The sequence below is a fragment of the Dolichospermum sp. UHCC 0260 genome (assembly GCF_009711985.1).
In the GTDB taxonomy this organism is placed as follows: Bacteria; Cyanobacteriota; Cyanobacteriia; order Cyanobacteriales; family Nostocaceae; genus Dolichospermum; species Dolichospermum lemmermannii.
The window spans coordinates 1-51,697 of the sequence record NZ_VIKZ01000032.1; the positions used below are offsets into that span (position 1 = coordinate 1).

Genomic DNA, 51,697 nt, shown 5'->3' on the forward strand with positions numbered 1-51,697 from the left:
GGCCTTTTTATAAGCACACTGGTATAATTCTACTACAAAGTTATTATTATCTGTGGAAACTATACGCAACTGAAATTCTTGCATATTTGTTGACTGTTAACCGTTGACTGTTGACTGTTAAGATGTTGCGTGTTTAATTCGGATAAGGAATGCAAGCAAGATGCTTGCACTACTTTAATTTCAGGATTTCTGAATTAAAGCATATTTCGTTATAATCAGGTACAAATTGAAATCATAAAACCCTTGTAGTGCGGGCATACTTCGACCCTTCGACAGGCTCAGGGCATCGCTTGCTCAGTACAAGTCTTGCCCGCTAGATGTATACCTCATAACACCGAAAAAAGCTGTATACAATTTAGCTGCACATCAGCTTAACCGTCAACTAATACGTCAATTTCGCCATTAAATTCAACCTGTCCACCGGATTTCGGTTTAATGCACTTTTGATATTACTTATTTCTGTTCCCTCTGGCAGAATTGGTGACAAAAATTTAAATTCTAACTTCAAGAATACATCTGCTTTCACATCTTTACTACCCAATAAGGTATTAAGAGTATTCTGAAAACTATTAAACCCTTTATATGGTCCTTGGTACTCTAAACGAATAAATTGCTCTCCCAAGGTTATACTTGCTGTCTGGTCAATTTGCAGGGGTAATTTCATCAATAAAGGAAAGGCAGTTAATAACTTGCGGTAGTCCATTACTTCTGCTACCGAAATTTCTAACAATTCAATGCCTTCGGCTTTATTATCTTTGATAAAATCAGCTAATTGGGTAAATACACTATTGTGTGTACCTTCAGCATTAAATGTTTCTGGTTTGACGGCAAATAAACTTCCTGGTTCTGCCACACCAGGAGAAGAAGTTCCACCAGTACCATAAGTAATTATGGAAGCTTTAGTTTCTTTTTCAACTATTTCTTCATTACCGTAGTCAACAACTATTTTAAAAATTGTAGTTTGGGTAATGCTAGTTTCATATTCATCACTAGGACGAAACACCCTATCATTAATTTCCGTGTTTTCTTGATACAATTTAATGGTTAATGCCCCAGATGCTTTCCACCTTAACCGCACAGGTTTTAACTTATCTGTACTAGGCATAACTTGGGCATTCAGTTCAATTTCTCGTGGTTTGGGTGGTTGGAGAATACCCCGACGATACAATTCTATTCTTTCAGAAAATTCTATGGAATCAGGGGGAACAATTTTATGATCATCAGTTTTGATGAATAGTTTTTCACCAATTTTTATATCCCAACTACCATCTAAAATTCCTGCGCGAATTGTTTCTCGTAATTTAGATATTTCCCCATCTAGGAAAATATTTAAACTCAAATCTTTAGCAAAAGTTTCTTTTAATGCTTTCGTTGTCCAATGATTTATGCCTGCTGGCCAAACTTTCTGTAATATGAATGCTGGTGCATAAGATTGTGCTTCATCTTGACGGATTTTTTGACAATCTTTGAGAGATTTTAAAATAATATCCTGTTGATTATTACCTTTAATATCACCAGATTCTTGGGCAGGTAAAGTATAGTGCATTAAACCCTTGGAGGCTTTCACCAGATCATTGGCAGGATAAAATAAATGCCGATAGGTATTAGTAATGGATACTCTAATCTTTAATTCACAATCACTTTTGCGTCCTTTCAGTTGTTTCTGCTGGTTTTCTGATAAGTCTTGCAAACGATTAGGAGAATTGAGAATATTTTGCATAGCCCGATATTCTCGCACATTCTCAATGGCACGTTGTAATTCTTGCTTATTAGCAATAAGAAATAACAGGCGATTTCTATAAGTGCGGAATTTTCCAGCTTCTCCAGTGCTGTTAAAAATCCGTTCTACTATGGCAGGTGGTCCATCTGTGGTAGAAGAAATTGTCTCTTCATCAAAATCAATAATGCACAAAGCTACACTATCAGCAACATCATCTACATCTGCGGGACTTATTGGTGCTGAAACTAATTTAAAGAATTTATCCGCGAAAATCGTATCCCGGCGTTTTCTTAATTCATCTTTGGCTTCAGTAGTGCCAATTTGTGCTTTTTCTTCGGAAATGATTTTATTGAGTGATGGTTCTTCTTTAAATCTGGCAATAAAGGTAATCGGATCATTTTCTAAATACCACGCTACTGCTGTGAGTCTGTCTAAAACAGTATCTACAAAGCCAATTTCTAATCCTGGTGTCAGTAGGGATAAGTTTAATTCAGGACGACGAATACCTGCGGCAATTCCTTGGTTAATGGAATGTAAGAAAATGGTTCTAGCTACCCAGGTAGAAAAGGGAGGTTTACCGGCTGCTTGCCATTCTGCGTCTTGTAATTGGCTATATGCTTCTCTACCATCTGGGTTATAAATGTCTGCTTGGATGGGGATTCGCATTAATTCTCTACCCAACCGAGAAGTTAAATCACTGGTAATTTCTTCTTCAATGCCTACAGGGATATGATGGGTGTGAATTAGAGGTATCCAAATTGGGGACTGGGAATTGGGAATATTTTGCCATAGATAACGTATAACTCCAGCAAATAGGCGTAATGCGCCCCTGGTGCGTTGGAAGTTGGCAATGGAGGCGATTTTTTTGGTTAATAGGCTAAATAGTTCAGGATGGAAGGGATAACTCTGTTCAATTCCTTCGGCATAACGGGCATCTTTGCAGCCATCTGGTAAGTCAATACGACTGGCTTTATAAGTTTGCAGATATTCCTTAGCTGCATCACTGGCTGCGTTGGCTTCAATGCTGTTAAACATCCGTTGTTTAACGATATTGTAAATTTCCACATCGGTACTGGGTTTGAGAATCCGTTCTTGTCTAGCTGTGGCCGAAATGGTTTCCCGAATTTCTGTAGTTTCTGCCCCAAAACTGTCAGTGGAGGAAGCGAGGGTGTAAACAAAGACTAAATTATTAGAAGCTGCTGCCAAGTCCATGAGGGAGAATAAAAAGGCGACAACTTGTTCTGCTAAGTCGCTATTACCAACTACTGTGGCTTTAGCTGCCCTGAGATAACGGGCTATTTCATCGAGAATAATTACTGTGGGTTGCCCTTGGGTAATGCGTTCTAAAACTACAGTACCAGGGCTAACTCGTTGTTCATCAGAACCTTTGAGTAAGCTGTAACCTGCTACACCACCGATTTGATAAGCTATTTCTCCCCACAGGGTATAGGTGGTAATGCCTGTATCTGAATGGTAAACACCGTTAACTGGATCTAAGTCTTGGCAAGCGATCGCCGATGCTTGAATTGGACGCTCTGGAATTAAATTAATATTATCAACAAAACGCTCTAATCCAGGGATTTCCCGCCCCTTTTTGGCGATATGCCACAAGGCGATTTCATCATGGGTTTTTCGGGTGGGGAAGTCAGTTCTAACTCTTGTTGCTGCAACCGTTGAATATGTGGCGACAATTGAGCAACTGTCGGTGCAGCAAATAAACTACGCAACGGTAGTTCTACTTTGAAGCTAGTGCGGATACGGGAAACTAATTGGGTTGCTAGTAGGGAGTGTCCGCCAAAGGTAAAGAAGTTATCATGAATACCTACTTGCTCTAGTTTGAGGACTTGTGCCCAAATTAGTGACAGGATTTCTTCGGTGGGGGTGCGTGGAGCTACGTACTGGTCTGTGAGTTCAGCGTGTAAATCTGGTATGGGCAAAGCGCGGCGGTCTACTTTGCCATTGGGGGTGAGGGGTAAGGAATCTAAAATGACGAAAGCCTGGGGACCCATGTATTCTGGAAGCTTTTGTGTGAGGAAGCTACGCAGTTCGCTGACAGTGGCTCTCTGCTCTTTTTGCGACACAATGTAGGCAACTAAGCGCTTGTCCCCAGGAATGTCTTCACGGACAATCACGCAAGATGCTTGCACATGGGGATATTGGCTGAGGACTGTTTCGATTTCGCCTAATTCGATGCGGAATCCCCGGATTTTTACTTGATTATCGCTGCGACCCAAGTATTCGATATTGCCATCTGGCAAATAACGGGCTAAGTCCCCGGTTTTGTAGAGACGGGAATTAGGGTAGGTGCTAAAGGGATTGGCGATAAATTTCTCTTGTGTTAACTCTGGTCGGTTGAGGTAGCCGCGTGCTAATCCGACTCCACTTATATGCAATTCTCCTGGTACACCTACTGGTACTGGTTGTAAATTTTCGTCAAGGATATAAAGTTGGGTATTGGCAATGGGACGACCAATGGGAGGCAGCAGCGGCCAAGTTTCCACGGAATTAGTCAGAGTAAAACTGGTGACGACATGACTTTCCGATGGTCCATAATGATTGTGCAAAGTACAATCAGTTAACTGGCTCAACCATTGAGAAATGGCAGGAGTAATCTGCAACTGTTCCCCCGCAGTGATGATTTGGCGCAGATTACTAATAACTAATTCCCGCTCAATAGCCACCTCGGCTAGTTGCTGTAAACCAACAAAGGGAAGAAACAGTCTCTCAACAGCTTGTTCTTGGAGTAAACCTAACACAGCCAATGGTTCTCGGCGCAATTGCTCTCCAATCAACAGCAATGTCCCCCCAGAACACCAGGTTGAGAAGATTTCTTGGAAGGAAACATCAAAGCTAATCGGCGCAAATTGCAGGGTTTTTGCCCCACTAGAAATTGTGACATTTTGCCGTTGCCACAGGAGCAGATTGCAAAGAGCAAGCTGATTCATGGCCACACCTTTTGGTTGACCTGTAGAACCAGAGGTGTAAATCACATAACCCAAGTTATGTCCTTGCACCTCAGAGATGAGATTCTCTGGACTCAACTGAGAAATTAGTTGCCATGCGGTATCTAAGCAGACAATATTTTCTTGATGGGTTTGTAATTTTTCAACTAATTTTTGTTGACTTAGTAATACCGAAACTTGAGCATCTTCTAGCATGAAAGTCAGACGCTCTTGTGGATATTCAGGGTCAATTGGTACATAGGCTCCACCCGCTTTGAGAATGCCTAGTAGTCCCACTACCATCTCTAAAGAACGCTCTACACAAATCCCCACCAGCACATCCGCACCCACACCATGAGAGCGTAAGTAATGCGCTAATTGATTAGCCTGACAATTCAACTGACTATAGGTAAGTTGTTGATTTTCAAACACCACCGCCACTGCATCCGGGGTCAGATCAACCTGCGACTCAAATAACTGATGGATACATTTATCCTGGGGATCATCAACCTGAGTATCATTCCACTCCAGCAAAATTTCCCGCCGCTGCTGCTCAGATAACAAAGGTAGGTAAGCAATACACTGGTCAGGTTCGGTGAGAATACCTTGCAGAAAAACAGTAAACTGCTCTTGCATTCTGGCAATACTGTCATTATTCAATATATCGGTGTTGTAGAACCAACAACATTTCTTCCCATCTGAGGAAATTATGAAAGTTAGATCACTTCCCAACGGACTTTGGTAGTCCTCTAGTTTTTCCACACGCTCTACAACCACTGGGAAAAACTGCTCACTACCCCGATCGGACAACGAACGAAGAGATGGATACCTAGTCACCACATCCCGGACATAAGTTAGGGGAAGTTGGGTAAATTCGAACTGTTTTTTTAAAGCCGCAAAACTTTGCTCGTAATCTATATTTACCCGATAAGGAACAACTGACGCAAACAAGCTTTCGAGTCCGACCAACTGTCGTTGTAATTCAATATCTTTAAATCCGATATCAAAACATCCGCTGCCACCAATTCGAGCCAGATAAGTAATAAAAGCAGCTGCGAGAAAATCACTTCGGTGCCATTGGGGATGGCGTTGTAACCATAAGGTAATTACCTCATCGGGTACAAACATCCTGGCACTGGCATACTGTGGTTCTTTCAGGTGTAATGATGCTGTCTGCTTTGCCTCAGGAATAGTGATGGACTCTAAGATTCCTAGCCTTTCTACCCAAAAAGCTTCATGCTTAACAATTGACTGATCAAACTTCTCAATCTGCTTGACCTGATTAGGCTCAAGATCACAAAACTGATACCCGACTTGCAAGCCAAATTTCTCCACCAGATATGAAATTGATAGTGCTTGACCATTAATAGCCAGTACCTGACGTAGTGCAATATCATAACTTGCTGTAGAAACTGTGATATAAGTAGGTTCAATGTTTGTGATCGTTCCCGGAGGGTAGTTGGACAAGTTACCCTGAACCTCAAGCTTAGAGACTATAAACAAATTGCTGTCTATAGCCAATTTAGGCCGACCTAATGGATTGGGATAAGAACCAAAATCTAAAGCCCTAATCAGGGCATCTAACTCATAAGCACAACGCTTCCATGAGATGATTCCGCCTGCCCTCAGCCTTTTGAAGCGGGAAAAATAGGTGCGCTGATTCAGGTTTACTTTGGTTGCTACAAATGTACCAGAGGATAGCTCATCAACTAGTTGAGCAAATGCATTAATAGCAGATTCATAGCATTTCCCATTCAGAGTCAAAGCTGTCTCGTCATCAGCAATATCGATAATTACCTGCTTCAGGATATCGCCCGCATCAACCATAGCGGCCATTATATGCCACGTCACCCCATGAGTCTTCTCCTGATTCATCAACGCCCAGGAAGTGACATTGACTCCTGCATATCTTGGTAGGGGGGCATCATGATAGTTGATCGCAAATTGGCGTGGTAACTCTAGAATTTCCTGGGGTAAAACATACCTATTGACAATACTGAACAGGTAATCAAAAGGCTGCTGGCTTAAAAATTCTCCGAGATGATCTGTTGGCTTAATATAAGGTATGTTTTTCCCCTCAGCCCAGTTAATTATCGATGCATCTGCGGAGATAATGCCGTAAATTACGTGACCTTGATTGATCAGTATTTCAGCACATTGAATCGGTAAAGTTCCCTCGCCAATAATAAAGCAATTAAATTTATTTTGATGATTAGCCATAATAGCGAGTTTTTTAACTATTTTGTCTATTTTAGATAACTAAAATAGACCTCTCCGGAAATTAGGTTTTCAGCTAGACAGGTTAAGGGTTTCAGATTCTTTTTCGGAGATGTTTGATGCTTACATATAAGCAATACCGATGATTACCGTATAAGAATTTTCCCTCATTTGTCAATGCGTAAGTTCTAAATATATTTTGTTAAAGTTATGACTCACTCTTACAACTTACGCAAGCGTCACACCAAAAATCTATTGTAGGGTGCATCAGATATCAACAATCTGTTTATTTGCTAGATTTTTGCGGTTTAATGCACCTTACAAGAAAGACTGGGAAGTTTGAAAGTCCCTGAGTAAGCATTGCGTAGCAATGCCTGACTTGCTTTAGACCGGGGAGTGTCAACAATGTGACAGTTAGGGTGCGGAATGTGGGATATAAAGATGCACCGTTAGATAGATAAGCATAAGTCTTACCTGCTATCTATTGCATTTTTTTGATAAAGCTGAGATTATTTAAAAGTCTAGGTTAAGTGCGTTGGAGTTAAAAATATATGGGACTCCTATGGGATTTTGGCACAAAACTACCATAGCATTGGGATCAGTGTACAAGTCTTATAGGAAAGAATGATCAGTCAGCATTTAGAAACTACGACACTTGTAGTGTGAGTATTGCAGCAACAGTCAATATATTTACCAACAAGCTATATGGCCTGATAGATAAAAATAAATTATGTATATAGTTCGTTGATTAATTACAAATTATATGATTTGGAGATGAAAATGTTGTGACAAATCAAGTAAATACCCAATCAGTTCTGACATTTGATGGTCAAGATGACTACATAAATTTTGGCAAAAATGATATTGGTGGTGTGTTTGCTCAGGGGAGTTCAGCCTTTACGATTTCCGGATGGGTGAATCCGCATCAACTCACCAATAAAGCAACTACATACGGGGCACACAATGTATTTTTTGCCCGTTCTTCAGACCGATACAGTGATAATTTTGAATTTGGCATCAGTGAAGAAGGTAATTTAGATGTATACATTGATGAAAATATTGACAATGTTATTAAAACCTTTGGCAATGGAGAATTAACCATCGGACAATGGCACTTCTTTGCCATTGTTTTTAATGGTGGTCAACTGACTATATATCTTGATGACCATGAATATACTGGGTCTTTGACAGGTTCTTCTTTGAACAAAGCAACTAGTCCTATAACCATGGGGGCGACTTTACACAATAATGTATACTTTACAGGACAGTTGGCAAATATTAGCGTCTGGAATTATCCCTGCACTCAAGACCAAATCCAAACGCATCGCTCTAGTCCTCTAGTCGGAAATGAACCAGGATTAGTAGCCTACTGGAGATTAAACGAAGGAGAAGGAACAACTGTCCAAGACCAGAGTGGAAATACCCATAATGGAACCTTGTATGGTGATCCCAGTTGGAATTTAGCACAAGTTCTATTTGCGATCGCACAATCATCCAGCGAGGGACACAGACCAAGTAGTTCACCTGCAGAGATAGCCGAAATCGCCCAAACTACCGAATACCCAATCCCAGACAATATTCAACAACAGGAACAAGCGCAAACACCCTCTCAAGAGGAATCGAAACAAACTATGAATAATACAGCAAATCCCAAATATAAAATACTTGCTATTGATGGCGGTGGTATTCGGGGTATTATCCCCGCAATCATCTTAACTGAAATTGAAAAGCGGACACAAAAACAGATTTTTAGTTTGTTCGATTTAATTGCAGGTAGTTCCAGCGGAGGAATTCTCGCACTCGGACTAACTAAACCGCGATTAGATTTAGCAGGATCTGATAGCCCACCCGTCGCCCAATACAGCGCTGAAGAACTTCTGCAAATATATTTGGAATATGGGGCTGAGATATTTTACGAGCCATTCTGGGAACAATTACTCGGACAGCTAGAGGATATATTCGTTCAACCAAAATATTCTTCAGAGGGGAGAGAAGAAATTATCAAGCAATATTTTGGCGACAGCCCTTTAGAAAATAATCTCAAAGAAGTTTTCGTAACGAGCTACGATATCGAGCAGCGAATTCCCATATTCTTTACTAATAAGCTCGAAAAACAACAGACTAAATCGAAAAAGTTTCGCAAGTTATGCCTAGGTTTTACGCTCACAGATGCAGCATTGGCAACTAGTGCAACTCCGACTTATTTTGCTCCCTATCGTGTTTCCAGTTCCCATAATACCAACGGCTTCTATACATTAGTGGATGGGGGATTAGTTGCGAATAATCCCGCTAATTTGGCTATTTTAGAAGCGCAAATTAGTAGGCAAGAAAATCAACAAGCCCTGAATATGGAGGATATCTTGGTAGTATCCTTGGGTACCGGTTCCCTGACCAGTGTCTACCCTTATGACCAAGTGAAAAATTGGGGACTATTGCAATGGACAAAGCCGCTGTTAAATATGGTGCTTGACGGCGGGAGTGAAGTAGTAGCTGGAGAATTAGAACGGTTGTTTGAGGCTACTAATAAAGGTCATAAAACTTCTTATTATCGGTTTCAACCATTCTTAAAAAGTGAACTCGAAGATATAGATAATGCCAAACCAGAAAATCTGCGCCAATTACAAACTTTAGCGAATATACTGATTCAAGAAAAAAATCAAGAAATCGATGAATTGTGTAGTATCTTGTCAAGTTAGGGACTGCCAAAATAAAAAATATCCCATATTTAGGGTGCGTCAGCCGAACGGTTATTAATTGAAATCACAGATTGATAAGATTGTCAGCAAAAGTATCACAATTTTAGGTAATTACAATGGACGAAATCGTTAAAAAATTGGCTGGTCTGGGTCTTCCTGGCATAATTCTCGTGGTTTTAGCAGTTTCATCAGCAGGTAGTAATGCTGCTATTATTGCTACCCTCACATCTGTGGGAGGACCGTTTGGTATCCTCGGAGGTATAGGTCTGCTTGGTCTGACAACAGTTGTAGGGGATACTGTAGCAGGCTATGGAATTGAAGCTATTCTCAAGGCTATATATACAGAACGTAGCAAAACCGAATCAGTCAGATTTCTGCTCAAAGAAATTAAAGATTTGCCCATTTCAGACGACCTAAAACTCAAACTGAAAAATCACCTCAGTCCCGAAGCCAATACTTCTGCTGAAGCACCAGCAGAACCAAGGGAAGTGGAAATTGTCGAGGAATAATTTCTGGATTTACCCTTCTGTCACAGTCAGTAACTCAGTCCCTTTAGGACTGAGCTTGCCAGAAAAGCAGAAACTTACACAAATATAGTTCTGTTTCCCTTTTTTATAGGATAACTTGGTAAGCGTAAAACTCAGTGGCTAAAGCCGGAGAGATATAAGCGACACAGACGAATTTATTCGCCTTCAGTCTTCATTTTTTCTATAAGCTTATCAGTAAATTCTCTTAATCGTTCTTGCCAGTCTGGGACGGCTTTTAACTTTGCCTTGACTCCAGGCAACACTTTAAAGCAAACAGGGTCTTTATCAAAGGGCTGTTTACTTGTGAAACCTAATTTGTTATTTTTCTGGAATGGCATTACTATTCAATAAATATGTTGATATACTAACAATATCACAACATTGCAGGTCGAACAATGTCTAAGGCTAAAAAGTTAATGGGAGTTCAACAAGTTTTGTTATCCCCAGACAACGAAACAAAAGCGGTATTAGAGTATCTTTGTCAGCAATCAGGCAAAATTTATAATAGTGGTGTTTACTTTGCTCGACAGACGTTTTTCAAAACTGGAAAGTTATTAACTAACAAGTTTGATTTGATTTACGAAAAATCCATCAGTAAATCACTTGTCGCCCAGTCAATGCCATCAGTTCCAATGCAGCAGACTCTAATATCAGTGGCAGAAGGTTTTAAATCTTTTAAAGAATTGCGCTCTTTGTTTCTCGAAGGACAATTACACTTTAAACCTAAAGCACCAGATTACTTGACAGGTTCTAAACTTTTTAAGGTTGCTTATCCAACTTCAGGAGGACAACCTCCAACATTAATTAACGGACAACTTAGATTTTCATTAGGAACAACTGTTAGGCGATGGTTTGGTATTTCTGACTTCTTTCTGACAATGCCTTCAAACATTGATTACTCAAAGGTTAAAGAATTTACTATCCTCCCTAAAAATGGTGCTTTCTACTTGGAAATTTCTTATGAAGTCAAGAGACAAAAACATGATTTAGACATCAATCAAGCTTTATCAATTGATTTGGGAACTGCTGACAATTTAGCAGCTTGTGTTGATACTTTGGGTAATTCCTTGTTGATTGATTCTCGTTCAATGAAAGCGATGAACCAGCTTTGGAATAAACAAGTATCAACTCGCAAAGAGGGGAAACCTGAAGCTTACTGGGATAACTGGTTAGACCGAGTAACCCGTAAACGCAACCATCAAATGAAAGATGGCGTTAATAAAGCTGCAAAACTAATTATTGACCACTGCCTAAAATACGGTATTGGCACATTAGTCATTGGCTGGAATGAAGGCTTTAAATCTAACGCTAATATGGGTAGATTGAACAATCAGAGGTTTGTTCAAATGCCTCTAGGAAAGCTTAAAGACCGACTAAAGCAACTATGTGATTTACATGGGATTAGATTTCAAGAAACTGAAGAATCTTATACGTCAAAAGCATCTTTCTTAGATGGAGACTCCCTGCCCGTTTATGGTCAGAAACCAGAAGGGTGGAAAGCATTACTGTTAGCGCGTTAAACGTGGATTGTATCAGTCAGCTAATGGTTCAATTGTTAACGCTGATCTAAATGGTGCAGCGAATATTTTGCGAAAAGTAGCGGGAAGATTAGGTCTTTCACTTAATCAACTCAGTAGACGATCCTTGACAATCGTAGCGAGAATTAGACTTTGGGTTTTGCCTAAAACTATTCTGTCCGCAGAATCTCAGTGTCTTTAGACCTGAGAGTGTCAATGACAAATGGTGTGGTCTTTGTTTGTGCTATTTTTATTATCTTTTCTTTTACTGTGGGTTATCTTTTGGGTGGTCCTGGTATTGATACTCAAAGAGTTCTAGGAGTAGGAACTGCACAACGCAATTTTGCCGCAGCATTGTTAATAGGTACGAGTAATTTTGATGATCCGAATGTGATCAGTGTGATTATGGTGACGAGTTTATTAATGATGGTATCTGTTCTGATTTTGGGTAAAAACTTACCAGAATTAGATCAAGGACTGGGTGTAGATTTAGAAAAGGTAGAGGTTTCGTGATGACATAATTGCTGGTTATGGAGTTGGTTTTTTTGGCTAATGATATGTATGACGATGCTTACAGCAGATTTCGCTCTAATGAGGTACTTATGTAGCGGGCAAGATGCCCGCACTACAAGAGTTTCATGATTCAAGTGGGTTTTGTCTGTGTAGCTGAGATTTATAATCGTCAGAACTTAATATTACATCCTTTCTAAAACCTTAATTCCTAACAAAGATAATCCCAACTTGAGAGTTTTTGCAGTTAAATCACATAACATTAACCGCGAAGTTCTAGCAGGTTCTTCTGATTTGAGAACAGGGCAATTTTCATAGAACTTATTAAACTTATCGCTGAGTTGATACAAATAATCACACAAACGATTTGGCAATAAATCCTGTTCTACTTCCTTAATCACTTCATCAAGTTGCAAGAGATGTTTAGCTAAAGTTAATTCTGCATCTTCTTTTAGCAAGATTTGACGATTTATTCCTAAGTTGGTAAAATCAATATTCCCTTGACGACTAATACCTTGAATTCTCACATAAGCATAGAGAAGATAAGGGGCTGTATTGCCTTTGAGAGATAACATTTTGTCATAACTAAAGACATAACTGCTGGTGCGATTTTGGCTTAAATCTGCATATTTAACCGCACTAATCCCCACAACTTCAGCGACATTTTGCATAAATTCTTCTGTTTCTGTGCGTTCATCTTCTTGTAATCTATTTTCTATGTCTGCACGAGCGCGGTTAATGGCTTCATCTAACAAATCTCGTAACCGCACAGTATCCCCAGAACGAGTTTTGAATTTTTTGCCATCTTCTCCTAATACTAACCCAAAAGGAACATGAACTAATTCCACATCTTCAGGAATCCAATTTGCTTTTCTTGCGACTTGGAAAAATTGGGCAAAGTGGTTAGATTGTCCTTCGTCTGTCACATAAACAATCCGCTTGGCTTTATCTTCTTGAATGCGATAACCTAAAGCTGCTAAATCTGTGGTTGCATAGTTATAACCACCGTCAGTTTTTTGGACAATTAAAGGTAAAGGATTACCTTCCCTATTTGTAAAACCATCTAAGAAAACACATTTTGCCCCTTGGCTTGCTTCTAATAATCCCGTTGTTGCTAAATTTTCCACAACTTTTGGTAATAGTGGATTATAAAAAGATTCACCTCTTTCTATTAATTCAACATTGAGTAAATCATAAATAATTTGAAATTCTTGTCGAGATTGTTCACATAACAATTTCCACGCATGAAGTGTATCTTCCGCACCAGCTTGTAATCTCACAACTTCTTGACGGGAAGTTTCTTGAAAAACTGGATCTTCATCAAATCGCTGTTTGGCTTTGCGATAAAAATTGACTAGATCTCCAATATCTAAAGCATTTGCAGTAGTAAGTGCGTCTGGATAAACTTCCCGCAAATAGGTAATTAACATCCCAAATTGCGTACCCCAATCACCAACATGATTTAACCGCAAAACATCATGACCACAAAACTCTAAAATCCGGGCAATGGAATCACCAATAATAGTCGAACGTAAATGTCCGACGTGCATTTCTTTAGCAATATTTGGACTGGAAAAATCAACAATTTGCTTTTGTGGATTTGTTGCTGTGGGTATTCCCAATCTAGCATCTATCTGAATCGCGTTAAGTTGTGCTTCTAAATAAGAAGTTTGTAATTTGAGGTTAATAAAACCAGGACCTGCAATTTCTGGAGGTTCACAAATATCAGATACATCTAGTTTACTGACAATTTCCCCAGCGATAATTCTCGGTTGCTTTCCTAACTTTTTACTTAAAGATAAAGCCACATTAGCTTGATAATCACCAAATTTAGGATTACTGGCAGAAACTAAAATTGGATCTGTATTGGTATAATCTGTACCAAAAGCAGCTACTAAAGCCTGTGTTAATTTTAGTTTTAGTTGTTCTTGTGTAGCGTTCATTATGTAAATTGGATCTGTGTCAAAGGTGCTGTAATCCTTGATTTTAACTTGAAAATATGATCAATCAAAGAGAATTATCTAGTAGTTTGTCAAGATAAAAATGATGGACTGTAGTGTGAGCGTCTCGCTCACGCGGGCAAGACTTGTACTGAGCAGTTCGACAAGCTCACTGTAACACTTGTCGATAGCGCAGCGTGGCGTTAGCCATAGTATGCCCGCACTACCAAAAACCCGTCAAAATAAATTTGACGGGTAATGATAGGAAAAAACTTCTGTTTTTCCCTCCCCTACTCCCCCTGCCCCTCTTCTCCCCCTGGTTGCCTTTACCCGTCAATTAGTTCTTGACAGACTACTAGATGGTAGCATTCAGCCAGCGTCACCGTTTTTGTGACAAAAGAACCTAAAAATTTTAACCTTGAAGATTTAGTCTGATGGCGGCTAAAATTGTTACGATAACTTCAGATTAGTTGTTGAAACCTTGATTCAATCTGAAACCTTAGAATTACTAGAGTGGCCTCGCTTGTGCCAGCACCTTTCCACCTTTGCGGCAACTAAGCTAGGGGCAATAGTTGCGCGTGACTTGCCGATTCCTGAAACCCAGGTAGAAAGTGAACAGTTATTAGCGCAAACCAAAGAAGTTTACGAACTGGAAAGTCGTTTACATCCAGGATTATCCTTTGAAGGAATCCAAGATATCGGTGATTCCCTAGAACGGGCAATACTTCAAAGTATTTTACCTGGAGAGGAACTATTAGCGATCGCTACCACCCTGGCAGGGACAAGAAATTTACGCCGTGTCATTGATAATCAAGAAAATGTCCCAGTTTTAAACGATTTAGTTTCCCAATTACGAACGTACCCAGAATTAGAACAGGAAATCCACCGTTGTATTGATGAACGGGGAGAAGTAACTGATCGCGCTAGTCAGAAAATGGGGGAAATTCGGGTAGAATTGCGGAAAATCCGCAGCCAAATTACTCAAAAACTCCAAAATATTATCCAAGCAAAATCGGGAGCAATTCAAGAACAGTTAATTACCCAAAGAAGCGATCGCTTTGTCATCCCCGTCAAAGCCCCCCAAAAGGACGCAATTCCCGGCATTGTTCATGACACCTCCACCAGTGGCGCAACCCTGTATATAGAGCCTAGCAGTGTCGTTCCCTTGGGTAATCAACTGCGGCAAATCTTCAGAAAAGAGCAAACCGAAGCCGAAGCCATTCGTCGGACTTTGACGGAGAAAGTAGCCGCAGTTACCCCAGATTTAGAAAGGTTATTAGCCATTGTCACTACCTTAGATCTAGCAGTTGCGAAAGCTCGTTATAGTCTGTGGATAGGTTCTAACCCCCCGCGCTTTATCAATCGCCAAGACAATGAAATTATCACCTTGCGAAATCTGCGCCACCCGTTATTAGTATGGCAACAGCAGCACGAACAAGGAAATCCCGTCATTCCGGTAGATTTGCTGATCAGTCCCCAAATTCGGGTAGTCACCATCACAGGACCAAATACAGGTGGAAAAACGGTAACTTTAAAAACCTTGGGATTAGCGGCTATCATGGCGAAAGTGGGTTTATTTGTTCCTGCCCGTGAACCCGTAGAAATGCCGTGGTTTTCGCAAGTTTTAGCTGATATTGGGGATGAACAATCTTTACAACAGAGTTTATCCACGTTTTCAGGACATATTCGCCGCATTAGTCGAATATTAGAAGCATTGGAGGAGAAAGGAGTCAGGAGTCAGGAGTCAGACTTCGACTTCGCTCAGTCGAACGGAGTCAGGAGAAAGAAAGAAGAAGAGGAAGAAGTCAGGAGAAAGGAAGAGGAAGAGGAAGAGGAAGAAAAAGAAAAAATAAAACTACCAATCCCCAGTCCCCAGTCCCCAGTCCCCAGTCCCCAGTCCCTCGTATTACTGGATGAAGTTGGTGCAGGCACAGATCCGGTTGAGGGTAGTGCATTAGCGATCGCTTTACTCAAATATCTCGCCAATCATACCCAGCTAACAATGGCTAGTACCCACTTTGGCGAACTCAAAGCCTTAAAATATGAAAATCCTCAGTTTGAAAATGCTTCCGTAGAATTTAACGAAACCACCCTTTCACCCACTTATCGGCTATTGTGGGGGATTCCTGGACGTTCCAACGCCTTGAGTATTGCCTTGCGTTTAGGGTTAAAACCAGAAGTAGTAGCAGCAGCTAAAACTCAGGTTGGAGAAGCCACAGACGAAGTAAATCAAGTCATTGCCGGTTTAGAAGCCCAACGTCGCCACCAAGAAACCAAAGCCGCAGAAGCCCAAAAAATATTACGTCAAGCCGAACGATTATATAAAGAAGTTTCTGACAAAGCCGCTGCTTTAGAAGCCAGAGAAAAAGATTTGCGGGCTTCCCAAGAAATTGCCGTTCAACAAGCAATTACCCAAGCCAAAGGTGAAATTGCCCAAGTTATCCGCCGCTTGCAAAAAGGCACAGCCAACGCCCAAGATGCCCAACAAGCCACCGCATCCCTCAGTCAAATTGCCCAAAAATATGAACCTGCACCGCCACCTAAACCTAAACCTGGGTTTATGCCCAAAGTCGGCGATCGCGTGCGAATTCCCAAATTAGGGCAAACCGCCGAAGTCTTAACAATTCCTGATGCTGACGGCAATTTCGCCATTCGTTTTGGCATCATGAAAATGACAGTCCAACTCCAAGATATAGAATCATTAGATGGACAAAAACCCGAACCCATAGTTAAAACAAAACCAGCCCCAGCCGTAGTTACACCACCACCAGCCCCAGCCATTCGCACCTCTCAAAATACTGTAGATTTGCGCGGAAAACGCGTAGCTGATGGCGAATATATCTTAGACAAAGCCATTTCTGAAGCCGCTGGACCCCTATGGATTATTCATGGACACGGTACTGGCAAACTAAAGCAAGGAGTTCACGCTTTCTTACAACAACATCCCAGAATTACCCATTACGAACCAGCAGCACAAGCCGATGGTGGTAGTGGTGTCACTATTGCTCATATCTAAAGGGAACAGGGAACAGGCAAAATTATTACAACTAACAACTGTACGGGCGAAGCATTTGGAGAACTATTTTTGGCAATGACCGATAATTTATCTTCCCAATGCTTCGCCCCTACTGACAACTGTACGGGCGAAGCATTTGGAGAACTATTTTTGGCAATGACCGATAATTTATCTTCCAAATGCTTCGCCCCTACTAACAAATCTCGTTTCCAAATAGGCAACAACACCAGCGTCTTTCAGCTTAATCATCTATGCTAAAAGTTATGCACTCAACCGCTAATTCCACTATACCAAAATCAGCTTGGGAGGATTTAAGTCAACTCCCAGCCTCGAGTACAATTCAATGGGAAAATATCAAAACTCAGTTAGATTTAGTGCTATTAGCCCTAGAGACCTTAACTGGCATTGGTTCAGAGGCAATGCTATCAGCCGCAGTTAGTCTGGATTTAGAATCAAAAGTACCAGATCGGGTAGCCCTGTGGCGATTGCGGCAATCGAATCCCCTTCGCAAAAGTCAAGGAGGACGAAAAAAATTAGATGTAGAAGAAGCGCGATCGCTAGTTTTAATTATCTGTTATCTCGCCAAGCAGCACCAGGAATTAATTCGCCGGGCTGTCGGTTTATTAGAGCAGATGACAGCAAATAAGCAACAACCTCACCAAACTGCGTTATTGGGAGATTATATAGATAGTTTTTGTAATACTTACCAAGAACGCATGGAAGAGGAAGAAGCCACTCCTGGGGATATACTTACCCACCTAGCCCTAAAACTGTTAATAAATTTACTCTTTTATAGTGCCGGCGGTGGACACCGTCGTTTGTGGTTAGCACTCATAGACCTTTCCACAAAATAATTTGTGATTTGCGATTTTCACTCCCAATCTAAAATCCAAAATTCCCTATTTTTTTCGTTGAAATTGTTGTTATGTCTCTATCAAATCCTGTCATTCGTCGCTATACCCCCCCCACTTGCACACTAGAAATCTGGGCGGAAAACTCCCCTTTGTCCCGGTGGACAGACAAAACTATTATTAATGATCCTAGTTTTCGTCTGCAATTTGATGATCCACAACTACCAGAAGCACAGAAAATTATCATCCAGGGTGATCACCAGCAGCTAGAAGTTTTATGTAATATTGTTACTACTTACGTTCAAAAGCTGCTGCAACAATCTGCCGAAGATTTTAGTATCACTTTAGCAGGTAATGATTATCCCCATACAGGATCAGAAGCAGCTCCAGAATCGCCCGATATTCCCCCGTCTGCCTTTCCTACCCAAAATTTACGATCCTTTAACACTCAAATTCCCCAAACGAAAGTTTATTTAGAATCTAGTAGTAATTTAACTCACAAACTCTTTTTTGGTGATCTTGCTAACCAGACATCTGGACAGGTAATTAAACTGAGTTTACTACAACTATTTGATTTAGCAACAGCTTTAGATGAATACACATCTGATATGATTGTTTTACCAACTACTAGTAGTCAAACTGTCAGGCAGAATCTACCTAAGTGGGCCCCTATAGCCGCAGTTTTGGTATTAGCAGCCGGCTTAACACCATTTACCTGGCAATATGCCAAGAATATTCAGAAAAATCGGCAGAGAATAGCTAAAAATAGTCCTGAGTCCGTCAAACCAGTGGCGATAGAACCTTCTGTACAAGACACTACAGCAACGCCGCCACTCCCTTTAATCACGCCTCAGCCCCAACTGATACCACCACTTACTAACTTTAGTACGCCCTTACCGCCGCTTTCCGTTCCTAATACAACTATCCCTGGGACACCAACCACAACATCTCAGCCGTCATTAACCATACCATCCGATACTTCTTCCTATCCTATTCCTCGACAAATTCTTGATAGCCCGAAAGTAGCAAAAGCCATACCAAATTCTTCAAGTATTCTGGCTAAAAAAGGCATGAATACCCCTAAATCTCAGAATTTGCCATCTAATATTTCCCCACCATCTCAGTCTGTTGCCACTATCCCCAACAATAGTTTTAGTAATCTTCCTAACATAATTCCCACTCCTTTTGCTCCGGAATTACCGCAGGATACTGTAGGTATCGCTACGCCAGATCAGCCATCTCCAGCGGAAAATAAAGAGAATTTAATTAGGAAATTAAGAACTGCAACTAAAACTACGTCAGGTACACAAGTTACTAATAATAAGACTTTATTTGATACACCTCAAGTAGCAGAAGCGAGAGAATACCTCAACAAACGTTGGCAACCACCAACTGGTCTCTCTCAAGCCTTAGAATATAGTTTAACATTGGGTATTGATGGTACAATTGAAAAGATTTTGCCCTTAAATAAAGTTGCCAGAGAATACATTGATAGTAGTGGCATTCCCCAAATTGGGAAACCTTTTGTTTCTACTAATAAATCTGGGCAAAACTTGAGAATACGAGTTATTCTCAATCCTGATAGTAAAGTGCAAACATTTCCAGAAACACCATAGGAATTAAAAGAATGCAGAATTTAGAATTTAGAATTTAGAATTACGTTTTGCAACGGGGATTTTACCCCGACGCAAAACCCGCTGCTTGTAGAAGCAGGGGACTTTAACCCCCAAAGGTAAGTTAAAAATTATAAAAAAAGGGAACGGGGAACAGATAAGAAACTTTGGTTCTGAGTTCAGAGCTTCAGTCAAAAAAAAGATGTTTTTAAAAGATGCGTAGCCCGAAAAAAACAGTGTCATTATTTCAATTTCATGTTTTTAAACATGAGTTTTTTCTGTTCCCTGTTGCTTCGGAGTTCCCTCTGAACTAATAATTTTGCTTCGATTGCTCTTTGCTAAATTATAAAATCTAAATAGGTTAATTAGAAGAGGACATTTTATCTAGGAAAATCTTGGTGGTACTATCTTCTACTCTCGTATAAATATAAGTTTCCGGCTCTTTGATTTTGTGAGTTTTGAAGATTTTTTCGGCACGCTCCCATAAATCTGCATCCTCACCATAGGGAATATTATTAAATCCCTTTAATTCAAAAAATATCGGTCTTTTTCCAAAAAATGTAGCACCGACAACGCATTCTCTAATATTAATTGTTTGATCGGGTTGAAAATAATCAGGAACAGAAAATTCCTCCTCAATTTCACATCCACCTTCAATCAAATCAATCTCTGGATTAGCTTGCATAAATTCCAACCGCGACTCTAGATGATAGGGTTTATAGGTATCGTCACTGTCAATAAATGTGATATAGTTTCCAAAAGATGCTTGAATACCCGCATTTCTGGCGTAAGCGGCTTTCCGATTTTGATGTTTCAGATAACGGATATGACTAAATTTTTGTAGGTAACTATTGACAATTTCAAAAGTATGATCTTGGCTACCATCATCAACTACAATTAATTCAAAATCCTGAAAAGTTTGTTGAAGGACGCTATTTATGCAATCGTTTAAGTATTTTGCCCGATTGTAGGTACATAAAATAATCGAGATTGTCGGCTTAGGGTCAAAATTTATACTAGGCATTTTTTTGAGGTTGAACAAAAGTTCCCTGAAATTAGGTATAACTCGCATATTATACGTTATTTATGGATTACTATAAAAATCACCCATTTGTTCAAAATCATTAAATATTATGAATCAAAATCAGTTTATTCAACAAGAGTTAAATCCTCAAATTACAGTTGTTATGCCAGTGTATAATGGCGAAAAGTATCTTGATACAGCAATCAAGAGTATTTTAAATCAAACGTTTACCAATTTTGAACTTGTCATTGTAGATGATGCTTCCACAGATAGCAGCGTAAAAATTATCAATTCCTACCAAGATGAAAGAATTAAATTAATTCAAAACAATATCAATCTGGGGATACCAACAACTAGAAATAAATGTTTGCAAGCATCATCAGGTGAGTACATTGCTGTTTTAGATTGTGATGACTATGCATATCCATCAAGATTAGCAGAACAATTTGAGTTTATGGAAAATAACCCAGACTTTGGTATGGTTGGGTCTTGGGTTGAATTAATGGATGATCATGATAATTTGACGGGTGAAGTATGGAATGAGGAAGAACCCGATCAAAAAATTCCTTGTAGGCTGTTATTCCATAACTATTTTGCTCATTCAGCGGTTTTGATGAGAAGAAGTGCAATCAACGCAGTTGAGATAAATGGAGAGGTTTATAGAAAAGATTATCCAAATGCTCAAGACTATGATCTATGGGTAAGAATATCAAAAAAATTCAAAGTTTGGAATCTTCCCAAAGTTTTAATTAAATATCGTGTACATTCTCATTGTATAAGTCTAAAAGCCGCAAATTTAGTTGAAAAATTGACCTGTAAAATAGTTACTGATCAAATCAATGATTTAGGTATTCAACCCACGGATAAAGAATTAGCATTACATAGACAAATAGGATCTTATAATCCCCAGGAAATTGATACATCTATAGAGTACATGAAAGAAGTAGCAAATTGGTTGACAATACTCAGAAATGCTAATAATGAAACAGGTTTATACAATCATCATGATTTTAATCAAGTTCTAGCAGATTTACAGTTATTTATATTTTGTCATTGTCTTAAACAACAAGAAATGAAACTACACAGATTAGAATTGATTACCTCATAGCAATACCTTGTCCAAATTGGAAAAAGCCTTGATTTGTAGGTTAGGTTAAGCGACAGCGCGACCCAACACCCCATCACAAAGAGGCCTATGTCTATGGGGAAAAATGCAATATTCCTTGTTCAGCGTCTAATGTTGCCATCACTCCCACAGGTAAAGCAGCATTGGGGGTATCATGACCAAAGGGGAGATTAGAAACTATGGGAATACCCAAATCACCCAAACAATCGCGCAATACTTCCTCTACAGTAAAACTAGGTATATTAGGTGGGGCTTCACACTTAGTAAACCCTCCCAAAGCAATACCACGAACTTTAGATAAAGCCCCGCTCAAACGCCACTGTGTCAACATCCTATCAATGCGATAAGGTGTTTCTGTCACATCTTCCCAGGCTAATATTACACCATCGAGGTCGGGTAAAATCGGTGTTCCTAAAAGATGGGTAGCGACTGTCAGATTACCAGGAAGCAAGATTCCCGTTACTGTACCACCACCCCAACCACAACCTTTTAAAGGTGCGAGGTGACGACCTTCTACTATGTCTAATAACCGCTTGATTGACCATTCTGACTCATTGGCTAGGGTAGTCATGACGGGACCATGTACACTGGCAATTCCGGCGTTATAGAGACTCCAAAGCAGGGCTGTGATGTCAGAAAAGCCAATTAACCATTTAGGGGTAATGGTATTTTCTTGCCAAGTCCAATCTTCTAAAATCCGGGTGCTACCAAAACCACCTCTCGCGCAGAGGATTCCCTGACATTCGGGATCTTGCCATGCTGTGGCTAATTGTTGACGACGGTGGGCATCTGTACCAGCTAGATAACCATGTCTATCATTGAGATTGTCGCCAATTTTAATCCGATAGCCGTGGGACTTCCAAATTTCCACACCTTGATTAAAAGCCTCAACTTCTCGCAATGCACCACTGGGGGCAATGACGCGCAGTAAATCACCGGGTTTGAGGGGTGGGGGTTTGAGGGTAGATTTGAGATTTTGAATGTTAGACATCAAGAGAATTACTGGCGGTTGTTAAATTTAAATTAGATCAAGAATCCACGGTAAAAGCCATACTGTAAGAGACTCTTAACTCTTAACTCCTGACTCCTGACTCCTGACTCCTGACTTCTGTGATAGTAGGTTTCTGATTTCCGCCGATATTTTCCCGTTGGTTAATTAAATAAATACTGATTAAGGTCAGAAAAACCCCAAACCATTGAATAGTAGTCAGGACTTCATTGAGAAAAATATAACCAAATATTAAAGCAAAAACGGGTGTGAGAAAAGTCAGAGAACTTAAACTGGTGAGATTGCCACTAGAGGCAAAGTAGAAAAATAATCCGTAAGCGATCGCACTGCCAAATACAGTAGCATAACTTAATGCCAACCAGTCCGATAGGACAAGATTTTCCCACTGTTGAGATTCTAATACTGAAGAAATTCCCCACAAAGGCAAGCCACCGATAATCATGTGCCATCCTGTAGCTGTTACTGGATCTACATATCGGCACACAAAGCGAATCATCACTGTTCCCACAGCCATTGATAAAGCTGCCAGTAACATTAACCACTCACCACTATCAAATAACTGTTGCCAATTATCTGTAGAGATGGTGATTCCTGATGCAAAAAGATGGAAAATCAACTCTTGAGGTAAACCAATCAAACTAATTCCTGTGATTCCCAAACCTAACCCTAACCATCCCCATAATCCAATATGTTCTTGAAATAACCACAGGGAAAGTAAAGCTACTGCTAGGGGTTGGGAGTCTATCATGACCGAACCTAAACCAGCATTGGTTCTGACTAAACCTTCAGCTAAAAAGCCTTGAAATAAAGTGCCATCAACTAAAGCAAATATAATAATCCACAACCACCCTAACCAACTTTGAGGTTGAGGTTTACCCATAAATGCAGCCACCATGAGAATTAACACCCCCGCAGGTATTAATCTGACTCCAGCCATAAATAGGGGTGTGGTGTGAGGAATTACGCCTTTCATTGCCACCATTGCTGTACCCCAAAGGAAAAAAGGAGCAATTAATAGTAGATACGCGAGGGGATTTTTAGATCCACTGAGTTGCACTTGCATGAGATGATTGTGGTTTTTATGAATAGATGAAAAAATTAGTTTAACTGATTTTACGGTTTTTGAAGTCTTGGTGAGTGGAAATAAGATTCTAATAATTATTAACCGCAGATGAACGCAGATGAACGCAGATAAAGATGGATGAATTAAGGGATTTTAGGATGCTGTTAGGAGAATGTAAATGATCACAACTAAACCCAGGGTTGAAGATAGTTTTGGGATGACATTAGCACCATTGTCTGTGGAAGAAATCTACAGTCAGGCAGATAATCCTGCTAATGGTGCGGTGGTAGTAATGAGTGGTATGGTTCGTAATCAAACTGATGGTAAGTCTGTGGTAGCTTTGGAATATCAAGCTTATGAACCAATGGCTTTGCAGGTATTTTATCAAATTGCTGATGATATTCGTGATCAATGGCCTGATGTGAGTCGGGTGGTGATATATCATCGCATTGGTAGATTGTCTGTTGGGGAAATTAGTGTGGTTGTGGCTATCGGTTGTCCTCATCGTGGTGAGGCTTTTGCCGCTTGTGAGTATGCTATTAATACATTAAAACACAATGCGCCGATTTGGAAAAAGGAACACTATAGCTTGCTGGGTGAAGATGGTTCTCCAATAGCAGAGTCTAGTTGGGTATCTATTAAAGATTGTAAACACTGAGAAACCAAGAAAAATACATTGGTTATTGATTGTAATATAGGTTGGGTTGTTCGCGTCAAAGTTGCGAAGCAATGGAACTAAACCCCATATTAACCATAAGATACCAATAAATGGTGTTGGGTTTCCTTGGGTCAACCCAACCTACTAATACTACTTAACAGGGATAGAATCAACATCCACAGTTTCGCCAGCCGCAGGGGCATGATTAGCCGGATTGCTGGTACTATTTTCTACAGTTCCTTTTTTGGCCTTCCAACCATCAAGAACTAAGGAAGAAACTTCGGAAACGAATAAACTTAACAATAAAACATCATCAATTTGGCCAATAATAGGAATAAAATCTGGAGAAATATCTAAAGGACTAATTAAATAGGCTACCGTGCCGATAATTATCCACCAACGGTATTTAGGATTGCGTAGAGTGTTCCGATACCATGTGTACAGGGATTGAATTGAGAAGTTCATGTTCTTAACCTCCAGTGATTTTTTTATTTTGGCAAATAATCCTCTAAACTCCCGGTGGGAATAACCGTCATATTGTGTATAGAAGATGTTACTCCTGAGTAATTAGTTAGAAAAGTTTGTGAGTAATGCAAAACTCTCTAAAATGAAAATGCTTTGACTATTAGGAATGGAGAGAGGAAACCCACACAGTGGATATTTTAGATTTATTTAAGAAAGGCGGGCCCTCCATGTGGCCTTTGCTAGTTTTATCAGTCCTATCAGTAAGTGTGATTTTTGAACGGCTGTGGTTCTGGTTACGGATTCTTGCTCAGGAAAAAGAAATAGTCAATCGGGTTCTGGATGCTGCTGGTGAGGATTGGGGCATCGCTGAAGCAATAGCTGAACAAGCCAAAAATCAGCCCATTGGCAGATTTTTATACGCACCTTTAAGCTTACAAAAAAGTGATCCAGAAACCTTTAGATTAGCCCTAGAATCCACCGCAGCGGACGAAATAGCCGGAATGCGTCGGGGTGAAAAACTTTTAGAAGCGGTGATTGCCCTTTCGCCACTGTTAGGATTATTGGGTACAGTTCTGGGTTTGATTCGTTCTTTAGGTGCAATTCGCATTGGTGATTTGGGAACTGAATCTACAGCCGGTGTCACCACGGGGATTGGGGAATCGTTAATTAGTACAGCAGCGGGATTAATAGTAGCGATCGCTAGTTTAGTATTTTACCGCCTATTTCAGAGTTTTGTTGTTAACCAAGTTAAAATTTTCAACAAAGCTGGTAATGAAATGGAACTGCTTTACCGTCAATATCCTCCCGAACCTAAAACAATTAACACAGAAAGATTCTCAAAACGCACCTCTAAAAATTTCGATTCATCTTCTCAGTTAGAATCAAAAACATTTATCCAAGAACCGGAAAATGAGCCAGATGATACAACTTATCATTCCAATTTGAAATCTGGAGAAAAACAAGAAGATGAAAGTTAAGCTAGATACTCCGACTGAAGACGTTCAGATTCAAATTATCCCCTTAATTGATGTTGTTTTTTGTATTCTGACATTCTTTCTCTTAGCAGCTTTGCAATTTACTCGTCAACAAGCAATTAATGTTGACTTACCCAAAGCTAGTACAGGCGAAAATTCTGCGGCTAATTCCCAAATTAAAAGCAAAATATTACCTGTAACAATTGATGCTATTGGATTGACTTACATCGAAAAAGAACCTGTGAAACAGGAAGAATTAGAAGCACGTTTAAAACAATATATCCAAGCCAATCCAGATGGAATTTTAGTATTGAATGCGTCGCGGACAGCTACTTATAACGACGTGATTCAAACATTGGATTTGCTGAGAAAAGTAGGAGGAAATCGTGTATCTTTGGGAATTATCCCCGGTTCATCTCAACCACTGACAAATTCACCCAATTTCCCAACTCCTCCCATACCTAATAATCCCACCAACCCAGGAATTAATCTACCAGGGAACGGAATTAATCCCGGTACTTTACCTCAAGCGCCTGTAACACCAGGAACTAATAATTCTTCTCCTCAAAATTAAAACCATTTTGTGAGAAATTTTGGATATTTCTTCCCCATATTTTCCTCAATAATTAGGAATTTATGGGGATATTTTTAGGTAAATTTAAATAAGTGCATTTAGGAGAAAAAACCATGAAAGCGATATTAATGACAGCAGCGGGTAAACCGGAAGTTTTAGAATTACAAGAAGTTCCCCAACCCATACCCACAAATAAAGAAATTTTAGTGAGAATTTTAGCGGCTGGTGTTAATCCCATTGACACAAAATTACGTCAACGGGGGACATTTTACCCTGAACAAATGCCAGCTATTTTAGGATGTGATGGTGCAGGTATAGTGGAAGCTGTGGGTAATGATGTCCAAAAATTTGGCGTTGGTGACGAAGTATATTTTTGCTATGGTGGTTTGGGTGCAAAATCTGGAAATTATGCAGAATATACCATTGTTGATGAAAGATTTGTAGCCTTTAAACCCAAATCGGTTTCTTTCACCGCAGCAGCAGCAGCACCTCTGGTTTTAATCACTGCTTGGGAAGCTTTATATGAACGGGGAAGACTTGAACCAGGAGAAAAGGTATTAGTTCATGCTGGTGCGGGTGGTGTTGGTCATGTGGCTATTCAATTGGCTAAACTCAAAGGTACAGAGGTAGCGACTACGGTTAGTTCTCTAGAAAAGGCTAATTTTGTCACTCAACTTGGTGCGGATAAAATCATTTTTTACAAAGAAACTGATTTTGTCGCATCTGTATTAGAGTGGACTAATGGTGAAGGTGTAGATTTAGTTTTTGATACTGTTGGTGGTGATACTTTTGAAAAATCTTTTCCCGCAGTGCGACTTTATGGGGATATTGTGACTATTCTTGAACCGAAAGCTAACACTGTTTGGAAAGTTGCTAGAAATAGAAATCTCCGCATTGGTTTAGAATTAATGTTAACACCGATGTTGTTAGGAAATGTGGAAGCGTTAATACATCATGGAGATATTTTACAAGAATGTGCTAATTGGATAGATGAAGGGAAGTTAAAAATTGAAGTTAGTCAGACGTTCCCTTTAGCGTCAGCAGCAAAAGCACACGCTTTAGTGGAAACTGGTTCTGTGCTGGGTAAGGTTGTTTTGTTAAATTAATCATTAAGTAGGGAATTTGTTGAGATTGTTTTGTCACTTTAGTTATTTACAAAGATGGGATTTTTCTCAACTTTGGCAAATAAAAAACACCGTTAAAAAAATAAACTTATTATCTGCGAAATTAGGAAAAATCATCATATCTAATTCCGCAGTAATATTGTTTATTTGTATATTTGCTATATTTTTATTTCCTATTCCTACTTTTGCAGTCCCAAATGAACCCATAACTTTAACTTGGGAATTATTACAAGAACGAGTTAAAACACCAATTTTGCGAGATGGTAATTTAACTGTAGATTTAAGGAAAATGGTAATTGATTTACGTCCAGAAAATGGTATTTTCCGAGATGATTTTTACCAATTACTCAGAAAAGAATTACAAAAAACTGGTGCGACGGCTTTGGGTTTAGATTTGAGTAATTCTGTAATTGAAGGTGATTTTTATGGGAGTGATTTGGGTTTAAGAACTCCTGTTTATGCTCAAGGTATAGCCCAAATTTTCACACCTATGGAACGGGAACAGTTAGAAAGTTTACGTTCTGTATGTTTGCAATCTTTAACAAGGGCTTTTCCTAATTCTAAAGATTGTAAATCTTTGTTGAATAATCAGTCAAATAATTCTAGTAGTATTTCTGTGTTTCGTGGGGCTTTAATTATGGTAGAAAGTCGTTTTAATGGTGAGGTAAAATTTCCGAATACGTTCTTTCTGCAATCTGTAAATATTCAAGGGGCAAATTTTTTAAAACCTACTAATTGGGAGGAATCAAGATTTAGTAGAACTGTGAGTTTTAATGGGGCTATTTTTCACGCTCTTAGTAGTTTTCAAGGTAGCATTTTCTTTGACAAAGCTAATTTTCAAAATGTCAAATTTCTAGATGCTACTAATTTCCAAGGTGATGTATTTTGTGATGATGCAAAATTTAATCAAGGAAAATTTCAACAAATAGTTAGGTTTAATAGTAGTTATTGGCAAGAAAATGCTGATTTTTCTAGTGTGATTTTTAATAATCAAGTAAACTTTAACAGAGCTAATTTTCATCAATTTCTATTCATGAAAGATGCTATTTTTAAACAAGGACTAATTTTTCGAGAATCTGAGTTTAATCAATCTGTGGATTTGCAAAGTGCAAGTATTCTTAATCAAGCTGATTTTAGTGATGTTAACTTTGCGGAAACAGCATTTTTAAATGTTTCTGATTTGGTGTTTAATTCTAATCAAGCGAAAATTTTAGGTAATGTTGGAGAAATTGGCAAAAAGTTGATTGTCCCCACTTTACGCGGTAATCAAAATATTTTGCGGAATTTAAGTCAAAATTTCCGGTTACAACAGCAGGTTAGTGATGCAAATCAGTTAGAATATACAAAACAACGGTTAAGGTTAATTGAATTAAGTCATCAGTTGATAGCTATTAATATTAATACTGCTGCTGTGAATAGGTTGATAAATTTAGGTTTTTCCGCAACCCAAGCGGCTGAAATTTATCAATATCGTCAAATCAAACATTTTCGGAATATTAGCGAGTTACTAGTTTTAGCAGATGTGAATTTAGAAATATATAATCAGTTAAGTGATAGAATTATTGCCACTGAACCTCTGGTTTTTAGTGGGTGGGTAGTTAGATCTTTAAGTTGGTTGTTATTGAGTTTATTATTGTTGTTAAGTGGTTATGGGACAAACTTTTGGTTAGTATTTGGTGTGGGTGGTGTAGTTATTTCCTGTTTTGGTGTATTATTTTGGTTAGTTGATCGCTATCGTCGTTTGTCTCCTGTAGCAATTGTTCCTAGATATTATGAAACTGTTTGCATATTATTGAGTTTTATTTGTTTAATATCTGGTAGTTTATTAGCAATTTTTCGGAATTCTGGGAATCCTTGGTTAACTCTACTGTGTTTATTTTTCATTATTTTTCCCTTACCTGGAATTTTATTATGGCGACTTTATCAACAAGGACGTTATCATGATTTAATGGATATTTCCTATTTTCGAGAAGATGGAACATTAAGACAATTGAGATTATTAATTGGGAGATTACCAGTTATTCCTAGAAATCCTAGTTTCCGGGAAAGATATATGCCACTATTATGGGATAAACGTTGGAATTGGCTGAATTATTATGATTTTAGTTTGAATAATTTGGTGAGATTGGGATTTAATGATATCCGTTTACGTGATGAACATTTACCAGGAATTATCTCTACCTTGGCTTGGTATCAATGGAGTTTAGGGTTACTTTATATTATTCTCGCTGGTTGGACTCTCTCGCGGACAATTCCCGGCTTGAATTTATTGATTTATCTCAAATAGATTGAAAATTTTTCAACTTTTAGAAAAACAAGAACTTTATTTTTTACCGAATATTCTTGTACAATATACAGACGGTAAAATTACTTATTAATCCCATTCATCACAAGGTTGATAATTTATGAATGTAGCTAGAATTGGCATCATTGGTGGTAGTGGGTTGTATAAGATGGAAGCACTGAAAGATGTGGAGGAAATAGAAATTTCTACGCCTTTTGGTTCACCGTCAGATGCGATTATTCTCGGAACTTTAGAGGAAACACGAGTGGCATTTTTAGCGCGTCATGGTCGTAATCATACGTTGTTACCTTCGGAGTTGCCATTTCGGGCTAATATTTACGCTATGAAGCAATTGGGGGTAGAATACCTGATTTCTGCTAGTGCTGTGGGTTCTTTGAAGGCTGAAGCTAAACCCCTAGATATGGTAATTCCCGATCAATTTATTGACCGCACCAAGAATCGCATTTCTACCTTCTTTGGTGAGGGAATTGTGGCGCATATTGCTTTTGGTGAGCCGATTTGCCATAATTTGTCCGGGGTTTTGGCTGAAGCGATCGCTTCTTTAAGTTTACCAGATGTTACATTACATAATGGTGGTACGTACGTATGTATGGAGGGACCGGCTTTTTCTACTAAGGCTGAATCTCATCTTTATCGGAGTTGGGATGCTACAGTCATCGGGATGACAAATTTACCCGAAGCGAAGTTAGCCAGGGAAGCAGAAATCGCCTATGCAACCTTGGCGCTGGTGACGGATTATGATTGTTGGCATCCTGATCATGATAGTGTGACGGTGGAAATGGTGATTGGGAATTTACATAAAAATGCAGCAAATGCACAAAAGGTAATTCAAGAAACTGTGAAGCGGTTGAGTGCAAATCCCCCTGCTAGTGAGGCGCATTCGGCTTTGAAATATGCGATTTTGACGAATTTGGAGAAAGCGCCAGCAGCAACTAAGGAGAAGTTGGCTTTGTTGTTGGAGAAGTATTTGTAAGGGAATAGGGGATGAGAACTGACTGACTAAATCGGTCTATTCTCTCGCCCATGATAGATGCGTAAAATAATCACATCATCTTCGAGAATAGTGTAGTGAATAATATAGCCGTATTTACCAAAAGAAACTAAAAGTTTTCGTAATCCTGCTACGTCATCTACAATCGCGCCTCGATGTGGATTTTGCTGTAGAGTATCGCTAGAAGAGACTATTGTTTGTACTGCGCGTGCTGCTGCGTTAACATCATTAAGTGCGATAAAATCGTAATGACGATTTAAGTCGTTAATTGCAGTTTGGGTCCAAACTATCTGAGACATCAGCGTTCTTGATTGATTCCTAAGCTATTTACCCATTCCCGCACTCGTTCATGTTCCACTCCTGAACCTGTGCGACGGTAGGCTTCTAGCGCGGATTTACTTTGTTGAATCATGTCGGCTTCAGTGAGAGGTTGAAAATTTAGTTCTGCATCTATTTCGCCATACTCAAGTGATTCTTCTGTGGTTTGAGTAGGTTTATTTGTCAGCAACCGCTCAAAATCTTCTAATTCCCCAGATGTACCAGTTAGCCATGTTAAGAGAAGGGTTTTTACTTGTTCTCCAGGTAATGGTTGAAGATGATCTAGAATTTGTTGTCTAATATTACTCGCTATCATAAGTTTTTGATTTTTGTGGTAGCTTTGCCTTCAATATAACATTTTTGGCGTTGGTGATAGATAGCCATATCATTAATCCCACCAATAAGTAATAACTACAGCATCTCGCTGTTGCCAAAGCGACTCACCTTCCAAACCTGCTTCCAATCTCATTCGTAACTGTCGCCCAAGTCGCAAACCATATTCTTCATTATTACCATCAGTAATATCCACTGAATCTGCACGCCACTTTTTACCCAAATCCAAAAGCTGAGACACGATACTATCTTGGTTTTCTGTCAAAATGTAGAGGGTATCCCCAGGATAAGCTACAAAGTGGATTATACTCGATTCTGGCATCGGGCGATAATTTGCCATTGCCAATAAAGTATCTACCAAACCACCAAAACTTAAACCATTTTCATCTGGTGCAAAAATTGGTTTCGTAAACAGAAAACTTGCCCATAGATGAGAATGTTGGCTAAGATCCCTAACAACCTCCTCCCCATTAAACTCATTAAAGCGACGTTGCCACACCAAAGCTGCAAAAAGTTCCTGGGGACTGTATTCTTGAGCTAGGGTTTGAATATTAGCTAAGTTCAACATAGAGAATTAATAACAGTTTGATTAAGTAGGTTGGCGTTAAAAATTGTCGTTATGGTAAGGGAACAGAAAAGAGGTTTTCAGCCTCCTAATTATATCATTATTGTCCAAAATTATCTGCGTTCATCTGCGTTTATCCTCTTCCATCTGCGGTTAATTCTTTATTGTTGTACCTCACTTGAATGGGAATTACTAGAAAATATCCCCGACTTCTTAAAGAAGTCGGGGATCTGAATAGGATCTTCATGAAAATTAGTCAGAAATGCCAGCATCTCGAAGGCGTTTTTCTAACTCTTCCAAACGTTTTAAGGCAGTTTCTTTAGCAAGTCGTTCTTGTTGCACTAACTCAGAACCCCAAAGTAGCAAATTACCATCTTGATCCCACCAGCGTAACCAGTAACCTTGACGGTTTTCACGTTTTCCTTGCCAAACACCAATAAATAATTCCATTTCAGTTAACCAGTAACGGTTATTTTCATCTGAGAAACGCAATTTATAGTGTCCATTTTCATGCAAGTTATATATTTCTAACTCACCGATATCTGGTTGAAAAATAATGTAATCAGGAACTTGTAAAACTTGTTCATAATAAAACCATTTTCCGGGGGGATAGGTGTGTTTATTAGAATATTCACTACCATCGGTATCGGAAAGAAATTCTATTACCACCGCAGGAATTTGTCCCTGTTTGTGGGGGGTGTAACTGCGTTGGATTTGTTCTCTAGGCACTGTAATTTGCGGCACGTAAGCCCAGTCAGGGGCTTTGATGACAAATTTACCATTAACTGTGGCGCAGATGCCGTAATTGGTGGTAGCAAGGGCAGTTTCTGGAAGTTTGCCAGCGAGTTCTAGGCTTTCTGTGAGTGCTGCTGCTAGACTGGGTTGATTGACATTATCCACAGGTTCATTGTCTAAAACAAAGTCTTCAGGTAAAAGTTCCCAAGTGATCTTGGTGGTGGAAGCACTTACAACCATAGGAAACACAAATAAGGGATTAAATTCTAGTATATAGTTATTCTCAATCAAATGTGAACAGGACAATAATGAAATCCCTACCTCTAAACAACCTGAAAACTAAAGTTCAAACTTGCCCAATTATTCACATCCAAAACATAAGCATCATTAATATCAGTTGTCACTTTACTGGCGTTATGTAAATCTTGTAATATGGCTTGGGCAACTTCTAAGGGATTGACAATGGGACTAATAGCCTGTTGATCTGTGGTAGGATATTTAGCGATCGCTAATGCCGTGAGAGTTTCCTTAAATGGTGCTGTACTCAGAATAATTTGGTGTTCACAAAAAGTATAACGAGTAGGCAGTAACCAGCCAGCTATCGGGTGATTCTCTGGGATTTTGACAGTTTTACCCGGAGGAATCAGAACTTCTATTAATTGGGGTTTGGTAGGAGGAATATCTGTCTGCAGGAAAACTTCCCAAGGATAAAAAGCAAAGGCATCTTGATAATTATTTAAACCCACTAAAATTAAGTATATCGGGCGATCGCTCAAATTTTCAATTTTATATTGCCAGCGACTACCCACAGGAATTGTCGGCATAGCTATTTCTTCATAGCCAGGTGTTTGCAAAGTGTTATCAATACTTGCAGTCCCCAAAGTATCCCTCACCATAAAAACACGGGGTAAAACGTTGTTAACAATCTCTAAAGTTGCCCTCACAGGTAACCGCGAAGAACCTTTATTTTCTGTCAACTGCCACAACTTTGATGCTAACAGAGTAGAAAATTTTGGTTTTAATCGCTGTACTGCCACCTTCACCGCTTCCCCAACTTCCCCTATCGTATTAATAATCAATTCACCACCCAGGCAAAAAAGACCATAACGGCTGGGGACTTGGGCAACTTTACCAAACACATAATCAGCAGTTTCTTCTACAGTAGCAATATTAGCAATCCGGTTAATTCCTGAAAAAACACTAGTAGCATCTACCCGTTCAATTCTTTCCAAACCCTGATCTAAAGCCACATTAACATGAATATTTCGAGGTAATACCCGAATAACTTCTTGGACTATTTGCCCAACTTGAGGTAGGGTAGTAATTTCTTTATTTGTAAATTGGGCTTTAGCTATTAACCCACTTCGTGATTTAACCACTAACTCTTCTCCCGTATCCAGAGTTAACCGAGAATTTACGCCATAATTTGTGAGAACTTGATTAGGTAATCCTCCTAACCATAATTTGACTGTTTTGCCATCATCATCTATGGCTTGAACTACACCAATACTTCTCAATTTATCAATCGGAAAATAATCAACAATTAAAGCATTTTGAGATTTTTTTGGCTCATTTACTAGACTTGGTTGTTGTTTTCCACCTAACTGATACATGGAAGTAGCAACACCAGAAAGAAAAACTGGGATTGTTTTGGCTGGGATAGTTTCCCACAAATATTGAGTTAAAGCATAAGTTAATAATCCCGCAGTCCAATTAGAGAAAAGAAATTCTCCGGCTTGCTGATTTAGTTCTGAAGTCGCATTGATCATCAGAGGATTATTATTAGCTGATTTATGATTTTTCAGTTGTGATAGAAATTCTAATTCTTCTATTTGTAAAGTTGCTGTTGATAATTCTGGACGGGTACGCATTCGTAAACCACTGGGTTTTAATTCACTAGAATGATAGTAGCTAGTATCTAATATTGCTGTAACTTGATTTGTTGGGAGCGATCGCAATAATAATAACAGAGTTTCTGCCAATAAATAGTTTCTCGAATTTGTCCCCAATAAATTATTCTCATCAACAGGAACTATGGCATTATAGATCCCCGACTTCTTGAAGAAGTCGGGGATCTGCTCATTTCCCAAATTAACACGAGTCCCATAACCAGAAAAATGGAAAATCACCACATCTCCAGATTTGGCTTGCTTACCCAAGTGATCTAAAAAAGCATTTTCAATAAATTTTCTGCTGGCTTGTTCATCAGTTAAAGTCAGAATATCTGACGCGGCAAAGCCACAACGATTAATTAACAATTCTGTTTGCAATTCCACATCAGTTACACAACCACCAAGGGCAGGACTTTGTGGATATTGATTAATTCCTATCAATAATGCCAACTTCCGCTGATTAGGTTGTGCTAAAGCTTGGTAATAGGGATTACCCAAACTCAACCACTCAGTTTCAGCCACTCCCAATGCCGCTAATAAGCCGCTAATTTGTTGTAAAAACCCACGCCGTTTCATAATTAACAGTCAGACTCCAGCCCATTCTCATAGCTTAAAGGCTGAAGTCTGGAGAGTAAAGTTTCTGATCTTAACCTAAACTAATACAGGTGCAATTTTCATAGCCCTGGTTAACTCAGCCGCAACTTCTGGACGAGAAAATTCCGGTGGTGGTAACTCACCCCGACGTAACATTTCCCGCACCTTGGTTCCCGACAGATGAACCCGTTCCTCTGGTTTGCTAGGACTGGTTTTAGTTGTGGCCATTTGTTTGGTGCGCTTGCAATAGAAAGCGTGTTCAAACTTCATTGGTACAATTCCCAACTCTTCAGGGGCGAATTCATCAAAGATATATTGAGCGTCATAAGTGCCGTAGTAGTCACCCACACCAGCATGATCACGTCCGACAATAAAATGTGTACAGCCGTAATTTTTCCGCACTAAAGCATGGAAAATGGCTTCTCTAGGCCCAGCATAACGCATGGCTGCCGGGTTAATTGCCAAAATTACTCTATCTACAGGGTAATAGTGTTCTAGTAAAATTTCATAACAACGCATCCGCACATCAGCAGCGATGTCATCTTCTTTTGTTGCCCCTACCAATGGGTGCAAAAATAGACCATCAACAGTTTCTAAGGCGCATTTTTGAATATATTCATGGGCGCGGTGGATAGGATTGCGAGTTTGGAAACCCACAATTGTTTTCCAGCCTTTTTCTCGAAACATTTCCCGTGACGCAGCGGGGTCAATTTGGTAGCTGGGAAAATGGGGATGAGAGTCCCGTTGTAATAACCAGATATCACCAGCTAGGTTGATAGAACCTTGGTTATAAACTACCTGCACCCCAGGATGTTTAGCATCATCAGTGCGATAAACATTTATGGCTTCTTGTTGTTTGTCGTAGGTATACTTTTGGGTCAGTTCCAATACCCCAATAAACTCGCCTCTGGGGTTATCCAGACGCACCAAACCGCCTTTTTGTAGAGGGGCTGCTACTTCTTCGGTTACGGACAGTGTAATAGGAATTGACCAGACAATACCGTTAGCTAACCGCATTTGGGTGACGACTCGGTTATAGTCTGCTTGGTTCATGAAACCAGTCAAAGGACTAAAACCACCAATGGCAATCATTTCTAAATCAGAAACTGCTCGTTCATCAAGTTCCACACGCGGTAAAAAGTCAGCCTTAGAGAGAAATACTTCTCTTTGTGCTGAGGAAGCAACCCGGTTAATTAACTCTCCACCGTGGGCGGCAATGGCATCTGGATGGTAACTCAACGTAATTTTTCCCTAGTTGTTGCAGACTATGTACTAAGTTACCAAATTATTGGTACACATTGTTAAATTTCTGTGAATTTTTTTCCTTTGCCGGTCGGAAAGGGTGAGATTAGGAAAAGATGGTGTATTTTACACTGCTAATACTAGTAGTTCGTCAAGATAAAAATGATGGACTGTAGTGTGAGCGTCTCGCTCACGCGGGCAAGACTTGTACTGAGCAAGCGATGCCCTGAGCCTGTCGAAGGGTCGAAGTATGCCCGCACTGCCAAAAACCCGTCAGGGAATAAATTCCCTGTCTCATAGCTCAAGTCCGTTAAAACGGACTAATGAATTTTCCTAGTATTTAGTCATCTTTTAGATGACTTTCGCTATTAGCAAGGAACTTGAGTTCCTTGCGGGATGAAGATTTTGCGTTAAGTTGACACCAATAAAGCTCTTGCTTTACCCCTACCTCCTAAATGCTTATTACGCAAAAACAAACTGTTTAGGATCTGTCAAACTCAAACTACTGGCTTGAATTCCCGTCAGAGTAGCTAGAGTTTGATTATTGAAGACAATCGCAGTATCTGCACCAACTTGATTTAACTTGAGTGTGGATGTGGTAATACCTAAACTGACAGCACCACTAATCCCAATCACATCAGTCCCCAGTTGGAAGTCAAGCACGGTATTAGCCGAAGAGGGTAATTCAGCATTGACAATCCAGAATTGGTCAGTACCAGCACCACCGGAAATTAAGTTACCACCACCAAGACCAACTCTGAAGATATCGTTACCATCACCACCTAAAGCCCGGTCATTGCTACCCAAATAGAAGGTATCATTACCAAGACCACCGGACATCCGGTTATTACCTTGGCCATCTCTAGCATCAAAGGTATCATTACCATCACTACCAAAAGCGCGATCGCTCTTATTCACAAAGATAGTATCATCACCGCTACCCAGATCAACGATATTGTTACCTGAGTTGGGCAAACTGGATACAGTGGACAGGTCTAACTCATCTTTACCTGCACCTGTAAATACAATATTGTTTTGACCATCGAATTGACTACCAGGAGTGGCAATTAATTTATCATCTCCTGGAGTTCCTACAGTTGTAGATTGGTTGACTGCGAGAGTAAAGATATCATTGACAGTTGCCCCGGCTTTATCTGTCGCAATTACCTTGACATCTAATTTACCGACATTTCCTGTGTTGGGAGTACCACTAAAGGTGCGAGTTGTAGAGTTGAAATTCAACCAATCTGGTAAATTACTACCATCAGCTAACGTGGCAGAATATTTAATTAAATCAGGAATTACACCATCATTGAGCAGTGTATTTTCAAATGTATCTGTTACTAACTGATGCAGTCTTGTTGTGGGATGAACATCGTCCCAAAAAGCATATTGATCAGGGTTAACTGGCGTAGTGACTGTAATTAGCGGCTGAGTAATATTCGTGAATTTGTAATTAGCAGGATTAGTCTGAACTGCTGTACTCAAACCAAAGATGTCTACTAAAGATAAATCAACATTGAGGGCTGGTTCTAAGTTAGTTAAAGCTTGAGTTAAAGCTGCATTAAAACCAATAGAAATTGCTCTGGCATTCGCTACATTGTTATTAGCAATACTCAAAGGAGTAGCACCCAAGTCTGATAAATTGCCAACGACAATTTCTTTAGCACCTAATCCGGCTAAGGTTGTAATTGCACTACTAATATTAGTAACTGCATTAGTCACAGCCTGAGTAGGATCTGTGGCAAGATTCAGAAAATCATTAGCACCAGTCCAGATTACATACAGTCCATCTTTACCAATAGAATTGGCATTTACAGTTTTAAATTGCTGAATTTGTGTGAGTAATCCAGGTACGGTTATTTGCCCAAAAGTATTACTTACTCCTGTATTTGCGCCCAAAAAGGCGTAATTTTGAATTGATTGGTTTGTAAATTGTAAATCAGGGGCAAAGTAATCAACCCAAATTAAGCCATTAGAAAGACGACCTTGATAATTAGGTGATGGTGGAAAGGTGTTACCAGATGCTTTGTAGGCATTACCTGTATCTGAGAGGCTATCACCAAAGATGACGAGGTTTTTATAGGGATTAACTGCGTCTGGATCGGAGAAGGTATCTTTGGGTAGTGTAAATGTAAAGGTAGAATTGACCTTAACTGTTTGATCTAAAAGTGGATTTTTGAGGATGGGTGCGGTATTCACGTTTTGTACCTTAATAGTGAACGTATCATTAACAGATGCTCCTGTTTTATCTGTAGCTGCTACTTTAACATTCAGATTCCCTACATTATCATTAGTGGGAGTACCGCTAAAAGTCCGAGTTGTAGAATTGAAGGTTAACCAATTTGGTAAAGCATTACCATTTTCTAATGTTGCTGAATAGGTGAGAATATCACCCGCATCAATATCTGTGAAGGTGTTGGTGGGAATTTGGAAATTGAAAGCAGTTCCTTGTTTGGCGTTTTGATCTGCGATTAGGTTAGCAACTATTGGTGCATTGTTGACGACTGCCACATCATCATTGGTAATTGTTCCTACGGCTGTAGCGGTGGCAATTGTGGGATTGGTGGGATTGGAAAGGGCGCGGGCCCTGCGCCCCTACAGATTTTCCAATTTACTGACTGTATTAAATTCAGTAATAATACTGTAGTCATGATTAAACATAATCTGTAATCATGATGAATATATATGAACTCAGAGTGTACACATGGTATTAGATATTGTAAATAATACGCTGGACTCTACCACCAGCGTTAATCTAAGCGGGACAAATCAGTTATTCACAAATATTGACATAATAGGTAATACTTATTTACTCAAAGATACAGCCAACAAATATTTTGCTCAAGCAGGAACAAATACCCCAATTACTATCAAAAATGGTGGGCAACAAATCTATCAAGATATCTATTCAGGATGGCAAACTCTAGCAGTAGAAACCGTGAATGGAGATAATCAAGTTCTCTGGAAAAATGTTTCTGGAAACTTCCTGCATATCTGGCATTTAGATAATAATTGGAAGATTATGATTACACCCAAGAAGGGGCATATTTCATTACCTTATGTACCAAAAACAGACAATGTATATTTGGTGATATCAAACAAGGGAAAATGCAATTAAATTTATTAGGCACAATTGCCCGTGATTATTGGCAAGAAATTCCGCAACATTTTCCCCATATTAAATTAGATGTCTTTGTGATTATGCCAAATCATATTCATGGCATATTATGGATTATTGAAAAAATTAAACCGATAAATCAGTCACGGAATTTCGGTGAAATGATTCCTGGTTCAATTCCTTGTGTGATTATGTCTTATAAAAGTGTAGTTACTAAAAATATTAATCAAATCTGCCATCAAAAAGGTATATCTTCCGTATGGCAAAGAAATTTTCATGAACATATTCATCAGGATGAAAAATCATTAGAAGCGATTAGAAACTACATTATTAATAATCCTTTAAACTGGGAAAATGATCCTGATAATATTGGTCAGGTTTATTATGATGATACATTGTTATTAGATGTGCCTTTTTAGATTTAGGGTTGATCTGTGGGTGTTCAGAATTGTAAGGGTTTAGCAGTGCTAAACCCCTACGTTTTGGGGAGGATAAAAAGATGTAGGGATGTGGGAGAGCGAAAATTCGACCGTAGGAATCGCTTTTAGGGATGATGGAATGGAAGTTTCTAGAATTTAAAGCAGGAAACATTGATCTAATTTCACAACAGATAAACACTACAAAGAATTACCCACTCAAAGGAAAACCTATTACCATTGCTAGTGATTTTGATGAACCTATGCCTGAACTTTGGCAAGCATTAGCAGAATGATTTTTCTAGATACCCATATTTGGCTATGGTTGCTTCATGAGCCTAGTCAATTATCACAAGCAGCGCAAGAAGCTATTGAAAGTGAAGAATCCCAAAATGGCTTATTAATTTCAGCAATTTCTGTTTGGGAAGTAGCAGTTAAATCTAGTGTCAATAAATTAGTTTTGCCTTTACCCATTGATGAATGGTATCAGTTAGCGCAAACTGCAAATGCCAAGTAAACTAATTTTTGATAAATAATATTATTACAATGAGAATTATTGCTCGGAGTACCCTAAGAGAATATTGGCAAAAATATCCTGATACAGAACAGCCTTTAAAAGCATGGTTTGATGATGCTACCCGTGCAAATTGGCAAAGTCCATCAGATATTAAAGAAGTTTATGCTAATGCCAGTATTATTGCTAATAATCGAGTAGTCTTTAATATTAAAGGTAATAATTATCGTTTAATTGTCCACATTCGTTATGAGATTGGGATTATTTTTATTCGTTTTATTGATACCCATCAAGAATATGACAAGATAGATGCTACAATCATTTAGGGAGGTTTAATATTATGAACTTAAAACCAATTAGAACAGAAGCAGATTATCAACAAGCCTTAAAAGAAATTGAACAAATTTTCGAGGCTGAACCTAATACACCAGAATATGAAAAATTAGATATTTTAACGACTTTAGTAGAAGTTTATGAACAACAAAATTATCCTATTGAACCTCCATCGCCCATTGCAGCAATTTTATATTATTTAGAAAGTCGTAATCAAGGAATTTCTACTTTTATTGAAAATTTAAAACATCATGGAGTTAGTGAAGAAATAATTAATACTGCTTTAAATGAAATGACTCACGGATGATGGGAGAGCGATAGGGATGTGGGAAAATGAGATTTATGTTACAGCAATTCTCGCTCTAACCAAATACAATGGAGGGCGCAAGCCCTGCGCCCCTACGGTTTTTGCGATGAAAAACTGTACCTCATAATACTAAAAATTAGGGGTTTAACGCATTGCGCTAAACCCCTACGGGAGAATTAGATTCTAAGCAAAGACAAACTGTTTAGAATCTGTCAAACTCAAACTACTGGCTTGAATCCCAGTCAGAGTAGCTAAGGTTTGATTGTTGAAGACAATCGCGGTATCTGCACCAACTTGATTTAACTTCAATGTTGATGTGGTAATACCTAAGCTAACAGCACCTTGAATACCGATAACATCCGTACCCAGTTGGAAGTCAAGCACGGTATTAGCCGAAGAGGGTAATTCAGCATTGACAATCCAGAATTGGTCAGCGCCAGCACCACCGGAAATTAAGTTACCACCACCAAGACTAACTCTGAAGATATCTTTACCATCACCACCCAAAGCCCGGTCATTGCTACCCAAGTAGAAGGTATCATCACCCACACCACCAGATATGCGGTTGCCACCTTGACCATCTCTCGCATCAAAGGTGTCATTACCATCACTACCGAAAGCGCGATCGCCCTTATTCACAAAGATCGTATCATCACCGCTACCCGAATCAACGATATTGTTACCAGCAAAGGGAGAACTTGCACCCAAGACAGTATCAACAGTGTCATCACCTGCGCCAGTGAAGATGGTGTCATTGATGCCATCAGTGCCACCACTGACAAACAAATCATCTTTACCAGTTGTCCCCGCCACATATTGGGTAGCTTCTGCTATAGACGCAGATAGACCTAGACGGGGATCAAGGGCAAGAGGTTTGTCTAGTTCCAAGACCACCATCTCATTGTTGTCAATTCCTGGAGGACGACCAATGGAGAAGGGATAGTTGTTATCGTTTGCCACCAAAATGGTTTTGCTATCAATTACCAACACATCTTCAATGGTTTGGAAAGGCATATCATAGGTAGTTTTGCCATCACCATTGAGATCCTTAGCATCTTGGATATTTAGGAGGTCTGCGACTTCCTCTTTGGAAACAAAGCCATTAGCATCAATCTTGCTGAAATCAACTTTGAATATCTTCTTGAAAGCGGCTGTAGTACCTTGGTTATTATCGCGTTCAATAATTAGGAACTCGTTGTTATTGATGGGAGTGAAATCACCGATCGCATTGCTGGTACTGGCTAATTGATAACGTCCTACCAATCCTTGGTAGCTTTCACTGGCTACATCGAATTTATAAATCCGTACAGAACCAGCAGGATCGCCTATAACAGTCCCTTCCAGGAGAGGATAAAGAGTTTGACGGTCAGGACTAAATGCCATGCCTTCAAAGCCTTGGGAGCGGTTGATGTTTGCCGTTACGAGGTCGCCGTAGTAGGGCTGATTGGGAGCAAAGTATTCCGGTGAATTATTGAAGTAAGGGGTATTTAAATTCGCGTTGGGATTGGCATAGCCTGTACCAGCTAGGTAATCATTAACTAGAACTTGTCGCCCTGTTTTGGGGAAGTCGGTAAAAAAGCCGTCTACACCCAAATCAATGAACTTCCGGAACTCTGCACCGGGGTCGTTTTTGTAAGTATCGGGAAGGAAGAACTCGTCATTTCTTAAAGTGTAGAGATGGACGATTAAACCAGCTTTGTGGGCATCTTGAATCAGGGTTGTGGGTGTGCCTAAAATGCGATCGCCATCACTGATTTGTCCATCACCATTGAGATCATCAGGCTGTCCATCCTTATTGGCATCCACTGTCAACTGAGGAATAATCCGCTGTTTATTAGGACCAATTCCTTTAGCGTAGGTAGCAATTTCGGCTAAACCTGCGGGGGTGGACAAATTGGTATAGGTGCGGGTATCACCAGCAACTACAAAGTCATAAGGTTGACCTGAACCACCAAACAATTGCACCAGAGGAATATCAATCCCTGCGGTGGGCATGATGGTGTTTTTCAGCGCCTTGAGGTTGGCAACTTCAAAGGATTGAATGAAGATCCGAGATGGGTCGGTAAAGTTCTCAGCTTTGAGGGTGTCTGCTAAGATTTGGCTAGTATTGATACCTTGCTGTTGAAAGAAAGTAGGATGTTTGGTTTCGGGATAAATACCGATTTTGCGACCTGTTTCTAGTTCGACTTGTTTCACCAAATCAATGACTTCTTTCAGGGTTGGTACTTTCAATCCATCTTGATCGAAAGTAGTACCACGCAAAGCAGGAATCCGTTCAATCGCATTCAGTTCCTTAACTTCTGCCAGGGTAAAGTCTTCAGCAAACCAACCGACGACATTGCGACCATCTAAATTTTTGATTTTCAGGCGATCGGCAAACTTATCCCGTAAGTAAACATCCGTACTCGTATCGGTACTATTGATAACTGGCTTACCATTGGTATCTCGTTGAATTGTGCCATCAGTATTGAGAACGCCGACTGCTAACATGGGTTCGTGACGGGCAATTAAGACACCATCTTTTGTTACCACTAAATCGGGTTCAACGAAATCTGCACCTTGAGCGATCGCTAATTTGTAGGCTTCTATTGTATGTTCTGGACGTTCACCACTTGCACCCCGGTGGCCGATGACGATGGGGGCTTTGCCTGTGAGTGTATCAAATTTAGGGGTAGAGAGAACAGTGGGATTTTGGGGCGATCGGACTTGATTCGCCGTAATTTGATCCCGAACTAAGTCTCCTGTCCCTGGGAAGTCAGTAAAGTAACCATCTACACCCAAACTAATGAACTGACGGTACTCCAACTCAGGATTGTTATTGTAATCTGATGCTAGAGAACGGCTTTCATTGCGGAAGGTGTAAGGATGGACAACCAAACCCTCTTTGTGGGCATCACTAACTAAGCTGGTGGGTGCTAGGGTAACTTTATCCGCATCGTTAATCACACCATCGTTATTCAGATCGTCAGGTTTACCATCATTATTGTTATCAACTGTTTTCACCGAAACAATCTGCCGTTTCCAGGGTCCAATACCATCAGCGTAGGCAGCAATTTCTTTCAAACCAGTAGGAGTTAATAAATCTCCATAGGTGCGGGTGTCTCCCTTAACAGTGAAATCATAAGGACGAGCGTTAACATCTTGATACAACAATGTTCCATCATTAGCGACATCGTAGGCATCAAGCAATTGCACTAAGGGAAGATTCACACCAGCAGCCGGCATGATAGTATTGTTTAAATCCTTGAGATTGTTGACTTCAAAGGACTGAATGAAAATCCGTTTGGGATCAGTAAATCCTTTGACTTTGAGGGTGTCAATCAGTTTTTCTTCCAGAGACAAACCCAAATTGTCGTGATAGGTGGGGTGTTTGGTTTCAGGATAAATACCGATTTTCTTACCAGTTTGTATCTCAACCTCTTTCACCAAATCAATAATTTCGCCCAGGGTAGGAACTTGGAGAAGACCGTTGTATACCTGATCTCGGAAACCTTGAGGCATTACAGCCCGCAGAGTTTTAATTTCTGCCAAGGTAAAGTCGGAAGCAAAGAAGCCTTCTTCAGTGACACCATCTACCAACACCGTCTTTTTCCGACTAGCAAATTCGGAACGACTAGCTACATCGGTGGTGTTAATCAGATTTGGTTCATGACGGGCAATTAAGACCCCATCTTTAGTGGATACCAAATCTGGTTCAATGAAGTCTGCACCGCGTAAAATCGCCAAGCGGTAGGCTTCTATGGTATGTTCTGGCAGTTCACCACTAGCGCCACGATGTCCGATCACAATTGGTGCTTGACCGTTGAGGGTATTTAGTTTAACGGGGTTAGGAGTAGGGAAGGGGGCATCTAATAAAACACCATTGCTATTGAAATGTAGTAGGTAAGTTCCAAATTCATCACCGACCCAAATATCGCCTTTAGCATCAATCACAAAGGACTCTACATCAAAGTCAGCCCCGGTCAGTTCCCGTTTGGCTGTGTTTTTATTGACAATATCAAAGGGGATTAATTTATTGGGGTCAGAGAGTTGAATGAAGTTTTGAACCGCTACAGAACCATTAGCGTTTTCTGTACCCGCAAAATTGGGGTCAACTTGGTAAAGTCGCAGGAGGAAATCAGCACTGTTATTTTTTGCCCCAAAACCGTTATCTGCTAAGAACCAAAAGACAGAACCAGCACCATTGGGGGCAAATTGGACACCACTAAAACCTTGCACAGGTTGACCAGGAAAGGGGGTAGTGCGTCCATTGGTAGGATTAGTTACGGCTGCACCCGCAGCAGGTCCAGCAGCGAAGGTATCAGCAGGTAAAGAAGCAAAACCTTTGAGTGTCACCATAGGAGAAGTAATATTTAAAGTATTTTGAGAGAAAGACAATTTGCTTATGAGAAATTGCAGGTAATGGCATCAACAATATCAGTCGAAAGTTAAGATATTATTGTCTATAGTTTAGATTTATTTAAGTGCTGATTAAGCTTATACTTAAGTAACAAAATCCCTAAGTTAATATTACTGATTTGGTAGGGGGAAACTATGAAAGCTTTAGAAGCTGTTTGTAGGAGAGATTGGTCGAAGTAGTTGAAAGATGAAAGATATCCCTATGATTTAACATCACAACAGAAAAAAAAATATTTTAATCAGACTTTTTTACAAAAATGTGAAAAATAAAAACCCCCCTCTACAAGTGAACAGAGGTAGGGGTATCGCACAGTTTTTTTATGTTAATCTACTGATTGTGCGGTTTAGTTATTCATTCTCATCCGGGTCTAAATCTTCTTCTGTCAATTCTTGATGAGGAACAGCCGCAATAATTGCATCTATGACTTTACCTACTGGTAGTATCTCAATCCCAATCTCAGGGAATTTTGTCCCTTTAGGAACTATGGCTCTTTTAAATCCTAGTTTCGCGGCTTCTTTTAAGCGTAGTTCCATTTGGGAAACCGACCGCACTTGTCCCCCTAACCCTACTTCCCCAATTAAGACTGTACCAGGATCAACGATTCGATCGCGGAAACTGGCAACTATCGCTACTGCAATTCCTAAGTCTACCGCTGGTTCTTCTACATTTAATCCCCCCGCAGAAGCAACGTAGGAATCTAATTTGGACATAGGTATCCCTACACGCTTTTCTAAGACGGCGAGAATCTGCACTAAGCGATTATAATCTATGCCTGTACCCGCCCGACGAGGAGATGGGTAACTGGTAGGACTGACTAAAGCCTGTAATTCCACAACTATTGGTCTTGTTCCTTCACAAGCCACCACAATAGCCGTACCCGGAGCCGGATCATCACGGTTGCCCAAAAACAGTTCGGAAGGATTATCAACTTCCTTTAATCCTTGGGATACCATTTCAAATATACCAATTTCGTGGGTTGCTCCGAAACGGTTTTTTACAGTTCTTAATAATCTGTGGGAGGCAAAGCGATCGCCTTCAAAATATAAGACGGTATCTACTAAATGTTCTAATACTTTGGGACCGGCGATCGCTCCTTCTTTGGTAACATGACCCACAATTAACATCGTAATATCTTCATGTTTTGCCACCTTCATCAAAGCTGCGGTACATTCCCTGACTTGAGCAACTGAACCCGGTGCTGATGTCAAAGCAGGAAAAAACACTGTTTGGATACTATCTATTACCGCTACATTTGGTTTTAGAGAATCTATCTCCCTCAGAATTTCTTCTAAATCCGTTTCTGGCAAAACATACAAATTTGCACCTATACTGTCAGGATCTATCGGTTTTTCCGGATCTTTGTTTTCAGGATCTTCCGTGACTAGCGTAGGTGGTTTTGACATTCCCAAACGAGAAGCACGCAATTTTACCTGTTGTCCAGATTCTTCTCCAGTCACATAGAGAATTCGGTATTTTTGCGCCAATTGGTTAGAAACTTGCAGTAGTAAAGTTGATTTACCGATACCAGGGTCGCCACCAATTAGCACCATCGAACCGGGAACAATTCCACCACCTAAAACTCGATCTAATTCCCCATAACCGGACTCCCAACGAGCAATTTGGCGATCGCTAATTTGGTCAAAAGTCAGAGAAGATCTGGCTTTAGCTGGTTTATTATGAGACTTACTATGACCTCCAGCTTGCCAATTTCCCACTCCAGACCGGCTAGGTATATCCCCGATAAAAGAACTAATATTTTGCTCAACTAAAGAATCGTAAGTGTCACAATTTGAACATTTTCCGAACCATTGAGAGAATTCCGCTGCACAACTACTACAGATATAAATGGTTTTTGGCTTTGCCATGCTTAAATTTTAGTTAATAATCTTAATTTTTCCTTAAATTTTGGAAAAAACGAACATCTAATAATAGTAATAGTTGGAAGCTCTTTCCAAATCAATTGAGAGCAATGATATCTTAATATTATGATATTTAAAATTAATCATCAAAAATTTTAGTTAAGGAGCATGACAAAACTTGGAAAGTCATAAAGAAAAAATCCTGGTAGTAGACGACGAAGCCAGCATTCGGCGGATTTTGGAAACACGCCTTTCCATGATTGGCTACGATGTAGTGACAGCAGGAGATGGTGAGGAAGCTTTAGAAATATTTCGCAAAGCTGAACCAGACCTAGTAGTTTTAGACGTAATGATGCCAAAACTAGATGGTTATGGCGTTTGTCAAGAATTACGCAAAGAATCCGATGTCCCCATTATTATGCTCACCGCTTTGGGAGATGTGGCAGATCGCATCACCGGCTTAGAATTGGGTGCGGATGATTATGTCGTTAAACCCTTTTCACCCAAAGAACTAGAAGCACGGATTCGTTCAGTCTTGCGACGGGTGGACAAAACAGGTGCAAATGGTATTCCTAGTTCTGGGGTGATTCATGTCAGCACCATCAAAATTGATACAAATAAGCGTCAAGTTTATAAAGGTGATGAGCGCATTCGCTTAACCGGTATGGAATTTAGCTTATTAGAATTGTTAGTCAGTCGTTCTGGTGAAGCTTTTTCCCGCTCAGAAATTTTGCAGGAAGTATGGGGATATACTCCTGAACGCCATGTAGATACTCGCGTTGTGGATGTACATATCTCTCGTTTACGGGCAAAATTAGAGGATGATCCCAGCAACCCTGAACTAATTCTCACCGCTAGAGGTACTGGTTATCTGTTCCAACGCATATTAGAACCAGGGGAAGAGTAAAGTATCGGTGATTGGTAATTGGTGATTGGTAATTGGTGATTGGTAATTGGGGAATATTATAGTTCTTCTTCTTCTTCTTCTTCTTCTTCTTCTTCTTCTTCCTCCTCCTGACTCCTGACTCCTGACTCGGTGACTCCTGACTCGGTGACTCCTGACTCCTCACTCCTGACTCCTCACTCCTATTCCTAATGACCAAATCAGATCCTAATCGAGTTTTACGGCGTTTACCCTTAGTTGTTGGGGGTTTAGGTGCTGTGCTTTTGTTAATGAATCGGTTGTTAACACCGGAACTGACAAATTCCCAAGCACGAGGAGATGTGCTGGGGGTAATTTTGAGTGCGGTATTGATTTTAACTGGTTTAATTTGGCAACAGGTACAGCCGCGCACACCGGAGACAGTAGAATTAATTGGGGAAGAGGGATTTTTCTTAGCTCCAGAATTACCAGAAGCCGCGAAAATAGAATTAGCCTGGGCAACGCGGTTATTATTAACTAATACAGTGACGCGATCGCTCATAGTTTATTATCAAGGTAAAGTTTTATTACGTCGCGGTATTCTGGCTGCTAAATCGGAAGTAGTACCAGGAATAATTTTAAAAAAAGTATTAGAAACACAAAAGCCAATTTATTTAGTGGCTTTGTATGTCTATCCTGGTAAAATCGAATTTGACTATTTACCAGAAAACACACAAGGTGTAATTTGTCAACCAATTGGTCAAGAAGGGGTTTTAATTTTAGCAGCAAATGCTCCCCGCAGTTACACTAAACAAGATGAAAACTGGATTGCGGGAATTGCTGATAAATTAGCTGTTACTCTTGGTCATTCTCGTTCCTAGACTCTGGCTAGGAATGCTAACTTTGAGGCTCTGCCTCCCGTTACTAGCGGCAGAGCCGCGTGATGAACATTCCCAGTCGGAGACTGGGAACGAGATTAACGAGATTCTAAAAGTTATAAATTATGAATTATGCAAATTATTTATTTACTCTTAGTGGCTGTAATGTTCGTAGGGATTATTGGTGCTGTAGTTCCAGCTATCCCTGGAAGCAGCTTAATTTTAATATCTATTATTATTTGGGGAATTGTCAGTAATTCCTTTGCAGCTATCAAAATTCCCCTGATTGTGACAATCATTGTTTTACTTCTGAGTACAGGAGTTGATTTCCTGGCTGGTTATATCGGAGCAAAACAAGCCGGTGCGAGTAAGTGGGGACAAATTGGCGCATTTGTGGGTTTATTACTGGGGTTTTTTGGATTATTACCAGCTTTACCTTTTGGTGGTCCATTATTAGGGATTTTATTTGGACCACTGTTAGGAGCAATTGTTGGTGAGTTTCTTTATCAACGTCAATTATGGCCTGCGGTAAAAGCTGGTATAGGAATCACTGTCGGTACAGTGGTGGGGAATTTGATTCAAGGTGTCTTAGCTATCAGCGCGGTTGTAGTATTTTTGTTGACAACTTGGCCGCAGGTATATGGTAGTTAACCTGAATAAGAACCGTCTATCCAAATACCGAATTAACTGTAGACTTAATTGAATTTCGAGCATCCTTTAAAGCCTGACTAAAAGGTTGCTTATTCTGCAAAAATACCCTCGCACAATTGCGTCCTGGCATACCGGAAATTGAGCCACCTGGATGTGTTCCTGCACCTGTTAAAAAGAGATTATCAATGGGGGTTTTATAATTAGCTAATTCGGGTAAAGGTCGGAAAAAGATCATTTGATCCATTGTCATATCAATATGATAATAATTCCCTTTGTATGCCCCTAATCTTTCTCCTAATTCTGCCGGACTTTCTACTCTTCTAGCGATAGTTGCTTTCTTCACATTGGGGGCGTAAGTTGCTAATTTGTCAATTACTCTATCTGCAACTTTGTTTTTCAATTCATCAGTCCAACCTGTCCCTTTTAAACCTGTACCTTTTGCATTAGCAATTTGATAAGGAGCAAAAAATTCAATCCATAAAGTATGTTTACCAGGTGGTGCTAAACTAGGGTCAAGGGCGCTAGGCATGACGAGATACATGGAGGGGTCAGAATCGGGAATTTCGCCAATTGTACATTTATTATGAGCCTGTTCTACATGATTCATGGAATCAGCAATGAGAATTGAACCAATGAGATATTCATCTTTATGATCATGATGAGAAAAATGCAAAGGTTCATCTAATGCTAAATCTATTTTCAGAATGGTTTCATTGTTATTGATAATCCGTCGTTCTAACCTTTCCCACAAATCAGGATCAACGGCATCAATATCACTTTTTTCTGTCATTTGTAAGAATAATCTTTGAGCATCAATATTAGAAATTACTCCCTGTTTTGCTCGATATTCTTTACCACCTGCTACCCTAACTCCTACCGCTTTACCATCATCAATTAAAATCTTTTCTACGTGCTGGTCTGTGAGAATTACCCCACCTTTACTCTTAACTAATTTCACCAAAGCTTGCACCAATGCACCTGTACCGCCGCGAGGTCTAGCCATTCCAGGATTATGACGCATAGCCATCATCATCACCCCAATTGCCAGATTTTTTTGAGAAGGTGGCGCACCTAATTCTGATGCTAATCTAGATAGGGGAGCTTTGAGAAATTCTTCATCAAACCATTCATTAAGAATATCTTCGGCGCTGTTTAACATTGTTCGCACAAAATCAAAACTTTTGGCGGGAGAACCAACTACAGAAAATAAATCTTTAACTTGTTGCAGATTGTAGTTACCGAAAATATCTATAATTGATTTGGGTGGGGCATTAAACATGGGAATCATGGCGTTAATTGCCCGTTGCCAATAATTTGTAAACTCGGCATATTTTTTAGCATCTCTTTCATTATAACGAGCGATTTCTGCACAGGTCTTTTCTAAGGATTTATGAGCTAAAAAATATTTACCGTCGGGGTGAGGACAAAAGACAACTGGGTCACAATCTAGATATTCTAAGCCATATTTTGTCAGTTCTAATTCTTCTACTACTGGACCCAAATGAATAAATTCATGGTCAATGGCACACAAGTTAAATTTAAAACCTGGTGCTTTGTCTGGGATACATTCTTCTGTTGTGGCTGCACCACCGGGAACAGGACGTTTTTCTAGTAGAAGGACGCTATAACCTGCTTTGAGTAAATAAGCCGCACAAACTAAACCGTTGTGTCCAGCACCGATGATGATAACGTCGTATTCTTGCATATCTCTGATGACATAGAAACCTGGCTTTTTTATATTATTAATATTTACGGCAAATTGCAAGTAAATTAGGTAAAATTTTAGTGGAGATTAGTTACAATAATATAGCAATCC

Annotated in this window: 41 protein-coding genes and 1 pseudogene; 23 read left to right on the forward strand and 19 right to left on the reverse strand. The window is 39.7% G+C overall.

Going from position 1 to position 51,697, the window contains the following annotated elements:
- Window positions 1–382: 382 nt before the first annotated feature.
- Together FJR08_RS13590 and FJR08_RS13595 are read right to left on the reverse strand one after the other, a co-directional pair.
- Window positions 383–3,331: an ATP-binding protein gene (locus FJR08_RS13590; protein ID WP_174783093.1), complete on the reverse strand. Its 2,949-nt coding sequence runs from the start codon at window positions 3,329–3,331 to the stop codon at window positions 383–385.
- Entirely contained in the window at window positions 3,289–6,882 is a 3,594-nt protein-coding gene (locus FJR08_RS13595) for an amino acid adenylation domain-containing protein (protein ID WP_254435754.1), read from the reverse strand. The genes FJR08_RS13590 and FJR08_RS13595 overlap by 43 nt, the downstream gene beginning before the upstream one ends.
- Window positions 6,883–7,664: 782 nt before the next feature.
- On the opposite strand from FJR08_RS13595, the gene FJR08_RS13600 reads away from it, so the two are divergent.
- Together FJR08_RS13600 and FJR08_RS13605 are read left to right on the forward strand one after the other, a co-directional pair.
- Window positions 7,665–9,575 (forward strand): patatin-like phospholipase family protein, encoded by a 1,911-nt coding sequence (locus FJR08_RS13600; protein WP_015079728.1) that lies wholly within the window; start codon window positions 7,665–7,667, stop codon window positions 9,573–9,575.
- Window positions 9,576–9,691: 116 nt separating this feature from the next.
- Window positions 9,692–10,084, forward strand: coding sequence for a hypothetical protein (locus FJR08_RS13605; RefSeq protein WP_168633524.1), 393 nt, complete (start codon window positions 9,692–9,694; stop codon window positions 10,082–10,084).
- Between the two features lie 173 nt (window positions 10,085–10,257).
- On the opposite strand, the gene FJR08_RS13610 is transcribed toward FJR08_RS13605, so the two are convergent.
- Window positions 10,258–10,440: a hypothetical protein gene (locus tag FJR08_RS13610; protein ID WP_015079730.1), complete on the reverse strand. Its 183-nt coding sequence runs from the start codon at window positions 10,438–10,440 to the stop codon at window positions 10,258–10,260.
- A gap of 78 nt (window positions 10,441–10,518) precedes the next feature.
- Here FJR08_RS13610 and FJR08_RS13615 point away from each other — a divergent pair.
- A pseudogene (locus tag FJR08_RS13615) lies at window positions 10,519–11,821 on the forward strand (RNA-guided endonuclease InsQ/TnpB family protein).
- A gap of 14 nt (window positions 11,822–11,835) precedes the next feature.
- On the forward strand, window positions 11,836–12,132 hold the full coding sequence (locus FJR08_RS13620) for a hypothetical protein (RefSeq protein WP_235081995.1): 297 nt from the start codon (window positions 11,836–11,838) through the stop codon (window positions 12,130–12,132).
- A gap of 182 nt (window positions 12,133–12,314) precedes the next feature.
- Here FJR08_RS13620 and argS read toward each other — a convergent pair whose 3' ends face one another.
- Window positions 12,315–14,072, reverse strand: a complete 1,758-nt coding sequence (gene argS / locus FJR08_RS13625; protein ID WP_168633525.1) for an arginine--tRNA ligase — start codon at window positions 14,070–14,072, stop codon at window positions 12,315–12,317.
- A 478-nt stretch (window positions 14,073–14,550) separates the two neighbouring features.
- Here argS and FJR08_RS13630 point away from each other — a divergent pair, with 478 nt between their 5' ends.
- Window positions 14,551–17,085, forward strand: a complete 2,535-nt coding sequence (locus FJR08_RS13630) for an endonuclease MutS2 (RefSeq protein ID WP_168633526.1) — start codon at window positions 14,551–14,553, stop codon at window positions 17,083–17,085.
- On the opposite strand, the gene FJR08_RS13635 is transcribed toward FJR08_RS13630, so the two are convergent.
- Window positions 17,082–17,312 (reverse strand): hypothetical protein, encoded by a 231-nt coding sequence (locus FJR08_RS13635; RefSeq protein ID WP_371415558.1) that lies wholly within the window; start codon window positions 17,310–17,312, stop codon window positions 17,082–17,084. The genes FJR08_RS13630 and FJR08_RS13635 overlap by 4 nt on opposite strands.
- Window positions 17,313–17,336: 24 nt before the next feature.
- Between FJR08_RS13635 and FJR08_RS13640 the strand changes: the two genes are divergently transcribed.
- On the forward strand, window positions 17,337–17,939 hold the full coding sequence (locus tag FJR08_RS13640; protein WP_015079733.1) for a DUF3038 domain-containing protein: 603 nt from the start codon (window positions 17,337–17,339) through the stop codon (window positions 17,937–17,939).
- A 71-nt stretch (window positions 17,940–18,010) separates the two neighbouring features.
- Window positions 18,011–19,552: a DUF4335 domain-containing protein gene (locus FJR08_RS13645; RefSeq protein WP_015079734.1), complete on the forward strand. Its 1,542-nt coding sequence runs from the start codon at window positions 18,011–18,013 to the stop codon at window positions 19,550–19,552.
- A gap of 358 nt (window positions 19,553–19,910) precedes the next feature.
- Here the strand turns inward: FJR08_RS13645 and FJR08_RS13650 are convergent, their stop codons facing one another.
- Window positions 19,911–20,573 (reverse strand): glycosyltransferase family 2 protein, encoded by a 663-nt coding sequence (locus FJR08_RS13650; RefSeq protein ID WP_168633527.1) that lies wholly within the window; start codon window positions 20,571–20,573, stop codon window positions 19,911–19,913.
- A gap of 109 nt (window positions 20,574–20,682) precedes the next feature.
- Between FJR08_RS13650 and FJR08_RS13655 the strand changes: the two genes are divergently transcribed.
- Window positions 20,683–21,681, forward strand: coding sequence for a glycosyltransferase (locus FJR08_RS13655; protein ID WP_168633528.1), 999 nt, complete (start codon window positions 20,683–20,685; stop codon window positions 21,679–21,681).
- Window positions 21,682–21,772: 91 nt separating this feature from the next.
- On the opposite strand, the gene FJR08_RS13660 is transcribed toward FJR08_RS13655, so the two are convergent.
- Together FJR08_RS13660 and FJR08_RS13665 are read right to left on the reverse strand one after the other, a co-directional pair.
- Window positions 21,773–22,690 carry an LD-carboxypeptidase gene (locus FJR08_RS13660; RefSeq protein ID WP_168633529.1) on the reverse strand — a complete coding sequence of 306 codons (918 nt, stop codon included), beginning with the start codon at window positions 22,688–22,690 and terminating at the stop codon, window positions 21,773–21,775.
- Between the two features lie 82 nt (window positions 22,691–22,772).
- Window positions 22,773–23,771 (reverse strand): DMT family transporter, encoded by a 999-nt coding sequence (locus FJR08_RS13665; RefSeq protein WP_168633530.1) that lies wholly within the window; start codon window positions 23,769–23,771, stop codon window positions 22,773–22,775.
- A gap of 178 nt (window positions 23,772–23,949) precedes the next feature.
- Between FJR08_RS13665 and FJR08_RS13670 the strand changes: the two genes are divergently transcribed.
- The gene (locus tag FJR08_RS13670) at window positions 23,950–24,429 is read left to right on the forward strand and encodes a molybdenum cofactor biosynthesis protein MoaE (RefSeq protein ID WP_168204468.1); all 480 of its coding nucleotides are present in this window, start codon (window positions 23,950–23,952) and stop codon (window positions 24,427–24,429) included.
- 150 nt (window positions 24,430–24,579) lie between these two features.
- On the opposite strand, the gene FJR08_RS13675 is transcribed toward FJR08_RS13670, so the two are convergent.
- On the reverse strand, window positions 24,580–24,894 hold the full coding sequence (locus FJR08_RS13675; RefSeq protein ID WP_015079740.1) for a YkvA family protein: 315 nt from the start codon (window positions 24,892–24,894) through the stop codon (window positions 24,580–24,582).
- Between the two features lie 188 nt (window positions 24,895–25,082).
- On the opposite strand from FJR08_RS13675, the gene FJR08_RS13680 reads away from it, so the two are divergent.
- The 5 genes from FJR08_RS13680 (at window position 25,083) to FJR08_RS13700 (ending at window position 30,844) form a co-directional block, all read left to right on the forward strand.
- Window positions 25,083–25,871 (forward strand): MotA/TolQ/ExbB proton channel family protein, encoded by a 789-nt coding sequence (locus FJR08_RS13680; RefSeq protein WP_168633531.1) that lies wholly within the window; start codon window positions 25,083–25,085, stop codon window positions 25,869–25,871.
- On the forward strand, window positions 25,861–26,442 hold the full coding sequence (locus FJR08_RS13685) for a biopolymer transporter ExbD (protein ID WP_168633532.1): 582 nt from the start codon (window positions 25,861–25,863) through the stop codon (window positions 26,440–26,442). Before FJR08_RS13680 ends, FJR08_RS13685 begins: the two co-directional genes overlap by 11 nt.
- Window positions 26,443–26,555: 113 nt before the next feature.
- Window positions 26,556–27,548, forward strand: coding sequence for a zinc-dependent alcohol dehydrogenase family protein (locus tag FJR08_RS13690; protein WP_015079743.1), 993 nt, complete (start codon window positions 26,556–26,558; stop codon window positions 27,546–27,548).
- Between the two features lie 16 nt (window positions 27,549–27,564).
- Window positions 27,565–29,853 carry a pentapeptide repeat-containing protein gene (locus FJR08_RS13695; RefSeq protein WP_174783095.1) on the forward strand — a complete coding sequence of 763 codons (2,289 nt, stop codon included), beginning with the start codon at window positions 27,565–27,567 and terminating at the stop codon, window positions 29,851–29,853.
- A gap of 118 nt (window positions 29,854–29,971) precedes the next feature.
- Window positions 29,972–30,844, forward strand: a complete 873-nt coding sequence (locus tag FJR08_RS13700) for an S-methyl-5'-thioadenosine phosphorylase (RefSeq protein WP_168633533.1) — start codon at window positions 29,972–29,974, stop codon at window positions 30,842–30,844.
- A 26-nt stretch (window positions 30,845–30,870) separates the two neighbouring features.
- On the opposite strand, the gene FJR08_RS13705 is transcribed toward FJR08_RS13700, so the two are convergent.
- The 7 genes from FJR08_RS13705 to FJR08_RS13735 all read right to left on the reverse strand — a co-directional run bounded on the left by FJR08_RS13705 (window position 30,871) and on the right by FJR08_RS13735 (window position 39,055).
- On the reverse strand, window positions 30,871–31,161 hold the full coding sequence (locus tag FJR08_RS13705) for a type II toxin-antitoxin system RelE/ParE family toxin (RefSeq protein ID WP_168633534.1): 291 nt from the start codon (window positions 31,159–31,161) through the stop codon (window positions 30,871–30,873).
- Window positions 31,161–31,496: a hypothetical protein gene (locus tag FJR08_RS13710; RefSeq protein ID WP_015079747.1), complete on the reverse strand. Its 336-nt coding sequence runs from the start codon at window positions 31,494–31,496 to the stop codon at window positions 31,161–31,163. The genes FJR08_RS13705 and FJR08_RS13710 overlap by 1 nt, the downstream gene beginning before the upstream one ends.
- 72 nt (window positions 31,497–31,568) lie before the next feature.
- Window positions 31,569–32,081, reverse strand: a complete 513-nt coding sequence (locus tag FJR08_RS13715; protein ID WP_015079748.1) for a hypothetical protein — start codon at window positions 32,079–32,081, stop codon at window positions 31,569–31,571.
- A 249-nt stretch (window positions 32,082–32,330) separates the two neighbouring features.
- Window positions 32,331–33,053, reverse strand: coding sequence for a Uma2 family endonuclease (locus FJR08_RS13720; protein WP_168633535.1), 723 nt, complete (start codon window positions 33,051–33,053; stop codon window positions 32,331–32,333).
- A gap of 83 nt (window positions 33,054–33,136) precedes the next feature.
- Window positions 33,137–35,281 carry a caspase family protein gene (locus FJR08_RS13725; protein WP_168633536.1) on the reverse strand — a complete coding sequence of 715 codons (2,145 nt, stop codon included), beginning with the start codon at window positions 35,279–35,281 and terminating at the stop codon, window positions 33,137–33,139.
- A gap of 75 nt (window positions 35,282–35,356) precedes the next feature.
- Window positions 35,357–36,538 carry a sulfate adenylyltransferase gene (sat, locus tag FJR08_RS13730; RefSeq protein ID WP_168633537.1) on the reverse strand — a complete coding sequence of 394 codons (1,182 nt, stop codon included), beginning with the start codon at window positions 36,536–36,538 and terminating at the stop codon, window positions 35,357–35,359.
- Window positions 36,539–37,003: 465 nt separating this feature from the next.
- A complete protein-coding gene (locus FJR08_RS13735) occupies window positions 37,004–39,055 on the reverse strand; it encodes a putative Ig domain-containing protein (RefSeq protein ID WP_168633538.1) in 2,052 nt (683 codons plus the stop codon).
- A 193-nt stretch (window positions 39,056–39,248) separates the two neighbouring features.
- Between FJR08_RS13735 and FJR08_RS13740 the strand changes: the two genes are divergently transcribed.
- The 6 genes from FJR08_RS13740 to FJR08_RS13765 all read left to right on the forward strand — a co-directional run bounded on the left by FJR08_RS13740 (window position 39,249) and on the right by FJR08_RS13765 (window position 41,232).
- Window positions 39,249–39,662 (forward strand): hypothetical protein, encoded by a 414-nt coding sequence (locus FJR08_RS13740; RefSeq protein ID WP_168633539.1) that lies wholly within the window; start codon window positions 39,249–39,251, stop codon window positions 39,660–39,662.
- Complete coding sequence (locus FJR08_RS13745; RefSeq protein WP_254435755.1) at window positions 39,653–40,081, forward strand: transposase; 429 nt, start codon at window positions 39,653–39,655, stop codon at window positions 40,079–40,081. The genes FJR08_RS13740 and FJR08_RS13745 overlap by 10 nt, the downstream gene beginning before the upstream one ends.
- A 131-nt stretch (window positions 40,082–40,212) precedes the next feature.
- The gene (locus FJR08_RS13750) at window positions 40,213–40,374 is read left to right on the forward strand and encodes a hypothetical protein (protein WP_168633541.1); all 162 of its coding nucleotides are present in this window, start codon (window positions 40,213–40,215) and stop codon (window positions 40,372–40,374) included.
- Window positions 40,371–40,595 carry a type II toxin-antitoxin system VapC family toxin gene (locus FJR08_RS13755; protein WP_015079754.1) on the forward strand — a complete coding sequence of 75 codons (225 nt, stop codon included), beginning with the start codon at window positions 40,371–40,373 and terminating at the stop codon, window positions 40,593–40,595. The genes FJR08_RS13750 and FJR08_RS13755 overlap by 4 nt, the downstream gene beginning before the upstream one ends.
- Before the next feature lie 29 nt (window positions 40,596–40,624).
- Window positions 40,625–40,918 carry a type II toxin-antitoxin system HigB family toxin gene (locus FJR08_RS13760; RefSeq protein ID WP_168633546.1) on the forward strand — a complete coding sequence of 98 codons (294 nt, stop codon included), beginning with the start codon at window positions 40,625–40,627 and terminating at the stop codon, window positions 40,916–40,918.
- Window positions 40,919–40,932: 14 nt separating this feature from the next.
- The gene (locus FJR08_RS13765) at window positions 40,933–41,232 is read left to right on the forward strand and encodes a type II toxin-antitoxin system HigA family antitoxin (protein WP_168466309.1); all 300 of its coding nucleotides are present in this window, start codon (window positions 40,933–40,935) and stop codon (window positions 41,230–41,232) included.
- A 183-nt stretch (window positions 41,233–41,415) separates the two neighbouring features.
- On the opposite strand, the gene FJR08_RS13770 is transcribed toward FJR08_RS13765, so the two are convergent.
- Together FJR08_RS13770 and radA are read right to left on the reverse strand one after the other, a co-directional pair.
- Window positions 41,416–45,609 (reverse strand): glycerophosphodiester phosphodiesterase family protein, encoded by a 4,194-nt coding sequence (locus tag FJR08_RS13770; RefSeq protein WP_254435756.1) that lies wholly within the window; start codon window positions 45,607–45,609, stop codon window positions 41,416–41,418.
- A 369-nt stretch (window positions 45,610–45,978) separates the two neighbouring features.
- On the reverse strand, window positions 45,979–47,496 hold the full coding sequence (radA, locus tag FJR08_RS13775; protein WP_148765485.1) for a DNA repair protein RadA: 1,518 nt from the start codon (window positions 47,494–47,496) through the stop codon (window positions 45,979–45,981).
- A 172-nt stretch (window positions 47,497–47,668) separates the two neighbouring features.
- On the opposite strand from radA, the gene rpaB reads away from it, so the two are divergent.
- The 3 genes from rpaB to FJR08_RS13790 all read left to right on the forward strand — a co-directional run bounded on the left by rpaB (window position 47,669) and on the right by FJR08_RS13790 (window position 49,881).
- The gene (gene rpaB, locus FJR08_RS13780; RefSeq protein WP_015079764.1) at window positions 47,669–48,397 is read left to right on the forward strand and encodes a response regulator transcription factor RpaB; all 729 of its coding nucleotides are present in this window, start codon (window positions 47,669–47,671) and stop codon (window positions 48,395–48,397) included.
- Window positions 48,398–48,585: 188 nt separating this feature from the next.
- Window positions 48,586–49,233 carry a cofactor assembly of complex C subunit B gene (locus FJR08_RS13785; protein ID WP_168633542.1) on the forward strand — a complete coding sequence of 216 codons (648 nt, stop codon included), beginning with the start codon at window positions 48,586–48,588 and terminating at the stop codon, window positions 49,231–49,233.
- 129 nt (window positions 49,234–49,362) lie between these two features.
- Window positions 49,363–49,881, forward strand: a complete 519-nt coding sequence (locus tag FJR08_RS13790) for a DUF456 domain-containing protein (protein WP_015079766.1) — start codon at window positions 49,363–49,365, stop codon at window positions 49,879–49,881.
- A gap of 16 nt (window positions 49,882–49,897) precedes the next feature.
- Here the strand turns inward: FJR08_RS13790 and crtO are convergent, their stop codons facing one another.
- Window positions 49,898–51,586: a beta-carotene ketolase CrtO gene (gene crtO / locus FJR08_RS13795; protein ID WP_015079767.1), complete on the reverse strand. Its 1,689-nt coding sequence runs from the start codon at window positions 51,584–51,586 to the stop codon at window positions 49,898–49,900.
- Window positions 51,587–51,697: the final 111 nt, after the last annotated feature.

Bases quoted from the DNA above. Each gene is read 5' to 3' on its own strand.
- FJR08_RS13670 (WP_168204468.1), top strand. From the start codon at position 23,950: ATGATCACAACTAAACCCAGGGTTGAAGATAGTTTTGGGATGACATTA.
- FJR08_RS13710 (WP_015079747.1), bottom strand. From the start codon at position 31,496: ATGATAGCGAGTAATATTAGACAACAAATTCTAGATCATCTTCAACCA.
- FJR08_RS13620 (WP_235081995.1), top strand. From the start codon at position 11,836: ATGACAAATGGTGTGGTCTTTGTTTGTGCTATTTTTATTATCTTTTCT.
- FJR08_RS13685 (WP_168633532.1), top strand. From the start codon at position 25,861: ATGAAAGTTAAGCTAGATACTCCGACTGAAGACGTTCAGATTCAAATT.
- FJR08_RS13745 (WP_254435755.1), top strand. From the start codon at position 39,653: ATGCAATTAAATTTATTAGGCACAATTGCCCGTGATTATTGGCAAGAA.
- FJR08_RS13750 (WP_168633541.1), top strand. From the start codon at position 40,213: ATGATGGAATGGAAGTTTCTAGAATTTAAAGCAGGAAACATTGATCTA.
- FJR08_RS13660 (WP_168633529.1), bottom strand. From the start codon at position 22,690: ATGTCTAACATTCAAAATCTCAAATCTACCCTCAAACCCCCACCCCTC.
- FJR08_RS13765 (WP_168466309.1), top strand. From the start codon at position 40,933: ATGAACTTAAAACCAATTAGAACAGAAGCAGATTATCAACAAGCCTTA.
- FJR08_RS13755 (WP_015079754.1), top strand. From the start codon at position 40,371: ATGATTTTTCTAGATACCCATATTTGGCTATGGTTGCTTCATGAGCCT.
- FJR08_RS13650 (WP_168633527.1), bottom strand. From the start codon at position 20,573: ATGCCTAGTATAAATTTTGACCCTAAGCCGACAATCTCGATTATTTTA.
- FJR08_RS13605 (WP_168633524.1), top strand. From the start codon at position 9,692: ATGGACGAAATCGTTAAAAAATTGGCTGGTCTGGGTCTTCCTGGCATA.
- FJR08_RS13645 (WP_015079734.1), top strand. From the start codon at position 18,011: ATGTCTCTATCAAATCCTGTCATTCGTCGCTATACCCCCCCCACTTGC.
- FJR08_RS13655 (WP_168633528.1), top strand. From the start codon at position 20,683: ATGAATCAAAATCAGTTTATTCAACAAGAGTTAAATCCTCAAATTACA.
- FJR08_RS13790 (WP_015079766.1), top strand. From the start codon at position 49,363: ATGCAAATTATTTATTTACTCTTAGTGGCTGTAATGTTCGTAGGGATT.
- crtO (WP_015079767.1), bottom strand. From the start codon at position 51,586: ATGCAAGAATACGACGTTATCATCATCGGTGCTGGACACAACGGTTTA.
- FJR08_RS13700 (WP_168633533.1), top strand. From the start codon at position 29,972: ATGAATGTAGCTAGAATTGGCATCATTGGTGGTAGTGGGTTGTATAAG.
- FJR08_RS13740 (WP_168633539.1), top strand. From the start codon at position 39,249: ATGGTATTAGATATTGTAAATAATACGCTGGACTCTACCACCAGCGTT.
- FJR08_RS13640 (WP_015079733.1), top strand. From the start codon at position 17,337: ATGCTAAAAGTTATGCACTCAACCGCTAATTCCACTATACCAAAATCA.
- FJR08_RS13675 (WP_015079740.1), bottom strand. From the start codon at position 24,894: ATGAACTTCTCAATTCAATCCCTGTACACATGGTATCGGAACACTCTA.
- argS (WP_168633525.1), bottom strand. From the start codon at position 14,072: ATGAACGCTACACAAGAACAACTAAAACTAAAATTAACACAGGCTTTA.
- FJR08_RS13785 (WP_168633542.1), top strand. From the start codon at position 48,586: ATGACCAAATCAGATCCTAATCGAGTTTTACGGCGTTTACCCTTAGTT.
- FJR08_RS13760 (WP_168633546.1), top strand. From the start codon at position 40,625: ATGAGAATTATTGCTCGGAGTACCCTAAGAGAATATTGGCAAAAATAT.
- FJR08_RS13595 (WP_254435754.1), bottom strand. From the start codon at position 6,882: ATGGCTAATCATCAAAATAAATTTAATTGCTTTATTATTGGCGAGGGA.
- FJR08_RS13720 (WP_168633535.1), bottom strand. From the start codon at position 33,053: ATGGTTGTAAGTGCTTCCACCACCAAGATCACTTGGGAACTTTTACCT.
- FJR08_RS13705 (WP_168633534.1), bottom strand. From the start codon at position 31,161: ATGTCTCAGATAGTTTGGACCCAAACTGCAATTAACGACTTAAATCGT.
- radA (WP_148765485.1), bottom strand. From the start codon at position 47,496: ATGGCAAAGCCAAAAACCATTTATATCTGTAGTAGTTGTGCAGCGGAA.
- FJR08_RS13690 (WP_015079743.1), top strand. From the start codon at position 26,556: ATGAAAGCGATATTAATGACAGCAGCGGGTAAACCGGAAGTTTTAGAA.
- FJR08_RS13715 (WP_015079748.1), bottom strand. From the start codon at position 32,081: ATGTTGAACTTAGCTAATATTCAAACCCTAGCTCAAGAATACAGTCCC.
- FJR08_RS13610 (WP_015079730.1), bottom strand. From the start codon at position 10,440: ATGCCATTCCAGAAAAATAACAAATTAGGTTTCACAAGTAAACAGCCC.
- FJR08_RS13665 (WP_168633530.1), bottom strand. From the start codon at position 23,771: ATGCAAGTGCAACTCAGTGGATCTAAAAATCCCCTCGCGTATCTACTA.
- FJR08_RS13725 (WP_168633536.1), bottom strand. From the start codon at position 35,281: ATGAAACGGCGTGGGTTTTTACAACAAATTAGCGGCTTATTAGCGGCA.